The 43,809-nt window shown below is 36.4% G+C and carries 29 protein-coding genes and 2 pseudogenes; 14 read left to right on the forward strand and 17 right to left on the reverse strand.

From position 1 onward, the window contains the following. Positions 1-240: 240 nt before the first annotated feature. Positions 241-1,446, reverse strand: a complete 1,206-nt coding sequence (locus D5R40_RS09650; protein ID WP_124145911.1) for a 4-hydroxy-3-methylbut-2-enyl diphosphate reductase — start codon at positions 1,444-1,446, stop codon at positions 241-243. Positions 1,447-2,230: 784 nt separating this feature from the next. On the opposite strand from D5R40_RS09650, the gene D5R40_RS34930 reads away from it, so the two are divergent. After that, positions 2,231-2,536 carry a hypothetical protein gene (locus tag D5R40_RS34930; RefSeq protein ID WP_124145912.1) on the forward strand — a complete coding sequence of 102 codons (306 nt, stop codon included), beginning with the start codon at positions 2,231-2,233 and terminating at the stop codon, positions 2,534-2,536. A gap of 287 nt (positions 2,537-2,823) precedes the next feature. Here D5R40_RS34930 and D5R40_RS09660 read toward each other — a convergent pair whose 3' ends face one another. The 6 genes and pseudogenes from D5R40_RS09660 to D5R40_RS39370 all read right to left on the reverse strand — a co-directional run. After that, positions 2,824-3,687 carry an SGNH/GDSL hydrolase family protein gene (locus D5R40_RS09660; RefSeq protein ID WP_240039061.1) on the reverse strand — a complete coding sequence of 288 codons (864 nt, stop codon included), beginning with the start codon at positions 3,685-3,687 and terminating at the stop codon, positions 2,824-2,826. 77 nt (positions 3,688-3,764) lie between these two features. Continuing rightward, complete coding sequence (locus D5R40_RS09665; RefSeq protein ID WP_124145913.1) at positions 3,765-5,222, reverse strand: ammonium transporter; 1,458 nt, start codon at positions 5,220-5,222, stop codon at positions 3,765-3,767. A 185-nt stretch (positions 5,223-5,407) separates the two neighbouring features. Continuing rightward, entirely contained in the window at positions 5,408-5,941 is a 534-nt protein-coding gene (gene purE, locus D5R40_RS09670; RefSeq protein WP_375339375.1) for a 5-(carboxyamino)imidazole ribonucleotide mutase, read from the reverse strand. Between the two features lie 212 nt (positions 5,942-6,153). Continuing rightward, the gene (locus D5R40_RS40900) at positions 6,154-6,282 is read right to left on the reverse strand and encodes a hypothetical protein (RefSeq protein ID WP_275670404.1); all 129 of its coding nucleotides are present in this window, start codon (positions 6,280-6,282) and stop codon (positions 6,154-6,156) included. Continuing rightward, positions 6,275-6,415 carry a PEP-CTERM sorting domain-containing protein gene (locus tag D5R40_RS42510; protein ID WP_375339376.1) on the reverse strand — a complete coding sequence of 47 codons (141 nt, stop codon included), beginning with the start codon at positions 6,413-6,415 and terminating at the stop codon, positions 6,275-6,277. Before D5R40_RS42510 ends, D5R40_RS40900 begins: the two co-directional genes overlap by 8 nt. Continuing rightward, a pseudogene (locus D5R40_RS39370) lies at positions 6,392-6,988 on the reverse strand (chromophore lyase CpcT/CpeT); the annotation flags it as partial. The pseudogene D5R40_RS39370 and the gene D5R40_RS42510, both read right to left, overlap by 24 nt. A 239-nt stretch (positions 6,989-7,227) precedes the next feature. Here D5R40_RS39370 and nagA point away from each other — a divergent pair. Together nagA and D5R40_RS09690 are read left to right on the forward strand one after the other, a co-directional pair. Then, entirely contained in the window at positions 7,228-8,400 is a 1,173-nt protein-coding gene (gene nagA / locus D5R40_RS09685) for an N-acetylglucosamine-6-phosphate deacetylase (protein ID WP_124145916.1), read from the forward strand. A gap of 39 nt (positions 8,401-8,439) precedes the next feature. Next, positions 8,440-8,700 (forward strand): hypothetical protein, encoded by a 261-nt coding sequence (locus D5R40_RS09690; RefSeq protein ID WP_124154563.1) that lies wholly within the window; start codon positions 8,440-8,442, stop codon positions 8,698-8,700. An 890-nt stretch (positions 8,701-9,590) separates the two neighbouring features. On the opposite strand, the gene ilvB is transcribed toward D5R40_RS09690, so the two are convergent. After that, positions 9,591-11,429 (reverse strand): biosynthetic-type acetolactate synthase large subunit, encoded by a 1,839-nt coding sequence (gene ilvB / locus D5R40_RS09695; RefSeq protein ID WP_124145917.1) that lies wholly within the window; start codon positions 11,427-11,429, stop codon positions 9,591-9,593. Between the two features lie 513 nt (positions 11,430-11,942). Here ilvB and D5R40_RS09700 point away from each other — a divergent pair. Then, positions 11,943-12,281 (forward strand): P-II family nitrogen regulator, encoded by a 339-nt coding sequence (locus D5R40_RS09700; protein ID WP_124145918.1) that lies wholly within the window; start codon positions 11,943-11,945, stop codon positions 12,279-12,281. Positions 12,282-12,589: 308 nt separating this feature from the next. Here the strand turns inward: D5R40_RS09700 and D5R40_RS39375 are convergent. Continuing rightward, positions 12,590-13,258: pseudogene (locus tag D5R40_RS39375) on the reverse strand (NAD(P)H-dependent oxidoreductase). 887 nt (positions 13,259-14,145) lie between these two features. Between D5R40_RS39375 and D5R40_RS09710 the strand changes: the two are divergent. The 4 genes from D5R40_RS09710 to D5R40_RS09725 all read left to right on the forward strand — a co-directional run bounded on the left by D5R40_RS09710 (position 14,146) and on the right by D5R40_RS09725 (position 22,564). Then, positions 14,146-18,315 carry a WD40 domain-containing protein gene (locus D5R40_RS09710; RefSeq protein ID WP_124154564.1) on the forward strand — a complete coding sequence of 1,390 codons (4,170 nt, stop codon included), beginning with the start codon at positions 14,146-14,148 and terminating at the stop codon, positions 18,313-18,315. 564 nt (positions 18,316-18,879) lie between these two features. Next, entirely contained in the window at positions 18,880-19,974 is a 1,095-nt protein-coding gene (locus D5R40_RS09715; RefSeq protein WP_124145920.1) for a phthiocerol/phthiodiolone dimycocerosyl transferase family protein, read from the forward strand. Positions 19,975-20,585: 611 nt separating this feature from the next. Continuing rightward, complete coding sequence (locus D5R40_RS09720; protein ID WP_124145921.1) at positions 20,586-21,164, forward strand: thylakoid membrane photosystem I accumulation factor; 579 nt, start codon at positions 20,586-20,588, stop codon at positions 21,162-21,164. A gap of 509 nt (positions 21,165-21,673) precedes the next feature. Further along, the gene (locus tag D5R40_RS09725) at positions 21,674-22,564 is read left to right on the forward strand and encodes an alpha/beta fold hydrolase (protein WP_192901274.1); all 891 of its coding nucleotides are present in this window, start codon (positions 21,674-21,676) and stop codon (positions 22,562-22,564) included. A gap of 29 nt (positions 22,565-22,593) precedes the next feature. On the opposite strand, the gene D5R40_RS09730 is transcribed toward D5R40_RS09725, so the two are convergent. Next, positions 22,594-22,836, reverse strand: a complete 243-nt coding sequence (locus D5R40_RS09730; RefSeq protein ID WP_124154566.1) for a hypothetical protein — start codon at positions 22,834-22,836, stop codon at positions 22,594-22,596. A 648-nt stretch (positions 22,837-23,484) separates the two neighbouring features. Beyond that, positions 23,485-24,960, reverse strand: a complete 1,476-nt coding sequence (locus tag D5R40_RS09735) for a glycoside hydrolase family 13 protein (protein ID WP_124154567.1) — start codon at positions 24,958-24,960, stop codon at positions 23,485-23,487. A gap of 362 nt (positions 24,961-25,322) precedes the next feature. Here D5R40_RS09735 and D5R40_RS09745 point away from each other — a divergent pair, with 362 nt between their 5' ends. From D5R40_RS09745 to D5R40_RS09755, 3 genes are all read left to right on the forward strand, one after another. Then, positions 25,323-29,426: a TIR domain-containing protein gene (locus tag D5R40_RS09745; protein WP_124145924.1), complete on the forward strand. Its 4,104-nt coding sequence runs from the start codon at positions 25,323-25,325 to the stop codon at positions 29,424-29,426. A 113-nt stretch (positions 29,427-29,539) separates the two neighbouring features. After that, positions 29,540-30,130 carry a hypothetical protein gene (locus D5R40_RS09750; protein WP_124145925.1) on the forward strand — a complete coding sequence of 197 codons (591 nt, stop codon included), beginning with the start codon at positions 29,540-29,542 and terminating at the stop codon, positions 30,128-30,130. Positions 30,131-30,256: 126 nt separating this feature from the next. Continuing rightward, the gene (locus D5R40_RS09755) at positions 30,257-30,490 is read left to right on the forward strand and encodes a hypothetical protein (RefSeq protein WP_124145926.1); all 234 of its coding nucleotides are present in this window, start codon (positions 30,257-30,259) and stop codon (positions 30,488-30,490) included. A 559-nt stretch (positions 30,491-31,049) separates the two neighbouring features. On the opposite strand, the gene D5R40_RS09765 is transcribed toward D5R40_RS09755, so the two are convergent. The 3 genes from D5R40_RS09765 to D5R40_RS37650 form a co-directional block, all read right to left on the reverse strand. After that, the gene (locus D5R40_RS09765) at positions 31,050-33,317 is read right to left on the reverse strand and encodes a TRAFs-binding domain-containing protein (protein ID WP_124145927.1); all 2,268 of its coding nucleotides are present in this window, start codon (positions 33,315-33,317) and stop codon (positions 31,050-31,052) included. A gap of 694 nt (positions 33,318-34,011) precedes the next feature. Next, positions 34,012-34,914 (reverse strand): RNA-guided endonuclease InsQ/TnpB family protein, encoded by a 903-nt coding sequence (locus D5R40_RS37645; protein ID WP_205127627.1) that lies wholly within the window; start codon positions 34,912-34,914, stop codon positions 34,012-34,014. A gap of 21 nt (positions 34,915-34,935) precedes the next feature. After that, positions 34,936-35,193: a hypothetical protein gene (locus D5R40_RS37650; protein ID WP_240041571.1), complete on the reverse strand. Its 258-nt coding sequence runs from the start codon at positions 35,191-35,193 to the stop codon at positions 34,936-34,938. 478 nt (positions 35,194-35,671) lie between these two features. On the opposite strand from D5R40_RS37650, the gene D5R40_RS09775 reads away from it, so the two are divergent. From D5R40_RS09775 to D5R40_RS09785, 3 genes are all read left to right on the forward strand, one after another. After that, positions 35,672-36,958, forward strand: a complete 1,287-nt coding sequence (locus tag D5R40_RS09775) for a glucose-1-phosphate adenylyltransferase (protein ID WP_124154568.1) — start codon at positions 35,672-35,674, stop codon at positions 36,956-36,958. Between the two features lie 69 nt (positions 36,959-37,027). Continuing rightward, positions 37,028-37,489: an AAA family ATPase gene (locus D5R40_RS09780; RefSeq protein WP_124145930.1), complete on the forward strand. Its 462-nt coding sequence runs from the start codon at positions 37,028-37,030 to the stop codon at positions 37,487-37,489. A 1,291-nt stretch (positions 37,490-38,780) separates the two neighbouring features. After that, positions 38,781-39,794, forward strand: coding sequence for a DnaJ C-terminal domain-containing protein (locus D5R40_RS09785; protein ID WP_124145931.1), 1,014 nt, complete (start codon positions 38,781-38,783; stop codon positions 39,792-39,794). A gap of 412 nt (positions 39,795-40,206) precedes the next feature. On the opposite strand, the gene D5R40_RS40905 is transcribed toward D5R40_RS09785, so the two are convergent. The 3 genes from D5R40_RS40905 to D5R40_RS34935 form a co-directional block, all read right to left on the reverse strand. Then, on the reverse strand, positions 40,207-40,335 hold the full coding sequence (locus D5R40_RS40905) for a hypothetical protein (protein WP_275670405.1): 129 nt from the start codon (positions 40,333-40,335) through the stop codon (positions 40,207-40,209). A 325-nt stretch (positions 40,336-40,660) separates the two neighbouring features. After that, positions 40,661-43,072: a GumC family protein gene (locus D5R40_RS09790; RefSeq protein WP_124145932.1), complete on the reverse strand. Its 2,412-nt coding sequence runs from the start codon at positions 43,070-43,072 to the stop codon at positions 40,661-40,663. Positions 43,073-43,452: 380 nt separating this feature from the next. Next, complete coding sequence (locus D5R40_RS34935; RefSeq protein ID WP_161564615.1) at positions 43,453-43,590, reverse strand: hypothetical protein; 138 nt, start codon at positions 43,588-43,590, stop codon at positions 43,453-43,455. Positions 43,591-43,809 lie beyond the last annotated feature (219 nt).

The following is a 43,809-nucleotide window of genomic DNA, read 5'->3' on the forward strand; positions in this document are numbered from 1 at the left end:
TAATAATTAATAATTAATAATTAATTATTACCTCTTCTTTTCAAGGAGAGGATTGACTAATAATGAAAATTTTTCTTTATTATCCCCTTAAAAGGGGAGGCGCATACCCACAATTTTTCGGTAAGAGAGCGACAAAACTCTCCAAAGAATCAATTAAAACTACAGTATTGTTTTCTAGTAGGGGTGAAACTGTGATATTAAGTTTACCCCTCAATTTTATCAATCAAAACAAACCAATATTCAATTCACAGCAACCAACTTCATTGCCAAAATTTTATTAATAGTATCTTCAACAGCTTTATCTGGGGTTGAAGCGCCAGAAGTCACACCCACAACTACCTCACCTTCAGGTAACCAACCTTCAGATATTTTTACCTCACTTCCTAAAGGTTTATGTTCAATTCTATTCCCAGATAAAATTCTGTTAGCACCATCAATATGATAGGAAGGAATGCCATTTTCTATTGCCATTTCCTGTAAATGAGTCGTATTAGAAGAATTAAAGCCTCCTATTACTACCATTAAATCTAACTTTTCATCAAATAAACCTGCCATTGCATCTTGTCTTTCTTGAGTCGCATCGCAGATAGTATTAAAATTTTGATAATGCTCATTTAATTTATCTGGTCCGTACTTTTTCATCATTGTTCGTTCTAGCAACTTTCCTATTTGCTCAGTTTCACTTTTCAGCATAGTAGTCTGATTAGCAATACCAATTTGTTCTAAATCTAAATCTGGATCGAAACCTTCAGAATAAGCATTTTTAAACTTATCTATAAATTCATCACGGTTGCCACCATTAAGAATATAATTACAGATATATTCTGCCTGCGATTTATTCAGAACTATCAAATATTTATCAGCAAAAGAGCTAGTAGCTATAGTTTCTGCATGACTATATTTACCGTGAATAATAGAAGTAAATTTTTTCTTTTTGTGTTTTTCAACACTGTTCCAAACTTTAGAAACCCAAGGGCAAGTAGTATCAACAATTTGACAATTTTTCTCCTTTAATATTTGCATTTCCTGAATACTTGCACCAAAAGCAGGTAATATTACAACATCATTATCTCCAACTACAGAAAAATCTTTTTTACCATCAATTACAGGGATAAATTTAACTTTCATATCCCTCATATCTTGATTAACAGAAGGATTATGAATTAGTTCATAAGTAATCCAAATTTGTTGGTTAGGAAAATGTTGACGAGTTTCATAAGCTATTGCTACTGACCTTTCAACACCCCAACAAAAACCAAAAGCTTTTGCGAGTTTGATAGTAACATCCCCTTTTTGTAGGGTATAATCATTATCTCTAATTTGTTGGATTAAGTTACTTTGATAAACAGACTGCATAACTGTGGCAACTTCTTCCCCATGACCAAACCCTTTGCGGTTATAATTCTCAGATTTTTTTAGTGCTCTGGTAAAAGCTTTTGTATCCATGATTATTTTCAACCCTTGATAAATCTCTTTTATCTTATAGCAATTAGTACTTATAGCGTTACGGGTAGGGAGCAAGAACTAGGAAAGAGGAAGCAGGAATGATAGAGAAAAAAATGTTTTGATCTCTAATTAAGCAGACATGGTATAAATTACACATAAACTGGTAAGTCGATGGGCAGAAATAAATATAATATGTTCCTAGTTTAGGAGATTTTATAACTACCTAATACCTGAAATAAAATTGGTATGATTTTCTGAATATTCCACATTCCACATATGAGTATAATCAAGTATTACAAAAACTGGTGAACCGCTAATTATTTCTATCAAATTCAAAAAAAATAGTTACCGAAAAATTCAGTTTAAAGCTTCCCCATTTTAGGGGGTAATTTGTGTTTTGATATAAAAAGTGGAAAGTTATTCAAGCACTTTGAGAACTAAAATTATGGAGTTTTGCATAAAAAGGCTTATGTTATAGAAAAACTCTTTACCTAAAATTTATGGCCTAAAATCTCCCCTTTTAAGGGTATAAAAAGCGGTCGATATTCGGAGCTTCCTGTAGGGTGGGATGGCTAGGAAACCTGCTCTTGCAGAGCCACTCCGCTAACGCCATATCCAATCGACCAAGAGAAAGAATATTTCAGATTTCAAGCCTCTTATTTCAGCTAGATTTACTGATAACTGATAACTGATAACTGAAATTACTTATACCAACTCTCAAAAGTAATGCTTTACTTAAGTAAAACTTCAGTTATTAAATAATTAATACAGACAAAATCCATTTTTGCTAATTAGCAGCTCAGTTAATATTAATTATTTTTATGTTTACTCTGTAGGAACGTTGCATGCAACGTCCCTACTCCCCCACTCAATAAAATGTAGAAAAGTTTTTGAGAAATGGTATTACATAGAATCCGGTTATACAGTATATGTTTATAATTCTATCCACACTTCAATATTAAATCTCCCCCTAACCCCATATTCCCATCCTGGGAGGGGTTATATCATGTTCGGACGGGTCAGTTATATTGAAGAAGGAGACAGGAGACAGGAGACAGGAGACAGGAGGAAAATTACATGGGGATTCTAACCCCAAGTAATTTTGAACACCTTGTAGACGGTGGGGTATTAAACCCACAAAGAAAATGATAAAATTGAAGGACTCCGGGTATCAACAGTACCAAACAAATACTTAAATTATCAATACTATTCTCGAATATTTGTTCTTTTTCTCCAATATTTCCTCCTGACTCGGTCCTCCAGACTCCTGACTCCTCACAACAGTCATTTATAAGTATTCAACCGAACATGATATTAGGGGTTGGTCCCCATATCCCCACCCCCAAATATATGATAAGTATTCAACCGGATTTGATATTACTGGGGTTCTTCTAATCTCATTTTGCTATACATTTGGATCGCCGTACTCCAAATTTGATAACCATTATCATTTAGATGCAGACCATCGGTACTAAGATCCCCTCGGAGAAAACCTTGAGAGTCTGTAAATAGTGGGTGAAGATTTAAAAAAAATGCTCCTTCATCATCAGCTAACGCTTTTAGGCTACGATTTATTCTTCTGATGCGACTATTAGGTAGTTGTAAAAGATAATCGCGACCTTCCCAGATAGCCGCCTCTCCACTATGGGGTAAAATAGATTGGATAACTATTTGACTCCCAGGATGAATGTATCGTAATTCGTTAATAATTCTTCTTTGATTTGCTAAAATCGCCCAATCGCTTTCTCCATGAATTAAATCATTAATACCAATCATCACAAAAATTGTTTCTGGCCTCGTACTATCAAATAAATAAAGTCGCTTCAATAGGCCAGACGAAGTTTCTCCAGAAATTCCTTGATTTAACCAGGTTCTATCTCTAGGGAGAAGTTGCGATGGAAACCAAAGACTCAAAGAATCTCCCACCATAACAGTTAGACGATCAGGACGATTTTTAGCTGCAGCGATCGCCTCTCGCTGTAACTGTTCTACCCATTGTGCATAAGTCCATTTATGGTTTCTGCCAATAGCCAGAAGCTCTTTCCTCGCTTCCCCAAATAGTGGACTTGGTCTATTAGTTCTAATCCTATCAGTAGCATAGTTGATTGTAGCATTTGCTTGAGGCTCTTCTGACAATTTGTAGTCATTCATAACTAAAGTGGCCACTGTTAATAACAGTAGCCCGTTAGCAGCTAAAGAACACCAAGCCCAAGTTGGAACATTTTTAGATAAAGTAAACACCGTAGCTGAATTAAATTAGTCTCCGATACTGAAGTAACTGATTTATGGCTATGGCTATTTTACCTAGAATTTTCCCATTAGTGTTTTTGCACTATGCCAGTACCAAGGGCATCAGGTTCCTTCATAAACCCTGTATAAGCTTCCATACCATGTTCAGCAATATCCAAGCCTTCAAATTCTTGTTCTCCATGGACACGAATACCTGTAGTAGCTTTCAAAGCCAGCCAGAAGATAGTACTCATAATCACTGTAAACAATCCTACAGAGATAATACCTATGGCCTGAGTCAAAATATTAGCATCTTCAACGAAAATACCAACAGCTAAAGTACCCCAGATTCCACAGACTAAGTGAACTGATGTGGCACCTACTGGGTCATCAACTTTCAACTGGTCAAACAAAGGTACAGAAAACACAACAATGATGCCAGCAACAGCACCGATAATTACTGCCTCTAAATAAGATACGCCATTACAACCTGCTGTAATACCTACCAGTCCAGCTAAAACGCCGTTAATAATCATTGAAAGGTCTGGCTTACCATCTTTCAACCAAGATGTAATAGTTGCGGTAGCTCCCCCTGCTGCTGCTGCTAAATTTGTAGTTACGGCGATATAGGCCACATTTTCGTTTGCTGCTAGTTCTGAACCAGGGTTAAAGCCAAACCAGCCGATCCACAGAATTAAACAGCCCAAGGTAGCAAAACCCATATTATGACCAGGAATAGCTCTCGGTTGGTCATCCTCATCATATTTGCCCATTCTTGGCCCTAAAATATATGCTCCGACCAGTGCTGCCCAACCACCCACTGAGTGGACTGCTGTTGAACCGGCAAAATCACCGAAGCCCATTTCAGCTAGCCAACCACCACCCCAGATCCAATGTCCGGTAATGGGGTATGAAATACCTGTGATTAACAAGCTAAAGAATAAAAAGGCACTAAATTCAATCCTTTCAGCTACAGCGCCAGAAACAATGGTGGCTGCCGTAGCGGCAAAAGCTGCTTGGAATAGAAAAAATACAGGCAATGGTAAACCAGAAGGAAATGGGTCTAGTCCGTAGCTAGTAGCTTCCCCAGTTAGGAAAAAACCACCCCCACCAATGAAGGGATGGTCCCCAGCAAACATTATGGAAAATCCTATAGACCAATAAACTAATGTAGCTAAGGCAAATACAATTAGGTTTTTTGCTAAAATATTAACTGCATTTTTATGACGACAAAAACCTGTTTCTAACATTCCGAAACCAGCATTCATAAAAATCACAAATATTGAAGCTACCAAAATCCATATTGAGTCTAATACCCCTTTGACATACTCTGGGGTTAATTCTTGGTCTTGAGCTGTGGCAGCTCCTGCCCATAACGCAATAATTATGAATACTAGGGGTATGCAGGCTAATGTCGCAGGGGAAAACCATCTTGTCCGATCTAACCTGTTTATCAGTGCTGTCGGTTCTAAGAAACTGCTATATCTTGCTGATAATAACTGTTTCTTTTTTGTTCTATTGTTCTTGAACTTTACTTTAGATTTCATTGTGAGAACTAATTAATAGTTTACAAGTGAAAATAGCGCATCAATTCTTGTATAGATTTTCTGTATCTCTTGCTACTTTTATTTGATTTAGTAGCAATAGCTGTTTGAGTCTTTTCACAAAAGTCTCTGCCTGTAACAATACCAATTATTTGTCAGATTTTTGCTCTCAAATGTTTGCAATTTAATTAAATTTGTGTTAAATATTCCTGGTACCCCATTTCCTCTAATTTAGTTTGTTTGTCCATTACTGATTCAGCTAGGGTCTGACGATATTTTTGGACTCGTTCTAATAATTCTGGTTGGTGGGATGCTAATATTTGAATTGCTAATAAACCAGCATTTTTAGCATTGCCGATCGCTACTGTGGCTACTGGTATTCCTCTTGGCATTTGTACTATAGAGTATAGGGAGTCTATACCTTGTAATGTTCTGGTTTGTACAGGGACACCAATTACCGGTAGTGGCGTTAAAGATGCGACCATCCCTGGTAAATGTGCTGCACCACCCGCTCCGGCAATTATGACTTTTAATCCTCTTTGATGGGCAGTTTGGGCATATTCAAACATTCTCTGGGGCGTGCGGTGGGCAGAGACAATGGCGACTTCTGAGGGGACTTCAAATTCTTCACAGATAGCGATCGCTTCTTTCATTGTGGGCAAGTCTGAGTCACTGCCCATAATAATTCCGATGATTGGGTTCATATTTATAGGAGTTTTCATTAAAAATACAGAGATTTTAGCTTAAAGGCAGAAGGCAGAGGGCAGAGGGCAAAAGTTTTGTAGTCTACCTTTGTGAAAAGAAAATTTTTATAATATCATCAGGACTTACGCAAAGGCACTATGTATAGAGTATGATAACTATTGTCCAATAGTTGTGAGCGCTATATATAGCATATCTGCGTAAGTCCTAATCATGTCCGGATAATTAGCGATCAAAAAACTTTCTCCTTTTCCTCCTCTTCTTTCTTTCCTCCTGACTCCTGACTCCTAACTCCTAACTCCTGACTCCTGACTCCTGACTCTTTCATCGTTATTCCCAGAAACCAGATTTTTTTAATCATGTTTAGAGGCTTTTCCTAATCCTAAACTACTTAATATAAATAACCCGAATAATATCGACGGTTCAGGAACTGCTTCAATGCGATTAAAGGTTATAGGTGTGCCAAATAACAGATTACCATTACCATCAAAAATACTATCTAAAGAGTCAATACTATTAGGCTGAATAACAATATCAGAAACAACTGTACCTCCAGGAAAAGTCGTTGAACAACCTTCAGGGTCGTTAGTCCCTACATAGGTATTAGAAACAAAAGAAAGGTTGACTTCACAGTTAAAATCATCTAAATTTGTAGCATTAATAAACTATTCATATTCAGGGCGATCGCATAAACCAAATAAAGAAGTTTCGTTGAGGAAACGATTAATACTAATAGTAACTTGAGAGTCATTATTACTAAAAAAAGAATACAAGCGCACCCGAAAAGGAAATCCTCCTGTTGTTTGTTCTAAATAAACAGTTTCTGTATTTTCCATCAGGTCACTGCCAATAAGTTTAACCGGACAATTTGACATTGTAATCTGAGGAATCATAGGATTATCAGCAACCTGTTTAGTATTATCAAATAAGCCAGTGAACCATTGTGATACCTGCTCCACTTGAAATAAAATGGGAGGCATCATAGTTGCAGCATGACTTTTTTGAGCAAATGTCACACTTAAAAGTAGAGTGCTTAGAGTACAAAATTTAAGTTGATTTATCTGCATTTTTCTACACTTCTTTTCATCAAAAATATCTTATTAAATTGCCACCTAGTTTAACACAGATTCTAATATTTTCCTAACTCTAATTTTTCTTGAAATTTTAACTTAAGTAGGTGAGCATAAATAAACGTAATATTAAAGGGCGGGTTTTTAGAACTCGACCGTACTGAAGTCAAAGCTTTTGGTTAAACCCGCCCCTAAACTTTTTTGAACATTTAATTTAGAACTACCTACTTAAGCTCGTGAATTTAACTACTAGAATTATTAACGCTAAAGTCCCTGGTGATCAAAATCTACAGCAGATTTTAATCGACTCTACTGGCAATATTAAACAAATTATCCCTCAAACAGAAGAACTTTTACATACCTCATCTGCCACTATTGATGTTCAACAAGATTGGGTTTCTCTCGGTGGGTTTGATTTACAAATTAATGGTGCTTTAGGTTTAGCTTTTCCGGAAGTAGATGCAAATTCTACTACTAAAATACAGGAGATTTGTCAGTATTTATGGCAACAAGGAATAGATGCTTTTTTGCCCACTATTGTCACAACTTCTATAGATAATATTCAGCGATCGCTCCAAATCTTCCACAATTTGGCCTCACAACCTCAAGACCCAGAAATGGCAAAAATTTGGGGTGTTCATTTAGAAGGTCCTTTTCTCAATCCAGAAAAGCGAGGCGCTCATCCATTAGAATATTTACTACCATTAACGCTCAAAAATGTCAAAGAAGTTTTGGGAGAGTATGCTGAGATAGTTAAAATCATTACTTTAGCTCCAGAATTAGACTCCACAGAAACAGTTATTCCCTATTTAAAAAATCTAGGAATTACAGTTAGTTTAGGGCATTCTCAAGCCACAGCAAATGAAGCAGAAAAAGCTTTTAAACTTGGAGCTTCAATGGTGACTCATGCTTTTAATGCGATGCCGAGTTTACATCATCGAAAACCAGGTTTATTAGGGGCAGCAATTACAAATTCGGATGTTATGTGTGGTTTAATTGCTGATGGTCAGCACGTCTGTTCAACAATGATAGAAATTTTGTTGAAAGCGAGTCAATATCAACAGGGAATATTTTTGGTTAGTGATGCTTTATCACCCTTGGGATTACCTGATGGAATTTATCCTTGGGATACTAGAGAAATAGAAGTTAAAAATGGTACGGCAAGATTAAAAGATGGAACTTTATCAGGAACAACTTTACCTTTATTAGTTGGGGTTAATAATTTGGTGAAGTGGGGAATTTGTGATATTGAGACGGGAATTTATTTGGCGACTATTGCACCCCGGAAGGCGTTAGGAATAGATAGTGAAATTATTGGTAAGTCTGGGAAAAATTTATTGAGATGGAGGGTAACGAAGTCAGAAGTCAGAAGTCAGAAGTCAGAAGTTATTTTTGTAACGAGGATTTGAGTTGGCAGAGAATATTTAGAGTTTGCTGAAAAAAGCAAAATGTGGGAAGTGTGGGGAGGGTGGGAAGACCGAGAAAGTAGTCGGAAGAATTGTTCGGGAGATTTTTCTGTTCCGGAATACTTTTGGAACGGGATGCTACCCAAGGGCAAACCACAGTGCCTCAAAAAAAAATCTGCTGAAAAATTTGGCAAGACAGATAAAGTCGGAATAATTGTTCGGGAGATTTTTCTGTTCCGGAATACTTTTGGAACGAGATGCTACCCAAAGGCAAACCACAGTGCCTCAAAAAAAATCTGCTGAAAAATTTGGCAAGACAGATAAAGTCGGAATAATTGTTCGGGAGATTTTTCTGTTCCGGAATACTTTTGGAACGAGATGCTACCCAAAGGCAAACCACAGTGCCTCAAAAAAAATCTGCTGAAAAATTTGGCAAGACAGATAAAGTCGGAATAATTGTTCGGGAGATTTTTTTGTTCCGCAATACTTTTAGAACCAGATGCCAACCAAAGACAAACCATAGTCCCTCAAAAAAAATCTGCTGAAAAATTTGGCAAGACAGATAAAGCCGGAATAATTGTTCGGGAAATTTTTCTGTTCCGAAATACTTTTTAAAACTCAGACAAAGCAATATTTTCCCTCTTCCCTCTTCCCTCTTCCCTATTTCTTCCTGAAGTAATCGGAAGAATTGTTCGGGAAATTTTTTTGTTCCGCAATACTTTTGGAACGAGATGCCAACCAAAGGCAAACCATAGTCCCTCAAAAAAAATCTGCTGAAAAATTTGGCAAGACAGATAAAGTCGGAATAATTGTTCGGGAGATTTTTCTATTCCGGAATACTTTTAGAACCAGATGCCACCCAAAGGCAAACCAGAGCATCTCAAAAAAAATCTGCTGAAAGCTATCTGTAGTAGACTGACACAGCTAAAACTGTGCAATAGATTTGTGTCTTTATCTCCCCTACTCCCCTACTCCCCCACTCCCCCACTTCCCCACTCCCTAATGCACCATTTAAGGTGTGTCAGTCCAGTAGGGGGCGCAATTCGGAGCTTTGCCTTAGCAAATGCCATTCGCCCCTACTAGATATGGCGCTTGGTGCGTAAGCCTTGTTAGACAAAGCAATATTTTTCTTCTTCCCTCTTCCCTCTTCCCTCTTCCCTCTTCCTTCTTCCTTCTTCCCTCTTCCTTCTCAATTACAATTTAACGCCACATTCAGGACAGAAATTATGAGTAACACTATTTTGTGCCCCACAATTACTACAAGTAATGAACTCCACAGCTTGTTCAAGTTGCTTACGAATAGGTAAACCAACCATTTGAGCATTATTCTTACCAGGCGCTATCATTGGATAACAATTCTCATCCTTAGTCACACGAACATCCATCAATACAGGTCCATCGTGAGCCAGCATTTGAGCGATCGCCTCTTTCAGCTCCTCCCGACAAGAAATCATCATACCTTTAATTCCATAAGCCTGAGCCAACATCACAAAATCAGGCATTCCCACCTCCATATTAGAAGAAGAATAGCGCTCACCAAAAAATGCCTCTTGCCATTGACGCACCATACCCTGCCAGCCATTATTAATAATTACAGTTTTAACATTAATGCCATACTGTGCCAGAGTCCCCAACTCCTGAATATTCATTTGAATACTCGCATCACCAGCAATACAAATCACCTCCCGGTTTGGCAGTGCCACCTTTGCCCCCATAGCAGCAGGCATCCCATAACCCATAGTCCCCAAACCTGCACTAGAGATCCATTGCCGAGGCCCATTTTTCAGAAATTGAGCAGCCCACATTTGATGCTGACCAACATCAGTTGTATAGTAAGCATCTGGAGCCATTTTGCCGATTTCGTTAATTACCTCTTGGGGTGAAATACTATCTGAATGTTGGGGGGCAACTAAAGGATAATCTTGTTTCCAGCGATTAATCTTTTCTAACCAAGGCTGAGTTTGATCGGGATTAACTAAATCTCCTGTTTCTCGACAACGACGCAGCAAGTCTATCAAAACTTGGCGTACATCCCCAACAATAGGAACATCAGGAGTCCGGTTTTTACCTACTTCTGCCGGGTCAATATCAATATGAATTACTTTCGCATGACAAGCAAATTCGTCTAACTTTCCAGTTACCCGGTCATCAAAACGGGAACCAACAGCAATTAATAAGTCGCACTCACTCACCGCAAAATTAGCATAGGCAGTACCATGCATTCCTAACATTCCTACTGATAGGGGATGATGTTCGTTAAAAGCACCTTTACCCATCAAAGTAGTAGTTGCAGGAATATTAAAATGTTCTGCTAATTCTTGAATTTCTGCATGAGCATCTGCGGAGATGGCACCACCACCTATATATAGTAAAGGACGGCGTGCCTCTAGCATCAAATTTACTGCTTGGTTAATTTGCCGGGGGTTGCCTTTGACAGTAGGACGGTATCCAGGTAGTTTGATGGAACCTGGTTCTACGGGTTCATAGTCAAATTCTTCCAAACCTACATCTTTGGGAATGTCAATCAAGACTGGGCCAGGACGACCTGTACTAGCAATATGGAATGCCTCAGCAATAATTCCGGCCATATCCCTTGGGTCTCGGACAACATAAGAATGTTTAACAACTGGTAGAGTAATGCCATAAATGTCTGTTTCTTGAAAGGCATCAGTACCAATCATTTTTCGGCCGACTTGGCCTGTAACTACTACCATAGGAATTGAGTCCATGTGAGCAGTAGCTATGCCTGTTACTAAATTTGTGGCTCCGGGACCTGATGTAGCAAAGCATACACCTACTTTACCAGTGGCACGGGCATATCCATCGGCGGCATGAGCAGCTCCTTGTTCGTGTCTGACTAGAATATGCTCTAGGTCTCCTGCTGCTTCTGAACGGTAGAGTTCGTCGTAAATTGGTAATATTGCACCCCCGGGATAGCCAAATATGTGTTTGACTCCATGACGCTTGAGACTATCCATTAGTGCAAAAGCACCCGTTGCTCGTTTTAGGGTAACTTTAGTTTGTAATTGCACAGGCAATTCCTCTCTAGATACTATTATGTATAGTTAAAAGTATAATTTTAATCAAAAATGAGATGTAATAAAAAGTCTTTTTTTACATAATTTATAAAAAACTTTAAGATTTTCTAACAAGAGTAATTTTTTCGGTATTTTTAAGATTTTAGAAGCCTACTCAAAAAACTGCTGAGTAAATGTATTTTTCTTAATAAATGAAGGCAGAGGGAAGAGGGCAGAAGCGGTCAGACCCCGCGTCGGCGTCAGACGCAAGGGAATGCTGACCAAGAGAGGAGCAATTGGATGGAGTTTCTGACCCCAACAAGCTTGTAGGCAACGCGAGTGACGATGGGGTTTTATACCCTTGTTCCCTTCGGTCACGGGCAGACAGATGGCAGGAGGAACAATTCCCTTCTGCCTTCTGCCTCCTGCCCTCTGCCTTTCCTGATAAGGCCCACTTGGCGACGATCTGAAAAGATGTCATCCTGATAAACGAGTAAACTTAAAAATTAAGTGTAAGGAGTGAATAACTTGAAAAAAGTAGAAGCTATTATTCGGCCTTTTAAGCTGGACGAGGTTAAAATTGCTCTCGTTAATGCTGGTATCGTGGGTATGACTGTTTCTGAAGTCAGAGGTTTTGGGCGTCAGAAGGGTCAAACTGAAAGGTATCGTGGTTCTGAGTATACGGTTGAGTTTTTGCAGAAACTCAAGGTTGAAATTGTAGTTGAAGAAGACCAGGTGGATATGGTTGTTGAAAAAATTATTTCTGCCTCCCGTACTGGTGAGATCGGTGACGGTAAGATTTTCATTGCTCCAGTAGATAGAATTGTGAGAATTAGGACTGGGGAAAGTAATATAGAAGCAATCTAGTTTTAGAGAGAGGTTTTTTCGTGTTAGGTGATAGGTAGTTAGAAGTTACTTTGAGACTTCTGGCAAAGAAAAATTTATGATTTTTGTCTTGTCATTTATTTGATTTTCAATTTGCTTAAGAGGTCTAATAATTGAAGTGTCAAAACTTTTTTATACCTCAAAACCTAACATTTAACGTCTAGCTTTTGTTAGACCTTCTAAAAACATTTATTGTAGTTATAGCTGTAGGTTGAATTGAGGGAAAGTAACTGAAACAAATGTGGTTTTTTTTGTTGAGTATTACTGCCGTTTTTCCAACCTACGGTATATTAATAAATACCAACATCAATGCCAAATTCTTTACTTATTTCCTTCAGAGGAGCAGCATAATTTTCCAATATTTTCACTCTCTGCTCATCGGTAATCCGAACAGGTGCATATACAATTTTTGGTGCCAATACATCAAAATCAACAAACTGAAACATTCCTCTATGAATAGGTCGTAGAATTCCATTAATATCGCCGTTGAAACCTCCCTTAATATAGATATCTTCCATACCACCTGTGGTCAACGACAATAACGCCCGTTTTCCCTGAAAAACTCCTGTTTCATATATTCGACCGCCGCCATAAACGCGCCCCATAGCAAAAACACGGTCAACCCACCCTTTGAAAACTGCGGGTAAACCAAACCACTACAACGGAAATTGCCAAATCATTAGGTCACACCACTCAATTTTCTCTATTTCTGAGTCTATATCTTCGGCAAAACTATTCATTTCAGTGGCATATTTTTCTTCAAGTTGTAGTTTGAGATAATTTGGATCTTTGACAGTTTTAAAATTTTGTCTGCTGGAAACAGGATTAAAATTCATTTCATGTAAATCTGAAGTTTTTACCTCATTCCCTGCATCTACTAAAACTTCACAAACTTGACGAAACATTGCACCGTTAAAACTCTGGGGTTCAGGATGCCAATACACAATTAATACTTTCATCTTTTGGTTTTTCTATCCTGAGAATATTTTGAAAATTATTAGCTTTTTAGTTTATCTCAGGGAATAGGGAACAGGGAACAGGGAACAGTGGAAAAAACATTGGCTAGTCTAAGATTCATAATTAGCAAGTCCTAACTGCTCTGGCTATTGCTATACATTCAATCACCTATATATAGATGGCTAGTCGGAAAATTCCTAACCATATTTGTAGGCAGTCTGGAGTTAGGATAAATATCTAAATTAGAGAGATAAAACCTGTTGTACTTATAGCTAGTTTATGAGCTAGTTTATGAAATTTTCCACATTTTTGATGGCTATCCAAATTGTTCCTAAACCTATAGCTAATTAAAATAAAATTGTAATACTAATTATTTATTATCTCGTTTTTTTGATTCTGTGAAAAATTAAATTTTTTTATCTTTTTCCTTTGGGTTTAATATCCCGCACCTCATGAGCGGTGTTTACAATTGCTTGGGGTTTGAGTCTCCATCCACTTTTTCCTTCTTCCTTCTTAGTGAAATGACCTTTTACTATTGCTGGAATTTTTGGATCGAGCTACAGGGTAAAAGCAAAGAAAATATAAATATTCCTTCAAAATATATCATAAGTATAATTAATTAAGGATAAACTAGGGAAAAATTTGTTCTCCAAATGTTGATTTCTATAAGCATTCATTTTTCAAAACTGAATAAAATAATAAAAATGTAATTTTGAGTTAATTTGAATTGAAAGCTTTATATCTGATACAGTTGCTAGTGAGAATAGTCAAGTTAACGAAGTCAGAAGTTAGAAGTCAGAAGTTACTTTTTTAACAGGGATTTGAGCTTCGCTCCAAAAATATTTTGCCAATCAAGGCGGGGTTTTAGACCGATATTATTTTGATAAATATGAAAATACAGAAGAATCAAGAATATAGCTATCAAGTAGGTAATTATTTAGCATTAGAACATCCCACTTATGTTAGACGCTCGGTAGATAAAGAGTTATTTAATGCTTTGAAGAAAGGTGAATATTGTTATGTATTAAGTTCTCCACAAACGGGAAAATCAAGTTTAAAAATTAGAACAATACAACTGTTGCAAGCAGAAAATATTATCTGTATTGCTTTAGATATGACTAGAGTTAATAATAAACTTTTGACTCTAGAAGAATGGTATGAGCAAATAATTTTGACTTTAGAGAATACTTTTTTATTTCCTCGGCATTTCCCGGAATTATGGTGGGAAGAAATGGCAGATTTACCTGCGGATGAAAGATTATTTATTTTTATTGAAGAGGTATTGTTAGTTAATACTCAAAATGAGAAGATAGTAATTTTTATAGATGAAGTTAATGATGATAGTGTTGTTAATTCGGGCTTTAGTAGTTTAGGGGTATTAATTGATTATTGTCTTGAGGAAAGAACAAATAATCCAAAATTTCAACGCTTAACATTTGCTTTGTTAGGAAAAACTATACCCGATAATTTAATAGATAGATGTAGATTTATTGAACTTAATAGTTTCAAAAAAGAAGAAGTAGCTCATTTAGTACAGCCATTTAAAGGCATAGTTAAACAGCCACTACAAGTTATAGAAAAAATATTATATTGGTCGGGTGGACAACCATTTTTAACGCAAAAACTGTGTCAAATAGCGATTGACTATCTGGGAGAAAGAAGAGGAGAAGAAAATTATAATGAGATAGCTTTAATAGAAGATTTAGTAAAAATTTGTGTTATAGAAAACTGGGATTCACAAGACTACCCAATTCATTTCAATAAAATACAAAATCTTTTGCTGAAGAATATACAGAAATCTACCAGTCATTTAGAAATATATCAACAAATATTAAAACATGGTAGATTAAGACCGCCTGGTCAAGATAATCAAAAATTTAAAAATGATGCGATCGCTAATAATAGATGGGAAATTAAAGAATTATTGAGGTCTGGTGTAGCGAAAATCAATAATGGTTTTTTAGAAGTATACAGTCCGATATATGCAGAAATTTTTAATCAAGAATGGGTACAACAATATTTACCAACAGTAACTAATTCTGCTCCTCAAACTAATCCTCAAATATTAGAATTAAATGACCGGGAAAAAATATCTCTAATGATACCTGATTTCTCTAATATTGAAGTTAAAGAAACTAATCAAATAAATAATAATGGCTTGATTAAGCCAGAGGATATACCAGTACAAAAAAATCAGAATCACACCGAAGAAGGAAGAAGGAAGAAGGAAGAAGGAAGGAAGAAAAAGTTGTTGGGGTTTGAGTCCCTATCCAATTTTAAACACCCTGTAGATGGCGGGGTATTAAACTCAAAAGAAAAAGATAATAAAAATAATAATTCAAATGAAATTCAGGTTCAGCCACAACATGAATTAGGAGAAATAACAGCACAAAAAAATCAGAATAATCCCAATAATATTCCGCTTCAGCCACAACAGAAACAACAGGAAATACCAGTACAAAAAAATCTGGATCACAGGGAAGAAGGAAGAAGGAAGAAGGAAGAAGGAAGGAAGAAAAAGTGGTTGGAATTTGAGTCCTCATCCAATTTTAAACACACTATAGACGGAGGGGTATTAAACCCAAAAGAAAAAGATAATAAAAATAATAATTCCAATGAAATTCAGGTTCAGCCACAACAGGAATTAGGGGAAATAGCAGCAAATAAAATTCAAAATAATTCCAACAATATTCAACTTCAGTCACAACAGAAACAAGCAGATAAACCAGCAAAAAAAGTTAATAACAAAGTTCAGAAAAAACAGATAATTCGGAAAAAAGTCAAAACATCTTCAAATCAGCAGAATAAACTCAAACTAGGAGCGGCGGGTTTAGTTATAGTATCAATAACAGCAATGACAGTAGTTGGTTGGGCAAGTAAACTTTTTAAAGATACACAAAACCAACTTCAAAGAACAGAATATCAACTAGAAAAAGCACAGTATGAACTTCAAGAAGCACAAGAAGGTACAAAACTAGAACACAAAGGAATTAGTGCTTTAAGAAAATTTGAAATTGCAGAAATAGAAGCATTACTATCAGCAATGCAAGTTGGAAAAGAACTAAAAGAATTAGTTGGAGGCGATCGCCCACTTCAATATTATCCAGCTACAAGTCCCATATTTGCCTTACAACAAATACTCAACAATATTCACGAGAAAAATCAAATTCCCAACGTCAAAAAAATTACCATGAGTCCTGATGGCCAACTACTCGCCACAGTTAACAATGATGGTACAGCCAAAATCCTCAAATACTCAGGTCAGTCTGTAGCTCAATTAAGAGGACATCAGGGCAAAGTTTCTCACATTAAATTTTCACCAGAAGGAAACATTCTAGCTACAGCAGGAGATGATAGTACAGTTAGAATCTGGGATTTTCTGGGTAAGCAGCAAGTAGAACTAAAAGGCCATGAAGGTCAAATTTGGCAAATTACTTTCAGTCCTGATGGTAAATATATAGCTACAGCAGGAGAAGATGGCACTGCAAGAATTTGGAATATATCAGGCAAGAAAATAGCGACTCTCAAAAAACATCAAGGTCGAATCTTAGATGTCACATTTAGCCCTGATGGTAAATATATAGCTACTGCTGGATGGGATGGGACTGCGAGAATTTGGAATCGATCCGGAAGACAGTTGGCCAGACTCAGGGGGCATAAAGGTAGCGTCGAAAAAGTAATATTTAGTACAGATGGTCAACGTTTAGCCACTGCTGGATGGGATGGCACAATTAGGGTTTGGCGACGTAGTTCCGGTAAACTACTAACCAAACTTAAGGGAGGTGAAGGCGGGATCTGGAATGTTAGCTTTAGTCCGGATGGCAAAAGTTTGGCTACAGCAGGAGAAGATGGATCAGTCGCGATCTGGGATACTTCAGGCCAAGTATTATCAAAACTTCCTGGACATCAAGGAATTGTCACCAGTGTTAGTTTTAGTCCGGATGGCGAACGTTTAGCTACAGCAGGTAGTGACGGTAGTGTGAAAATTTGGAACAAGAATGGTAATTTGTTAACCAATCTTAGAGGACATCAAGGCAGGGTTTGGGAAGTTAACTTTGACGCTGATGGACAACGACTATTAACTTTAGGAGAGGATGGTACGGGTAGAATTTGGGAACTAGAAGGTAATTATGAGACAACACTCAAGGGGAACTCCGATATTTTTGGGTCAGTAATTTTTAGTTCTAATAGTCAGAAGTTAGCAACAGCAGCAGTTGATGGTACTGCCCGTATTTGGGATATTTCGGGAAAACCTTTAGCTCAATTCAATGGATATCTGGGAATGTTTGGGGATATGAGTTTTAGTCCTGATGGTCAACGTCTAGCTACTGCGGGAGATAGTGGTCAGGGGAGAATTTGGAAGATTTCAGGAGAAGAGTTGATAGAGCTAAAAGGTAAAAAGGGCAGAGCAAAGCAAATTGGTTTTAGCCCAGATGGGCAACGTTTAGCAACGGTGGGAGAAGATGGTGTTGCCCGCATCTGGAATAATTCTGGTCAACAGTTGGCTGAGTCAAAAGGGCATAATGGTCGTGTGTTGGATGTGGTTTTTAGTCCAGACGGACAATATATTGGTACTGCTGGAGAGGATGGTATTGCCAAAATCTGGGATAGTTCTTTTCAGCTTGTGTCAGAATTGAAAATTCTTTCAAGTTGGGTCGAGAGTATGGCTTTTAGTCCATCTGGAAAGTACATAGTGACGGGAGATAGCAATGGGGTAGTCAAAATTTGGGATTTTTCGGGGAATCAAATTGCTGATCTGAAGGGCAATATAGGTAGTGTGAATAATTTGACTTTTAGTGCTGATGGGGAACAGGTGGCTAGTATGGGCAAAGATGGAATGGTAAGAATTTGGGATATTACTGGACGTCAATTAGCTCAATTTGAGAATGCTAAGGCTTTAAGTTTGGATGGTAAATATGTGGCAACTTTGGTGGATAATAATTTACAGTTGTGGCGCGTGAAAGGATTGAATGATTTGTTGAAAGGTTCTTGTGATTGGCTTCAAAATTATTTTATTACTCATCCCAAGGTGAAGGAAGATTTAGAAATTTGTGAGTAGTTTAATCAGTTATCAGTTATCAGTATTCAATTTCTAATTGAGCATTTTAGACTGAAAACCAGACACTTTTTTCGACCCCAAAAAGGTACTTGTCTTTATATATCAATGCTTTTAGATTTCATTAGGGCTTGCTGATTAAATATCAAAGCATTGACAGATATTGGTTTGAAGAATTTGAGGAACTGCTGAAATATCAGCTTTTCGGTGGATGGAGTGGAAAAAGTGAGGATTTTTTTGTAATGACGAGAGAAAAACTCAGGGGCAATGATGAACGACTACCTCTTGTACAACTCCCCGTTCATCCGCTCCTCTTAACTACTCCCTACTCCCTACCCTAACAAAAAGACTTTTGAGCGCAAACCCTAATTAGCAAGCCTTAATTATCCCAAAATAGTATTAGTATTACTCAAGATTTTAATTTGTTAGAAGTTTCTGTCTTTTCCCTACCTCTCCTACTCCCTTACCGAATAATTAAGGTTTAAAGCCTTTCCTTGAAAAAAGAAACAAGCAGTCGTTAGGGGAAATTATTAATTATTAATTGTTGAATATATTTAGGATAAAAATATGACTAATGATAGACCTCTTTTCAGTATAGAAAAAGGCTGGGAAGTTGTTCAGCGCGAGGCCAACTCATTGCACGTTGTAGTAGTTGGAAAAATCAAAGGATTTCTCGATCCAGAGGTTTTGAGGCGATCGCTGTTATTAGTTCAACTTCGGCATCCTCTATTAAATTCTCATATTGTCGGACCTTTGGATAACTTAATGTTTAAAACTGAAGGTACAGAGAAAATACCTTTAGAGGTTATTTTGAATCCTGAATCTGAATATTGGCAAACTATTTTTGTGAATGAGTTAAACACAAAGTTTGAAAACAAAAAAGTCTTGCTAAGAGCTACTCTGATTAAATCAAGTGAAGACAGTACAACTAATTATTTGATTACCAGAATTCATCATTCAATCACAGATGCTATTTCTGCTGTTCATTTATATTCAGAGATTTTGAGTTTTTGTCAAAAAATTGTATCAGATAGCCAAATTCCTGAAGTTGATAAATTAACACCCCCTCCCTCTATGGAAGAAATAATTAATGATTACACCATAGAAAATAATGCAGAATTATCAACATCAAATCAACCAATAGATACCCTTCCTTTTGAAAAATATGTACCTCATCAACAACGTACCTGTGGATTTATTCAAAAACAATTAAATCCCAGTTTGACTCAAAAACTTATTCAACGTTGTAAACAAGAAAAAGTTACTGTTCAAGGAGCTATTTGTTCGGCAATGATGTTGGCATTAGCTAAACATTTAGAACCAAAAGATAAAGACTTTTATTTTAGTTGTGTTTCCGCTGTAGACATGAGAAGAAAAGTAAATTATCCTATTGGTGATGAACACATGGCTGTCTTAATTTCTTCTTTAAATTCTTTTTACATAGTTAATGAGAAAATGTCATTTTGGGATTTGGCAAAACAAGCTACAGAACAAATTAAAGCAAGATTAAAAACACCGGAAATTTACAATAATGTTTTTTCTTTGTGTCAATCTTTAGAATACTGTTTAGAGAATCCTGAAAAAACTCTTAGTTCTATAATAGTCTCTAATATTGGCAAAGTGAAAATTCAATCTGACTATGGTCAGTTTGAGTTAGAATAAATTAGTTTTGGTGCATCAATAACTATTTTGGGTAGCGTTTTTGATGTTAGTGTTTCAACTTTTCAAGACAAAATAACTTTTAACTTTGTATACACTCAACCTTTAATTAGTCAGACTGTTATAGAAAAGCTAATTAAAGACTCAATGGAATATCTAGTGGTATCTTTTCATTAATTGATAATTGATAATGGATAATTGATAATTACCTCTGGTTAAAACCGTTATTGATTGAATATAAGGAGATCTTATTTCTTTTTTTTTCCCTTAAAAGGGGAGGCTTTAAACCAAAATTCTTTAATTATTAATTATTAATTATTCGGTAATTAAATTAAGAGATATAACTAAATATCACTATGTCCCCAGAGACTATAACGCAGTGGAAGGTTTGTGGAGCATTCCGTAGGAAAGCAATCTCAAGAGTTGGGAGTAATATTATTTTCAGATAATTTTTCAGGTAATTAGTTATAAAAAAGTCTTTGTTTGTATTTGTACTTTAGCACCAGAAATATAGCAACACTAAAGCGCAACTACAAGCTTCTATTACAAGTATTTTACAAAACATGATATAATTCATTCCTAACTTACTTACACAACCTAAGATATATAAAATTATGCTAAATTCAATACAACGATTTTCATGGCAAAAAATTATCTCTGCTTTATTGAGTTTTTTATTGGCAATATTTTTATTACTACTAATAGCTACACCAACTGCTTTAGCAAGTCTAAATGATGATAGATTTGATGGTAATATTTTTGCCCTTTATGCGGGTAATGGTTCTCTTGTACCTGCTAGAGTAACATTAAACGAATCTCTCAAAAGTTCTAAACCTGCTCTATTAGTCTTTTTTCTAGATGATAGTAAAGATTGTAAACAATTTTCGACTGTAGTTTCTCAACTTCAAGCATTCTATGGTCGTGCTGCAAGTTTTATTCCTGTTAATGTGGATGCTATTATTACTCCTGTTACTGATGATTCTACAAAATCAGCTTATTATTATGAAGGATTTGTACCTCAAACTGTTTTAATTGACCAAGAAGGAAAAGTTGTTTTAAATGCTAAAGGTCAAGTTGCTTTTGAAAAAGTAGATGATGCTTTTCGAGAAGTTTTTGATTTATTACCTCGCTCTGAGTCTGTTGAACTTAAACGTAGAATTGTTAATGAGATAAATATTGAATTGAGTAATTAGATAAGCATTTCCTACGGACTGCTGCGCAAACAGCGGTCAGCTATCAGCTATCAGCTATTAATTCATTTATTACAGCGCTTTTCGCTCTTGATGAACCACATCTTAACAAGCAAAACCTTGTAGGGGGCGTTCCATGGAACGTCCTTACTGTAGTTTACCCAAATGAAAAACTCTGTAATTCATTGCCTTTAATGTCTTTTCGTCATTGCGACCGATAGGGAAGCAATCTCAAATCCTAGTCTTTCGTACTTCATGCATAAGTCCTGATACAGCAAATTCCACTTTGGTGAAGTACACCCATCGCGGGTAAGATGCTATTGCGGGCAAGATGCCCGCACTACAAACATTTGATTGTTAATATATGTAGCTCATATACACTATATCCTTGTGTTTGCTAATATTTAACCTTGCTTTCTCTCCTTTACCGAATAATTAAGGTTTAATGCCTCTCTTTTCAAGGAGAGATAATTATTAATTATTAATTATTAATTATTAATTGTTTAATGCCAATGTATTCTAAATTTTTACCAAAATTAACCGAAAGTCTGACTGAATCTACATCTATTTCTTTTGCTCAAAATATTCAGTATCAATCAATTTATACTCCTCTGATTTCTCAAACAATTAATACAAGTTTTGTCTCTCAAGGTGAAGGTAATACCCCGATTTTATTACTCCATGGTTTTGATAGTTCTATTTTTGAATTTCGTCGCCTTTTGCCATTACTTGCTGCTCAAAATCAAACTTTTGCTGTTGATTTATTGGGATTTGGTTTTACAGATAGATTGCCGAATTTAAAAATTAATCCAAAAGCGATCGCTACTCATCTTTATTATTTTTGGAAAAGTTTGATAGACCAACCTGTTATTTTAGTAGGTGCTTCTATGGGTGGTGCTGCTGCTATTGATTTTACTCTGACTTACCCGGAAGTTGTGAAAAAATTGGTATTAATTGATAGTGCTGGAATGCAAAATAATCCGATTATTAGTAAGTTTATTTTTCCTCCACTTGACTATTTCGCCACAGAATTTTTGCGTCGTCCCCAGGTTCGAGCAAATATTAGTCGTAGTGCTTATTTTGATAAAAGTTTTGCGACTTTAGATGCTAATATTTGTGCCAGATTACATCTAGAAATGCCTGGTTGGAATCAAGCTTTAATTTCTTTTACTAAGAGTGGTGGGTATGGTAATTTCAAACAAAAATTGCCTTCTCTACAACAGCAAACATTGATTTTGTGGGGAGAAAATGACCGGATTTTAGGTACTAGTGATGCTGGTAAATTGGAGGGCGCGATCGCTAATTCTCAGCTGATTTGGATTCCTAATTGTGGTCATGTTCCTCATTTGGAAAAGTCACAAGTTACTGCTAATTATATTCTGGATTTTATTAGGGAAAATTAATAATAGATTTTTTAAATAATTATTCTTGATTAGCTATTACTTTTTATCAAAATTGATTCACAGTTTTCAGCAAGATTTGGTTCAGCTTCAATACAACCAATAAAGTCAAGTTGACTAAATTTTTTCAGATGGTTTTCAGAAGTATTCAAAAGTTGTTGATAGTAATATTCGAGGGCAGATAGTAAAATTTCATCTGTGCTTTGTTTAGTTTTTTCCTGGATAAAGGCAAGTTTTTGCGCCTGTTCTTGAGTGAGTTTAGTAGCAATTTTCATTGTTGTATAAAATTGATAGAATAATTTGAATATCCAAGCGTATATAAGCACAATACTTATATTACTTTCCTAATAGTAATTTTATTTCTGGAGAAAAGCAATAATGAGTAACTCGAAAGCAAAATGAGGTGCTGATGGCAGTGAGCTTCCTACAATAGACCCTCATACTAAAGCCAAGCATCAAATTATCGAAGAATATATAGAAAATTTGGGATTGGTGAATGCGTAATGCTTTTGTCTCAAACGCTTTTTATCCCCTTAAAAGGGGAAACTTGAGACAAAATTTTTTCGGTCATAATGAAAATTTTTCTGTTCATCAATTACTTTAATTAGTTGATCATTCAGCATGCGGTGAATGACAGTCAAACCGACCATTATTCGATAAATGGTCAGCGTACTGTCACACATCCTACTCGATCTTTTGTTGACAAATAATTTCTTAAAAAAAGAAAATAATTAACTACTTTTATGAATCTATAATATCATGTTCCCCCTCCGGGGGAGCTACGCTAACGGATAATCAGTGATAGAACTCCGTTACGCTCACGCGACCAAAAAACTTTATCCCTTCTAACCTTTTCTTCCCTTCTGCCTTCTGCCTTCCTTCCTCCAAGGTGTAAGTCTTCAACCAAACATGATATAATACAATTAATTATTAACAAAAATACAGCCTTTTCTAGGTAGTAAATTCAATTCTAATTGAGTAGATTCTTCTTGCCAGGAAATTTCACAACTACCATAAACAATTTTACTAGGTCGAGAATTAAACTGAGTAACAGAAACATTTACATTTGCTGCTTCTGTACCACTATTAATAACCACAATAATTTCCTCATCTCCTAACATACGGGCAAATACATACACATTTCCCTCAGCAAATAAAACCTTATAACTACCCGTACGCAAAGCAGAATATTTATTTCTAATAGCAATCAACTGTTTATGATATTCCAAAACTTGATTATCCCATTTTTCCGTAGCAGGAAAACCACGACGAGAGTCAGGGTCTAACTTCCCTGGTAAACCTACTTCATCACCATAATAAATACTAGGTGCGCCAGGAAAAGTCATTAACAACAGAGTAGCTAACTCAACACTTACTTGATCTCCTTGAGCAATACTCAAAACTCGAGCTGTATCGTGACTGTCTAATAAATTCAGTTGAGTTAGTTCAATTTCCCAAGGATAGAGTTGCAGCAACTCCTGCATTTTTTGACCATATTCAACAGCAGATATAGCTGGGTAAGCTGAATAGTCACAACCTTTAACTTGGTCAATATCTACACGATCGCCCGCTGTAAAAGCAATAGTTGGACCAGTAAACAAATAATTCATCACCCCATCAAACTGAGTACCATCTAACCATTGCACGCAGTCACTCCAGACTTCACCCACAATATACGCTTCTGGGTTAATAGCTTTGACGCGATCGCGAAATTCTTGCCAAAACCCAGGAGTCTTAACTTCAAATGGCACATCCAACCGCCAACCATCAATGCCAAACTCTAACCAATATTCCCCAATTTCCATAATGTATTCTTTCACTTCGGGGTTATCGTGATTGAATACAGGTAAAGCACGGTTGCCTACCCACCCGACATAGTTTGCAGGTAAACTGCCATCGTAAGCAGAAAGAGGCCAGTCTTCTATTTTGAACCAATGTAACCAGGGTGAGTGGGGACCGTTTTCCAAGATATCGTTGAAGAAATAGAAACCGCGACTAGCGTGGTTGAAAACTCCATCCAGAACAACTTTTATATTGCGATCGTGAGCAGCATCTATCAATACTCTTAAAGCTTCATTACCTCCTAAAATTGGATCGACTCGGTAATAGTCATGGGTATGATAGCGATGGTTACAAGCTGATTGAAAAATAGGAGTGAAATAAATAGCAGTGACACCCAGGTCTTGAATATAGTCAAGTTGTTCGATGACACCCCAGAGGTTGCCACCTTTGTAACCTTGGGGAGTAGGAGGTTCATCCCAAGGTTCTAGGGTAGAAGGATAATAACCTTTGTCTATACCTTTTCTGGTTTGGGTAGGTGGTTGACCTTTGGCAAAACGGTCTGGAAAAATTTGGTAAAATACGGCGTGTTTTACCCACTCTGGTGTTTGAATTTGCATAGATAATTATCTCTTTAATTAGGAAACCACTACTATTTTGACAGGAAATTGGTCTCAAAGTATCACAAATTAAAGTAATATTAAAATTTGTCACAATGACTAGGCAGTTTGATGTAGAGAAGGGTTAGATTTGTACAGGACACATAATATTCTAGAATTTGCCAAAGCCACTGAAAAAAAATTAGTGAGTATTATGGCCTATTAGCAAAGAATTATTTAAGGAAAAATCAAAATTACATTGTGATGGTGATGGCAGCAATAGCTCACGTCAATACTTGTTTAAGCAAGACTTGCAAGCTCTAATTAATGAATTAGGGATAAAAATTCCCATTCCAAAAATTTAATTACCAATCCATAAAACCATGTCAGAATATTACAATGCCTTCATCTCTTACGGACGTGCCGACAGTAAATCTTTTGCTACAAAACTCTATGAAAAACTCACAGAAAATGGTCTAAAAATCTGGTTTGACCAAAATGATATTCCTCTGGGAGTAGACTTTCAAAATCAAATTGATGATGGCATCATAAAAGCTGATAATTTTCTGTTTATTATTGCGCCTCATTCTGTTAATTCTCCCTACTGTCTCAAAGAAATAGAATTAGCTATTAAATACAATAAACGAATTATTCCCCTGCTTCACGTCGAACAAATTACTTATGAAATTTGGCAACAACGAAACCCAAAAAAAACTTTAGAAGAATGGAAAATTTATCAAGAAAAAGGTAAGCATTCAAGTTTTCCTAATATGCACCCTGAAATAGGCAGAATTAATTGGGTTTATTTTCGGGAAAATCTTGATAATTTTGACAAAAGTTTGACTGACTTAATCGAATTATTTAATCGTCAGCAAGATTATGTAAAACAACATACTAAGATTTTAGTTAAAGGTTTAGACTGGGAAAATAATCAAAGACAAACTCGTTATTTATTAATTGGGAAAGAACGTCTACAAGCAGAACAATGGTTAAAGATTAAATTTACAGAAGAACAACCCCCTTGTATTCCTACAGATTTACATGGTGAATTTATCTGTGAAAGTGATAAAAATGCTAATAATTTAATGACTCAAGTTTTCTTGGCTTTTGCTGAAGCAAATAAAAGTATCATGGAGCAAATCAGGAAAAGTTTAATTAGAGAAGGAATTACTGTCTGGAGTTCTCATGCCGATATTAAAACTGGAAAAGATTTTCAAGTAGAAATTGAGCGGGGTATTGCCGGAGCGGATAATCTAATTTATTTATTGTCTCCTGAAGCCATAAAATCTGAATATTGTCAACAGGAATTAACTTATGCTTTGAGTCTGAATAAACGAATTATTCCTATATTAATTTCTCCCACAGATTTAACAGAAATTCCTGCCGAAATAAACAACTTACAATTTATTGATTTTACTCAATCAGAGTCAGAAGGAATAGATAAACTGCTCAAAGAATTAAAGTCAGAAGCTATTTATTATCAACGGCATAAAATTTTATTAGTCAAAGCTTTGAAATGGCTAGAACAAAATCGTAACCCTAGTATTTTATTACGGGGTTATAATCTCGAACAATATCAAAGTTGGTTAGAATTAGCTGGAAATAGAATGGCTAATTTACCTACAGATTTACAAACAGAATTTATTGCCGAAAGTGCTAAACAACCACCTAATTTAGTTTTAGATGTTTTTGTTTCTTATTCCAGAGCAGATTCAGATTTTGCTAGACAGTTAAATGAGGCATTACAAACTCAGGGAAAAACTACTTGGTTTGACCAGGAAAGTATTGCTACAGGCACAGATTTTCAACAGGAAATTAATCGCGGAATTGAACAGTCGGATAATTTCTTATTTATTATTTCCCCAGATTCAGTAAATTCTCCCTATTGTGGAAATGAAGTAGAGTATGCCAAAAGTTTAAATAAACGGTTTGTGACAGTATTATATCGAAAAGTTGATAGTAAGGAGTTGCATCCAGAATTAGCAAAAGTGCAATGGTTAGATTTTCATCGGTATGGAGGAGAATTTTATGCTAACTTTAGCGAGTTAGTACGTTTTTTGGATACTGATAGAGATTATGTCAGAAACCATACAAAGTTGTCACAACAAGCATTGGACTGGGAGGAAAAAGCTAGTGAAGATTTATTGCTACGAGGAAGTGAACTGGCGATCGCTAAAAACTGGTTACAGGAAGCTCTTAACACTAACAAACAACCCCCACTCAACAAGTTGCAAAAGAAATTTATTGAAGCTAGTGACGACCTACATACTAGCATCCAACAAGCAAGAGCAAAACGCAGACAACTTGATATCACAACTGCTTGGGGAATTACAGTTGGTTCCCTGTTGGCAGTTATGATTAGCACTGGGTTGTGGCAAAATTCTAGACATGAGCATAAAAAAGCTCAACTTAATTTAGCACAGTCTCTTGCTCGCTCTTCCTCCTCTCTATTTGTCGGTAACAAAGAATTAGAAGCATCGATTGAAGTTATTAAAGCGGGGAAAAATTTGCAAAGATACAAGGTGAAAGACGCAGAAGTGATCGACGCATTGCAACAGTCTGTTTATAGTGGCAGTGAAAGCAACAGATTACAAGGACACAAAAATTCTATTCGCTCTCTGAGTTTTAGTCCAGATGGCAAAATATTGGCATCAGGCAGCGATGATAAACAGATTAAGCTTTGGAATATGGAAACGGGAGCAGAAATACGAACTTTCTCTGGACACGATCGCTCTGTTATTAGTGTTTGCTTTAGTGCGGATGGGAAAATTTTAGCATCGGCAGGAAAAGACAAGAAGATAAAACTTTGGGATGTAGCAACAGGCAAGGAAATTAACACCTTCACCGGACATACTGACTGGATAAATAGCATGAGTTTCAGTCAGGATGGTAAGATTTTAGTATCAGGGAGTAAGGATAATACGATTAAACTCTGGAATGTAGAGACAGGCAAAGAAATTGACACCCTTTTCGGGCATCAGGGTAGTGTAATTAGTATCAGTTTTAGTCCTGACGGTAAAACTTTAGCATCGGGAAGTAAAGACAAAACGATTAAGTTTTGGGATGTAGAGACAGGTAGAGAAATGTACACCCTCTTCGGACATAATGGTTTGGTGGGTAGCGTCCGTTTTAGTCCGGATGGCAAGATATTGGCAAGTGGCAGTTATGATAAAACGGTTAAACTTTGGGATTTAGAAACAGGTGAGGAAATTCGGACTTTGACAGGACATTTTAGTTCAATTATGAGTGTGAGTTTTAGTCCGAATGGTAAACATTTAGCGACTGGTAGCAAAGACCGAATAGTTAAGCTATGGGATATAGAAACAGGAAATGAAATTCGCTCTTTTTATGGTCACGATGCTTGGGCATTTCGGGTAAGTTTTAGTCCAGATGGCAAGATATTAGCATCGGGTAGTGGTGACAAAACCATCAGACTCTGGAATTTAGAAACGAGAAGGGAACTTAGTACACTTAAAGGACATGATGATTCGATTCAACATTTAAGTTTTCCTCTAGCTTCATCCCCTCAAATATATAAATCTGAGAAAGAGATGATATTTGTTTCTGGTGGCGCTGATAAAACTGTCAAGATATGGGATTTGAAGACTAAAACTCAAGATACTTTGAAGGGACATGATGACTCGGTAATGAAAATTAGTGTGAGTCCTGATGGCAAGACTATTGCTTCTGCTGGTGAAGATAGCACTATTATTTTATGGGATGTAGAAACAAAACAAGAGATTCATCGACTCAAAGGTCATACCGATGCAGTCAAGGCAATTAGTTTTAGTCCGGATGGCAACATCTTAGCTTCTGGCAGTAAAGATACTACTATCAAACTTTGGAATTGGATAACAAAAGAAGAAATAGGCAATTTAAAAGGTCACGAAAGCACGGTAATGACAATGAGTTTTAGTCCGGATGGCAAGACCTTAGCTTCTGGTAGTAAGGACAATATAATTAACCTCTGGAATATAGAAACAATGGAAAAAATGGAACCTCTCATAAACGACAATCAGAGTTCTAATTTTAGTGTCAGTTTCAGTCCTGATGGTAAAACCTTAGCTGCTGGAGGCGATCGCAATCTTGTTACTTTATGGGATGTGGAAAAAAGAGAAAAAGTTTTCACTTTCAAAGGTCATAGTAGTTCTATTAACAGCGTTAGTTTTAGTCCGAATGGTAAGATTTTAGCTTCTGGAAGTTCTGACAAAACAATTAAACTGTGGAACCCGAAACAGGGAAATTCTATTTTGACCTTTCACGGACATGAAGACTCAGTTAATAGTGTTAGTTTTAGTCCGGATGGTAAAGTCTTAATATCTGGTAGTGATGATAAAACAATTAGACTTTGGGATGTAGAAAAACTAGATTTAGATGTAGATTTAAACGACTTAATGCTCCGGAGTTGCAATTGGGTGCGTGGTTATTTACAGCATAATCCTTATGTGGAAGAGGAGAATAGAAACTTGTGCGATAATATTGGTTAAATCAAAGTGGGTATTCAATAATTAACAATTAATAATTAATAATGGCTTTGTTGCATGAATGTTGCATTCGCAGATGACTACCTTTAACTAAATTTTCTTATCGACTAGGGCAAATGTGGCTGCATCCAATTATAGATTTTTCTATTCCTCCAGAAGCAGTTTTTTTTCGTTTACCAGCTTGGCAACTTTTGGAAAGTAGTAAAGACCAATTATTAGCCACAACTAAACTAGAAAAACTTCCATCAATAGTGATTATTGCTAGTGCATATAGAGATGGACAATTAGGTTTGAGTGAATATGATATAACTGTTGATATATATGATGAACAAAATTTTCCTTTACCTCCTGCTATTAGTTACTGGCGTTCTCAAAAACTGCGTAATGTATTGATAGGAGGAGAAATTCATGCTTATATGATTCATCATTTCCTGAACCAAAGATTAGTTATACCTATTCCTGATTTATGGCTAATTGTAGTAGCTATTTTCTTAGGAAAAGGAACAGTATTAATCTTAGAAAATAATTCTCCATTACGCCAACAAAAAAATATTTTATTCTTGCTATTTTTACTATTGTTACTAAATATTATTTATGGTTTAGCTAGTCTACAAATTTATATTACTGGTGCAATTTTATTGCCTTTTTTCTTCCCTAGTTTAACATTTTGGGTTCGTATATTTTTCTATTTAATTAAATCTAAATGAACAATTTAAAAAACATTCACTTAGCTTTAGGGTTAATGGAGTAAAGCCAAATTCTTACTTTCTCAGCCGCCCTCCCAATGACAGTAATATAATTATCAAATAAACAAAAAACTATTAACTAAAAACATGATTGATTCAGAAATACTCAAAAAACTGCAAGGAACATCTATTGAAGAGCGCATTTTTCTCATTGAAGCAATTTTGCAAACAGTTAAAAATGATATGCGTTCAACTTCCTCACAACTACTTTCCTCTGAAGAACACCCCCTGAAAAGAAAAGTCATTCATTATGACGCTCCTTATGAACCTGTAGCTCTAGAAGACTGGAAAACATTAGAGTTGTTGGGAAATAAAAGTTGAACAATGCTCAAAAGCTTACTCTATAAGGCTTTCAAAATTTCGGAACTAAAAAGGCTATAAACTTTGACTGATAAGGGTTTTAGCCATTTTTTTAGCTTAATTCCCAACAACTCTATTAATATGATTATTCTAGACACTCATATCTGGATTTCACGCCGATCCAGCAGACCAAATTATCGTGGCAACAGCTAAAGTTCACGGTTCGTTATTAGTCACTCAAGACCAAAAAATATTGAATTATTTTCAAGGTGGAACGCCATGATCAAAGTAAATGTGGGATAGGCAAACCTGAACAGGTTGAGCGTCGTTGATAATGGTTGTATTCGGGATAGTTGGGTTAAGCGGTAGCGCAACCCAACCTACTGCCGTGTCAAGCTTGAAAATGTGGGTGAAAAACCTAACCCCCCAACCCCCTTCCCTGCAAGGGAAGGGGGAGAAACTACCCTCTCCTCGCAGGAGAGGGGTTGGGGGAGAGGTTCCTAGGTTTTTGCTCCTAATCCACAATTTTAGTCTTGACACGGCACTACAAATAACTTCTGACTTCTGACTTCTGACTTCATTAACCACCCCCACAACGTCGCAGATGATAAGTAGGAAATGTACCATAACCCTTAGCTAAAGAAGTTTGCCCCACATAATCACAAGTAAATTCTTTCACCCCCTCTGAAGCTACCATTGCAGCAAACGCTTGACTTGAATAAACCTTTCCTGGTGGCGTAATAGGTTCAATCCTAGCCGCATAACTCACATGAGTACCACTGTAAGTTGTCATCCCAGTAATCGGGTTAGTGTATTTATAAACCACCCCTGTATGTAACGCTACCCGTAAATTCAAACTTGCGGGCAACCCTACTTTTTCCCAATCTGTACTCTGAACAAGATTGCATATTTCCAAGGCAAATAAACCCGCATCCCTAACATTAGAAAAGACATAATATAAAGCATCTCCCCAAGTATTTTTCATTACTGGTTTATAATCAGACTTTGCCTCAAACTTCGCCACCGCACCGAGAAAATATTCTACAAATAGACTAATCTGATTTTCCTTCAATTTAGAATAACTCTTAACATCTGCAAATAACAACGCCATAATTAACCGATTTTCATCCTCTGGTGCAGAAGTTGGTTGTAGGGGAGTTGGTGGTGTGGATAGTGTATTCAATATCTCTACTTTCTGTGTCATCACAGATTGTAAAATCTGCTGAATATCAATTATTTCCACATTATTGTTCCATTGTCGCCAAAATTCTACAGCTCTTGCTGTACCACCTATTCCACCAATTTGTTGATTCCAAACAGCCATTGGTATAAGTTCTGTATCTAACTGTTCTGCCCGCATTTTTGCCATTCCATAGAGTATCCTATTAGTGTATTCATAGGCAATATTGCTGTGTTCAAGATTATAATGAGTTGGAATAATCACTTCTGTCGCTTTTTCCAAAACTTGCTCAAACCGTTGTCGCCAATTACTATTAGGGATAATATCAATAGAATTTTTGATAAATTGTTCTCGTTCATGGGGCAAAACGATATGAGTCTCCCCCTCCAATTCAGACAAAGCTTCAAGGAACAAAATATCACTACCACAAGCTGCAGAAGCATAACCCAAACGAGCATCTAACTGAATTAGGCGATCGCGAATTGCCTCATAAACCTGTGATTCTATCTCTGGCGGAAATCTAGGTATTGTGCGCCCTGGTTCATCAATCATGTGACCGCTAAATACTACTACCCTAGAAATAGGCAGACAATTTTTAACCCAATTAATATCTCCTTGTCGATATTCTAGGATTAAAGTAGCATTACGACGAGTCGAACTTAAATTCCCAAATTTACCCTTACTTTGCTTCACAGCTTGACCATACCAATCTTCTGCCTCAGAATTTTCCCCTAAAATTAAAGCAGTTTCTCCCAAAGTTGCTAGTAACCAGTAGTCATTCTCGTTCCTCTGGGAAACTGGTGGGAGTTCAGCCAAACATTTTTCCCGTACTTCAACAGCGATCGCCTTTGCTGTTTCAGCATCTCCCATCAACATTGTCATTGTCGCGGCATTTATCCCCGGATAATAATCCCCACTCATTTGATAAGCTTGTTGATATCGTTGAGCTGCCAATGCTATTTGTTGGGTACTTTCCTCTGGAGAGCTTGCTTGCTGCCACAAATCTTTATGAGTCCTGGCTAACAAACAAATAGTTTCCTCGTCATTTTTGCCAGAGTTTACTAACTCTAATAATAAATTATTAGCCCGTTGAGTTGCTCCACTTCGAGCTAAACTCAAAACTAAAAGTTGTTGTAAACGGATATCATTCGGCCATTCTTTTAACCCTTCCGATAAAATATCATAAGCCATTAATGGCTCCCCAAGTTTCAGGATATATTCACCCAAAATCCGAAAAATTTCTGGGTAACGCAAATGGAGATTAATAGTTTCTCGACGAATTGTTTGTAAACTTTTTAAATTTAGTTGGGATGATTTTTTTAAACTTTCTAAAATTAAGGATAAATTACTATCATCAACTGTAGCAGTTTTTTCAGTAGTAGTTTTGCTTCCTTCTATTCGATAACCTATGGCTAAAAGAGTTTTAATTACTCCCATAGAAACAACGCGGTCATATTCTTTTTCTGACTCTGGCAATTCTTCATAAGGCACTAAACCAGGATGTAATTTTTGGGCATCATCTCGATTTTTTCCATATTTCCAACCTTCAGAAAATCGCTGTTTTGCCCAAATTTCATGGGTATTTTTAGCCAGTAATTCAGTGATTTTTAAATGTTCTGTTGTCAGATTTACCTTGGAAGTATCTATTGGATCTGGTTTATAGTTCAAAATCTACTCCTCGATCAAATAATAGTTAACGTAAGGATTCAGGGTTACTTAACATTCATTGATGATAGTAACTATAAGTTATCAGCTATCAGTTTTTGTATTGACATACAAAATGTTTTTGGACTACTAATCCCAAATGATTTGTGAGAAAAAACTGTAGAGGTTTGATATTCACACCTAAGATTAAAGATTGGGTTTGGAAACAAAACCGCCACTATCAATCAAATATTACAACCTAATTTAGGATTGCTATAGGCGATCGCTAAAGTATCTAGTTTGCTCGCTTCCAGTTTTTCACCTTCTAAAATATTCCTAAAAACAGTTGATTTTATACTTTATTTACCTACTATAAAATTTCAACTACACTGTTTCGCTAGTGAGGATATTCTTCATCATCTTGAGAAAGTCTAGGATTACAGCCTAACCAAGCAAAAGTCCTTTATACCACCCAACGTCTGGGCAAAACTTTAAATCCTTTTTCAGTTCTGAATAGTTAATTTCCATCCACTTGCTCATTGCCACTGGCTTCTCTAGTTTTATTCTATAACCTTGATCTGCCCAAACAATTTTCAGATTCGGGGCCTCATTTGATGACTTGAAGAAATATAAACTTAGCTGCTGTACAATACCTATACAATTCCGGCAAAACTTGGTAAAACCTGAGTAATGCCAGTCAAGATGTTTGCTTCTTGCTTCAACCTGGGAGGCCGCCCTCTTCCAGTTCACAAGCGTAAATTCGGGTACAGCCTACCCTATTTTTTTGATTAATTTCCCCATACTGAGATAACACCAGTGCTGCATTCAAGTCCCGGTCTATTATCATTCCAAAGTTAGGGCAATCAAAGGTGCGGTCTTTTAGCTTTAATTCTTGATGAATATGACCACAACTATGACAAGTTTTAGAAGATGGAAACCACTGGTCAGCTAGCACTACTGTCCCACCGGAGCTTACGATTTTGGTTGTCAATCGTTGCCGAAACTGATAAAATCCTTGCCTAGCTATTGATGCTGCTAATTTACCATTTTGCATCATTCCTTTCACATTTAAACTCTCTAAGCAGACGTGCTTGACTTGAGTCACTAATTTTGTAGTAGTTTTCTCTATGAAATCTCTACGCACGTTAGCAATACGACAATGGTACTTCGCGAGTTTTTTGTAATATTTAATCGCATTTTTTGAAGGTGGTTTACCTTTACCTCCTACTTGTTTATTGCGATTGCGCCATTGAAACTTAGCCAGGTTTAATTGCTCTAGTTTAATAGAGTCTGGGAGACTTACAACTTCATTTTCTCTCTTTTTTTGGTTTGCTATACTTGCAAATTGTTTGACTCCAACATCTATACCAAAAGTTTCGTATTGTCGCTTATCTAATAGGGGATGAACTGGCAACTTCTCAGCTTCAATACTAAAACTAACAAACCATTTTTCCCCTGTTCTACTAATAGTAAAAGTCTGACTTGCTGTGGTGTAAGGTATTGATTCCCATAATCGAAAAGTCCCTAGTGTTGGTATTTTAATTTTTTTACCAGGGTTAATTGTAACTTTTCCATTACCGTCATAAACAGTAAAAGATTGTCTGTCTTTTTTCCTTTTCAACTTAGGATACTTACTGGTTCCCTATTTCGGTTTAAATGCTTCACCTAGATGTTGAAAAGCACTTTGATAAATGCGAGACGAATAATTGTTGATCCAGGCATATTCTGGCTGCTTTTTTACATAGTTAGTAAAGACTTTTTTAGCTTCTAAAATACGTAATGCGTAACTCAAGCTAACTTCCTGACCACGTTTGTTAACTTTGGTCATGGCAGAAGTTCCATTAACCATACTGAGGCCATAGTTGTAAACAAAACGAGCATAACCAGCACATTTCGCCATAAATGAGCGCTCCTGGTTACTGAGTTTTAATTCAAGTTTTTTGGCGTACAATCAAATCACCTCCAACCACATTTTCAAATATTTTTTGTGGCTAAGTCAAAAAAATCCCCTTTTTTTTCAGTTCTTGCCGGAAATTGCCATAGATATTGATACTAGCAATCAGCTCCTTCTCAGTAATAACCCTTGACTATACTACCAAATATTTGTTGTTTTCTTCCTTTTACCTAATTAAACCTACAAGGGAAAAGATAATTAGCGATCGCCCACCCATAACCAAAATTTAACCTAACCATATCTACATATAACACCACAAAAATAGGGCGCGAACATTTATAAATGCTCAAACTCACTCAGGGATTACTTCTAACTTCTAACTTCTAACTTCTGACTTCTGACTTCATAAAATCTACCCCCTTGCCAACGATCCCTAACCATTGGACACTTAGAATGACAATGTTGTTGGCAGTGAGGTTCAACCGTGAAAAACGTACTAAGTATAATTCTAGGCGGTGGCGCAGGTACCCGCCTCTATCCATTAACAAAACTGCGGGCCAAACCAGCAGTACCCCTAGCCGGGAAATATCGGTTGATAGATATTCCTATCAGTAACTGCATCAACTCAGACATCGAGAAAATCTATGTTCTGACCCAATTCAACTCAGCTTCTCTAAACCGTCATATTACTCGCGCCTACAACTTCCCAGGCTTCAGTGAAGGTTTTGTAGAAGTTCTCGCAGCTCAACAAACTAAAGATAATCCAGAGTGGTTCCAAGGAACCGCCGATGCTGTCCGCAAATATATCTGGTTATTTAAAGAGTGGGATATTGACTATTACCTAATTCTCTCCGGAGACCATCTCTACCGCATGGACTATCGGGAGTTTGTCCAACGTCATATTGAAACAAAGGCAGATATTACCCTTTCTGTCTTGCCCATTGATGAAGCACGAGCATCTGATTTTGGTTTAATGAAAATTGATGACTCTGGTCGGATTATTGAATTTAGCGAAAAACCTAAAGGGGACGATCTAAAAATTATGGCAGTGGATACCACTGTTTTAGGAGTTAGTCCAGAAGTCGCTAAAGAACAACCATACATTGCTTCTATGGGGATTTATGTCTTTAATAAAGATGTCATGGTCAAACTATTGGAAGAATCCGAAGCTCCAGATTTTGGTAAGCAAATTCTACCTAATTCGGCTAAAGATTATAATGTTCAAGCTTACCCATTTGAAGGTTATTGGGAAGATATCGGGACTATTAGGTCATTCTATGAAGCTAATTTGGCTTTGACCCAACAACCTCAACCACCTTTTAGCTTTTATGATGAAAAAGCTCCTATCTATACTCGTTCTCGTTACTTACCACCAAGTAAACTTTTGGATTGTCAAATTACAGAATCAATTGTCGGAGAAGGTTGTATTCTCAAACAATGCCGCATTGACCATTGTGTCTTAGGAGTGCGATCACGAGTTGAAGCTGGTTGTGTAATTGAGGACTCTCTGCTGATGGGGGCAGATTACTATGAACCCTTTGCAGAGCGTAAATCTGGGCGACAAAAGGGTATTGTTCCATTGGGAATCGGTGCTGAAACTACTGTTCGTGGGGCAATCATTGATAAGAATGCCCGCATTGGTCGCAATGTCCAGATTATTAATAAAGATCGTATAGAGGAAGCTCAACGTGAGGATGAAGGATTTATCATTCGTAGCGGTATTGTTGTTGTCTTGAAGAATGCCGTTATCCCAGATGGCACAGTGATCTAGTCAGTGTTTGAGTTTTAGTGGTTAGTTGGTAGTAAATACCGCTAACCACTAAATGCTAATTGCTAGTTTATGAGCAAACTAATTATTCTTATTGGACTTCCAGCTAGTGGTAAATCCACTCTAGCAAGGAAAATAGTTACTAGATATCATCAGTGTCAATTAATTTCTACTGATGCTATCCGTGCTGAGTTATTTGGTGATGAAGCAATTCAAGGACCTTGGCTCCGAGTATGGCAGCAAGTACAACAACAATTTTACCAAGCTGTACGCCAGAAATCTCTGGCCATATATGACGCTACTAATGTCCAACGTCGGCAACGACGACAAGTAATTGACCTGGCAAAGGAAAGTGGATTTACCCATCTAACTGGTTTATGGCTTGACAAATCATTAGAATTATGCTTAACAAGAAATCAACAACGACAGCGTCAAGTTCCTGAAGAAGTAATAATGAAAATGTATCGACAGTTAACAGATGCTCCTCCAAGTTGTGAAGAAGGATTAGATATACTCAAACGAATTACTAAATAGGGTTTGCTGAAAAAGTCTTTTTGCTGGGGTAGGAGACAGGAGACAGGAGACAGGAGACAGAAGACAGAAGATAGGAGATAGGAGATAGGAGATAGGAGACAGGAGACAGGAGACAGGAGACAAGGGAATGAGCGAGGAAGTAGGAGTAAGAATTGTCCCTTGATTTTTCTGCTCAACTCTTGCCTAAAATACTAACTTTTTGAGCATTTTAGACTGAAACAGGCACACTGCAATTCGACCCTAAAAAGGCTAAAATCAATATCAGTCAATGCTTCGATATTTAATCAGCAAGCCCTAATATGTGGACGTTGAAAATTATTGTTATCGCAAAGCAGAAAACAGAATAGAAGAGGTTTTTTTGCATTTTACTGAATAATTAAGATTTAAAGTCTCTGCGCATCAAAACAAGAAAAAAAATCTTTTAGTCAATCCTCTAATTTTAAGGAAAGGGAGTTGTTAGTTATTAATTACTAAAATGAGATTTTCTCTACATAAAATATTCATTAAATTTATCCCCATATTACAACTAAAAAAAATAGCTTTAATTCTGACATTTTTCATAATTCATAATTAACTTTTAATGTGGAGTTATAGAACTAAAATTTTTTAGTACAGCCATAAAAATTCAATACTTTGTAGGTAATAGTTTGAACTCAAGCTGATAGATGATAGCTGAGTGCCTATAGATAAAGTATAAATAAATATAGAGAAATATAGAGTACGGCAATTGCTATTACTCTTTCAGGAAAAACCGAACTTAAATAAATATTAAACCTTGATAACTTGAAAGAAGTAAAGTCAAAAATTAAAATTCAGCCCGATTGATTAGTTACTAATATCTGGCAGTAGTTTTTTTATAAAAAATGTTGCCAACTAGGAGATGGGTTGAAACTAATTTCTACTGGAGAAAACATAACGACCTTATCTGAATTTATGAATATTGCATCTTAAAAATCAAAAAAACACTTGAAACCAGATATACAGCAGATTCCAAGTACCTGAAATACAGATGTTAACTAGGGAATTTCTACAGTGTGGGCATCTTGCCCGCTATGGATGTACCTCACGCCTGATGAAATCTGCTATATCTATAATGTATATTACTTTTGACTTTTAATACTTGACATTTGTTATTGATGGTTTTCTTATAATTAACTACTAATTGACTTCTCTCTCGGTTAAAAAGGGACGTTCCATTGAACGTCCTTACAAGGTTTTGCTTGTAAAGATGTGGTTCATCAATTTGAAAAGCACTGTAATCTGAAAAATATTAAAATGAGGAGATAGATAAATGGCTACAACTGATTTTAAAGACTATTATTCAATCTTAGGTTTAACTAAAAGCGCTACTGCCGAAGAAATAAAAAAAGCTTATCGTAAATTAGCAAGGAAGTACCACCCAGATATGAACCCAGGTGACAAGAAAGCAGAAGCTCGTTTTAAAGAAGTTAATGAAGCTTATGAAGTTTTATCAGATCCAGAAAAACGTAAAAAGTATGACCAATTTGGTCAATACTGGAATCAAGTCGGTTCCACAAGTGGCGGATGGCCTGGAGGTACTGGTGGTACTACCGTAGATTTTGGAGGTTTCGATTTTAGTCAGTATGCCAGTTTTGAAGATTTTATCAATACCTTATTAGGGCGTGGTGGAACTCCAGGTAGTGGTAATGTTGGTGGACGACAAACTTATACCTACAAGACTAATACAGGTTGGCCAGGGGGATTTAATAATGGATTTGATGGTTTTTCTAATTTTGAAAATCGTCAGTCAGCAGCTTCTTTGAATTTAGAAGCTGAGATTACTCTTACTTTTGCAGAAGCTTTCCGAGGAACACAAAAACGTGTAGGTACTGGAGAAGTTTCCATTCCTCCAGGGGTTAAACCAGGAAGTAAAATTCGAGTTAAAGGTAGAGGTCAATTAGATCCATACACTAAGAAAAGAGGAGATTTGTATCTAAAGGTAGAAATTCAGTCTCATTCTTTTTTCCAGTTTGATGGAGAGAACTTACTTTGTGAAGTACCAATAACTCCAGATGAAGCTGTATTGGGTACATCTATTGAAGTACCAACTCCTGATGGTATGGTTAATGTTAATATTCCTGCGGGTATTCGTTCCGGTCAGTCTTTACGGTTACGAGGTAAGGGATGGCCAAAAGCTAAGTCAGGGGGACGTACTGACCAGTTAGTACGGGTTACTATTACTGTCCCCAAAGATATTAGTGCTATAGAAAAAGAGTGCTACGAAAAAATTAAAGCTAATCGCACTTTTAACCCTCGTAGTCATTTGCAAAGTATATCGCTTTAGTTTAAGTCCACTTAGGTGATGGGGAGATGGGGAGATGGGGAGTGGAAAAAACTGTTCCTTATCAATCGTTATCTTCTAAAGAAGATCAAGATAATTTTCTCTACAAATAAACTCAGGACTTACGCAAATTGACTTTTAACCCACCATCTGTAGGGGCGAATACCATTCGCCTTTGCTATATGTAGGGTTTGCTGAATAGCATTGTAATCAATACCTGCAAATGCTTCCAGGGTTAAATAGGGCTTACCGATCTAACCTAAAAGCATTGACATATAAAGATTTTAGCCTTTTTGGGGCTTTTAAAAAGTGCGCCTGTTTCAGTCTAAAACGCTCAAAAAGGAGCGTATTTTAGGCGCATAGTTGGGCAGAAAAATTCAGGGAAAATTCTTACTCCTAACTTCCTCGCTCATTCCTATTTCTCTCCTCCACCGGAGGGGGAGGGGCGAGGGGTGGGTTGTCTCCTGTCTCCAGTATTCCCCTCCACCGGAGGGGGAGGGGCGAGGGGTGGGTTGTCTCCTACCCCAGCAAAAAGACTTTCCATACGCAAACCCTAAATATTGCTGAAAAAGTACAAGGTTTTTGGCTCAATTTGCATCAAAATGCTAATATTTTTCCCCTGACTATCAGAAAATTTGGCCGTAGCAGATAGTCTAAACTTTTACCTGTTGCCTATCATCACCATCAGACTTTTTCAGCAAACCCTAAATATAGTGAGGGCGAATGCCATTCGCCCCTACAGATGGTGTTTAAAAGGTTGATTTGCGTAAGTCCCGATCTATAAATCTATTCCTTATCAATCGTCATCTTCTATAGAATATCAAGATACAAGATAATTTTCTCCACAAGTAAAACTACTTCATTTCTTCTTAACGTGGCTGAATATACTCATAATCATAATATCTCTGATAATAAGAATCAGCTCGATCGCCATTACCAACTATTCCCAACATCGGTACACCTGCCATACTCAAGTCATCTAGAGCTAAACTTAAAGCTTCTCGCTCTGTCTTACCTAATCCCACTACTAACATTAATCCATTAGTACAAGCTGATAATAAACTAGCATCTGCTCGACCCAATAATGGCGCTGTATCGCAAATAACTAAATCAAAAGTTGTAGCTGCATCTTGAATTAATTGGTGCATCTGTGGTGAGGACAAAATTTTCGTTGGGTCTGGCGGAACAGGGCCAGATGTTAAAACAAATAGATTTTCATCCACGGGCGATCGCTGAATTGCTGTTTCTATTGGCACACCATCGGCAATTATGCTACTCAAACCCTGTTGGTTAGAAAGTCCCATCATATTATGAATCTGTGGACAACGTAGGTCGGCATCTATTAATAGGACTCGTTGACCCATAGCGGCGGCTGCCCTGGCCAAATGACCTGCTACTGTGGATTTACCATCCCCTGGTGTTGCGGAACTAATGACAAAAGAATGAATGGGATTTTCTATATTTAGGAGACGAATATTAGCATTTAAAGTACGGAAGGCTTCTTGAAAAGCTGAGGGATATAATACTAAGGATGAACTGTTATTTTCTTTTAGTTCATCGTTCATCCAATTTCTTTGTTCATGTATAGGAATTATGCCTAACAATGGCAACCCGATAGATTTTTTGACTTCTTTTGGTGTTTGAAAAACGTCTTGTTGAAATCCTTCTCCCAATTTAGCTAATAATATTCCTAATACTAATCCTGTTACTCCTCCGAGGGCAAGATTTAATATCATATTTGGAGATATTGTTACTAACTGACCATTTTGAGTTTTCAGCAATTCTGGTGGTGCGATTAATTCCCAAGGTTGTACTTTTTCAAATACTACTTCTATCTGTAATTGCTGTTGTTTTTCTAACAAATCTTTGAGTATATTATTTGAGTTTTCTAATTCTTGTTTAATTTCTTGATAACGCCCTACTACTTCTGGCATTTTTTCAATATATTCATTTAATTTTGCCTCAGCTTCATCTAATACTTTACTCCGGACTTCGAGAACTTCAATTTGATTAGCAGCCAAGATCATTTTATGAATTAACTCTAAGCGAACTGAGTCTTGAAAAGCTAAAGCCTTTTTACTTACTTCTTCTATATCTCTACCAATAACTTTTTCTGCTTCTTGATTTAATAAAGGTAGTAATTTTTCTCGTTGTTGATATAAAGCTTGAATTTGAGGTGCTTTTTCTTTAAATCGAGCTGATTCTAGAGCAATTGTTGTTTCTACTTCCTGTAATTGATTTAGTAATGATTGATATCTTGCTGCTTGACTTAAAGCTGAAGCTATCAAAGCTTCTTCTGGATTAATTCCCAACTGACTCTGTAATATAGCATGGAGCGATCGCTGTTGGTCTAGTAATATTTTATTCTCTAGTTTTTGTGATTGAATTTGATTACTTTCTGCTGCTATTTCTTGACTTTTGAGTTCTGGGTTAATAAACAGATATTCTTGTTGTAGTTGCTGTGACTCCTTCCGTAATTCTTTGATTTTTTGTTGATTTTTTGAAATTTGTTCCTCAATAAAATCCAATCCTTCATCAGTATTAGTTTTCTGGTCATTTTGACCATATTCAGTGTAAGCTGCTGCTAATTTCTCTAAGACAAATTTAATTTTTTTTGAGTCCGAATCTCGATAGCTAACTTCTATAATTTTTGTATTGTCTAGTCTTTGAATTTTTAGTTTCTCTTGACTAAAAAGTTGCCTCTCTGGTTTTTTAAACAAAGAATTATAATTAATTTCTGGATATTCTTTTTGTATATCTGCAATGATTGGCAGCATAAACTGCGGACTTTTTAAGACTTGAATTTGAGATTGATAATCTAAGCTATAGTTATCTGATTCTTGATTGTTTTGAATATTTTGGTTTGGATATGAAGTGATTCTCTCTTTTCCCGTGCCATAAATAATATTTGCTGCTTGTTGTTCCCAACTTTCTTGAGAATTTGTAGTTAATTTTTGTGATTCTGTGCCTAATTGATAATTAACTGAATTAGTAACTTTAACTGGTTCAACTAATATTTGAAATTTTCCCTGATATATAGGAATCTGATTTAAAGTCCAGAAATATGCTCCTGTTGTTGTGGCAGTTGCTACACTAAAAATCAAGAAAAAACGATGACATACTAAGTTCCAAATCTTATTTTCTTTTTGAGATAGTTTTTCCTCTAGTTGATGAAATTCAGCTTCATAGATATATTGATTCTGAGTCAAATTTTTCCTCTGATTTAGGAGTTGACCGCGATTATTATATAAAGATAATTGATAATTTTGTTCGGGTTCCATATCTATCAAGTTAAAAGTTAAAAATCAAGTTATTACTGTGAATGAAGCAAGATATATTTAAGAATATATGATTGCGGACCTGCAATTACTATATATCTTCATTGAAGAATTTTAATTTTAGAGCAGAAGGAAAAATCTTGTTTTCTCTAAGCTTTTAATATGTCCACATCCTTTCCTTAAACTGCTATATATTTTCTGTTAGAGATTTTTTTTCGGGTTCCATATCTATCAAGTTAAAAGTTAAAAATAGAGTTATTACTGTAATTCAAGCAAGATATATTTAAGAATATATGATTGCGGACCTGCAACTACTATATATCTTCATTCAATAATTTTAATTATCAGCTAGGACGTATTTTCAGTTGATACTATTTGTTATATTATTTCCGGATAATTAGTGATAAAAAAATTTTCTCTTTTTTCTTGCTTCTTCCTTCTTTCTTCCCTCCTGACTCCTGAGTTCCCCTCCTGGGAGGGGGAGGGGCGAGGGGTGGGTTGACTCCTGACTCCTCCGTCATTTATTTATAACTATTCAACCGGACATGATATTACCTCTTGCCTTTCCCCAAATTGGGATATATTGCCTAAATGTTTAACAAATTTTCAACAGCTTAATAGACATTTCTAAAATTACATAAAGCTTTGAGCAAACCCCTGTATAACCATTTAATAGAACATCCCTACATTCTTTTTCAGAAATGTCTATCTAATCAATAGAGCTTAAGCAAAATAATGTA

The sequence above is a fragment of the Okeania hirsuta genome, from assembly GCF_003838195.1.
GTDB classification, from domain to species: domain Bacteria; phylum Cyanobacteriota; class Cyanobacteriia; order Cyanobacteriales; family Microcoleaceae; genus Okeania; species Okeania hirsuta.

Excerpts from the sequence above, each read along its gene's own strand:
- D5R40_RS09650 (WP_124145911.1), bottom strand. The coding sequence starts at position 1,446 with ATGGATACAAAAGCTTTTACCAGAGCACTAAAAAAATCTGAGAATTAT.
- D5R40_RS09665 (WP_124145913.1), bottom strand. The coding sequence starts at position 5,222 with ATGAAATCTAAAGTAAAGTTCAAGAACAATAGAACAAAAAAGAAACAG.
- purE (WP_375339375.1), bottom strand. The coding sequence starts at position 5,941 with ATGAAAACTCCTATAAATATGAACCCAATCATCGGAATTATTATGGGC.
- D5R40_RS40900 (WP_275670404.1), bottom strand. The coding sequence starts at position 6,282 with ATGATTAAAAAAATCTGGTTTCTGGGAATAACGATGAAAGAGTCAGGA.
- D5R40_RS09690 (WP_124154563.1), top strand. The coding sequence starts at position 8,440 with ATGTGGGAAGTGTGGGGAGGGTGGGAAGACCGAGAAAGTAGTCGGAAG.
- D5R40_RS09710 (WP_124154564.1), top strand. The coding sequence starts at position 14,146 with ATGAAAATACAGAAGAATCAAGAATATAGCTATCAAGTAGGTAATTAT.
- D5R40_RS09715 (WP_124145920.1), top strand. The coding sequence starts at position 18,880 with ATGACTAATGATAGACCTCTTTTCAGTATAGAAAAAGGCTGGGAAGTT.
- D5R40_RS09720 (WP_124145921.1), top strand. The coding sequence starts at position 20,586 with ATGCTAAATTCAATACAACGATTTTCATGGCAAAAAATTATCTCTGCT.
- D5R40_RS09725 (WP_192901274.1), top strand. The coding sequence starts at position 21,674 with ATGTATTCTAAATTTTTACCAAAATTAACCGAAAGTCTGACTGAATCT.
- D5R40_RS09730 (WP_124154566.1), bottom strand. The coding sequence starts at position 22,836 with ATGAAAATTGCTACTAAACTCACTCAAGAACAGGCGCAAAAACTTGCC.
- D5R40_RS09735 (WP_124154567.1), bottom strand. The coding sequence starts at position 24,960 with ATGCAAATTCAAACACCAGAGTGGGTAAAACACGCCGTATTTTACCAA.
- D5R40_RS09745 (WP_124145924.1), top strand. The coding sequence starts at position 25,323 with ATGTCAGAATATTACAATGCCTTCATCTCTTACGGACGTGCCGACAGT.
- D5R40_RS09750 (WP_124145925.1), top strand. The coding sequence starts at position 29,540 with ATGTGGCTGCATCCAATTATAGATTTTTCTATTCCTCCAGAAGCAGTT.
- D5R40_RS09755 (WP_124145926.1), top strand. The coding sequence starts at position 30,257 with ATGATTGATTCAGAAATACTCAAAAAACTGCAAGGAACATCTATTGAA.
- D5R40_RS37650 (WP_240041571.1), bottom strand. The coding sequence starts at position 35,193 with ATGGCGAAATGTGCTGGTTATGCTCGTTTTGTTTACAACTATGGCCTC.
- D5R40_RS09780 (WP_124145930.1), top strand. The coding sequence starts at position 37,028 with ATGAGCAAACTAATTATTCTTATTGGACTTCCAGCTAGTGGTAAATCC.
- D5R40_RS09785 (WP_124145931.1), top strand. The coding sequence starts at position 38,781 with ATGGCTACAACTGATTTTAAAGACTATTATTCAATCTTAGGTTTAACT.
- D5R40_RS40905 (WP_275670405.1), bottom strand. The coding sequence starts at position 40,335 with ATGGAAAGTCTTTTTGCTGGGGTAGGAGACAACCCACCCCTCGCCCCT.
- D5R40_RS09790 (WP_124145932.1), bottom strand. The coding sequence starts at position 43,072 with ATGGAACCCGAACAAAATTATCAATTATCTTTATATAATAATCGCGGT.
- D5R40_RS34935 (WP_161564615.1), bottom strand. The coding sequence starts at position 43,590 with ATGACGGAGGAGTCAGGAGTCAACCCACCCCTCGCCCCTCCCCCTCCC.